The sequence below is a fragment of the Streptomyces sp. ISL-94 genome (assembly GCF_018614075.1).
GTDB lineage: Bacteria > Actinomycetota > Actinomycetes > Streptomycetales > Streptomycetaceae > Streptomyces.
Genome location: NZ_JAGGOZ010000098.1, coordinates 57,672 through 111,746, shown reverse-complemented (window position 1 = coordinate 111,746; position 54,075 = coordinate 57,672). Strand labels below are relative to the sequence as shown.

General features: G+C 73.6%; 21 protein-coding genes and 1 pseudogene (1 of these 22 cut by a window edge). 13 read left to right on the top strand and 9 right to left on the bottom strand.

What is annotated here, in order from left to right; genetic code table 11:
• Nucleotides 1–841: 841 nt before the first annotated feature.
• A complete protein-coding gene (locus J7E94_RS36055; protein ID WP_215019524.1) occupies nt 842–1,735 on the bottom strand; it encodes a ribosome-inactivating family protein in 894 nt (297 codons plus the stop codon).
• A gap of 969 nt (nt 1,736–2,704) precedes the next feature.
• Between J7E94_RS36055 and J7E94_RS35795 the strand changes: the two genes are divergently transcribed.
• The 9 genes from J7E94_RS35795 to J7E94_RS27580 all read left to right on the top strand — a co-directional run bounded on the left by J7E94_RS35795 (nt 2,705) and on the right by J7E94_RS27580 (nt 16,266).
• Entirely contained in the window at nt 2,705–3,475 is a 771-nt protein-coding gene (locus tag J7E94_RS35795; protein ID WP_215019523.1) for a hypothetical protein, read from the top strand.
• The gene (locus J7E94_RS27615) at nt 3,472–6,597 is read left to right on the top strand and encodes an amino acid adenylation domain-containing protein (protein WP_215019522.1); all 3,126 of its coding nucleotides are present in this window, start codon (nt 3,472–3,474) and stop codon (nt 6,595–6,597) included. Before J7E94_RS35795 ends, J7E94_RS27615 begins: the two co-directional genes overlap by 4 nt.
• Nucleotides 6,598–6,619: 22 nt before the next feature.
• A complete protein-coding gene (locus J7E94_RS27610) occupies nt 6,620–7,621 on the top strand; it encodes a methyltransferase (RefSeq protein ID WP_215019521.1) in 1,002 nt (333 codons plus the stop codon).
• On the top strand, nt 7,621–10,920 hold the full coding sequence (gene fabD / locus J7E94_RS27605; protein WP_215019520.1) for an ACP S-malonyltransferase: 3,300 nt from the start codon (nt 7,621–7,623) through the stop codon (nt 10,918–10,920). The genes J7E94_RS27610 and fabD overlap by 1 nt, the downstream gene beginning before the upstream one ends.
• Nucleotides 10,921–10,999: 79 nt before the next feature.
• Nucleotides 11,000–12,259 (top strand): cytochrome P450, encoded by a 1,260-nt coding sequence (locus J7E94_RS27600; protein WP_215019519.1) that lies wholly within the window; start codon nt 11,000–11,002, stop codon nt 12,257–12,259.
• Complete coding sequence (locus tag J7E94_RS27595; protein ID WP_215019518.1) at nt 12,259–13,464, top strand: cytochrome P450; 1,206 nt, start codon at nt 12,259–12,261, stop codon at nt 13,462–13,464. The genes J7E94_RS27600 and J7E94_RS27595 overlap by 1 nt, the downstream gene beginning before the upstream one ends.
• A gap of 14 nt (nt 13,465–13,478) precedes the next feature.
• Nucleotides 13,479–13,895, top strand: a complete 417-nt coding sequence (gene panD / locus J7E94_RS27590) for an aspartate 1-decarboxylase (protein ID WP_215019529.1) — start codon at nt 13,479–13,481, stop codon at nt 13,893–13,895.
• A 27-nt stretch (nt 13,896–13,922) separates the two neighbouring features.
• Nucleotides 13,923–14,882 (top strand): class I SAM-dependent methyltransferase, encoded by a 960-nt coding sequence (locus tag J7E94_RS27585; RefSeq protein WP_215019517.1) that lies wholly within the window; start codon nt 13,923–13,925, stop codon nt 14,880–14,882.
• A 34-nt stretch (nt 14,883–14,916) separates the two neighbouring features.
• Nucleotides 14,917–16,266: an acyltransferase domain-containing protein gene (locus tag J7E94_RS27580; RefSeq protein WP_215019516.1), complete on the top strand. Its 1,350-nt coding sequence runs from the start codon at nt 14,917–14,919 to the stop codon at nt 16,264–16,266.
• A 55-nt stretch (nt 16,267–16,321) separates the two neighbouring features.
• Here J7E94_RS27580 and J7E94_RS27575 read toward each other — a convergent pair whose 3' ends face one another.
• The 8 genes and pseudogenes from J7E94_RS27575 to J7E94_RS27540 form a co-directional block, all read right to left on the bottom strand.
• Entirely contained in the window at nt 16,322–16,876 is a 555-nt protein-coding gene (locus J7E94_RS27575; RefSeq protein WP_215019515.1) for a DUF2087 domain-containing protein, read from the bottom strand.
• Nucleotides 16,877–16,949: 73 nt separating this feature from the next.
• Complete coding sequence (locus tag J7E94_RS27570) at nt 16,950–17,285, bottom strand: DUF6204 family protein (protein WP_215019514.1); 336 nt, start codon at nt 17,283–17,285, stop codon at nt 16,950–16,952.
• A 58-nt stretch (nt 17,286–17,343) separates the two neighbouring features.
• Complete coding sequence (locus J7E94_RS27565; protein ID WP_215019513.1) at nt 17,344–19,020, bottom strand: MFS transporter; 1,677 nt, start codon at nt 19,018–19,020, stop codon at nt 17,344–17,346.
• Nucleotides 19,017–19,754, bottom strand: coding sequence for a TetR/AcrR family transcriptional regulator (locus J7E94_RS27560; protein ID WP_251057305.1), 738 nt, complete (start codon nt 19,752–19,754; stop codon nt 19,017–19,019). Before J7E94_RS27560 ends, J7E94_RS27565 begins: the two co-directional genes overlap by 4 nt.
• Before the next feature lie 117 nt (nt 19,755–19,871).
• Nucleotides 19,872–21,225, bottom strand: a pseudogene (ccrA, locus tag J7E94_RS27555) (crotonyl-CoA carboxylase/reductase).
• 48 nt (nt 21,226–21,273) lie between these two features.
• Nucleotides 21,274–21,669 carry a DUF3037 domain-containing protein gene (locus J7E94_RS27550; protein ID WP_215019512.1) on the bottom strand — a complete coding sequence of 132 codons (396 nt, stop codon included), beginning with the start codon at nt 21,667–21,669 and terminating at the stop codon, nt 21,274–21,276.
• Complete coding sequence (locus tag J7E94_RS27545; protein WP_251057304.1) at nt 21,666–22,415, bottom strand: HipA family kinase; 750 nt, start codon at nt 22,413–22,415, stop codon at nt 21,666–21,668. Before J7E94_RS27545 ends, J7E94_RS27550 begins: the two co-directional genes overlap by 4 nt.
• A 232-nt stretch (nt 22,416–22,647) precedes the next feature.
• The gene (locus J7E94_RS27540; protein ID WP_308345475.1) at nt 22,648–23,316 is read right to left on the bottom strand and encodes a 4'-phosphopantetheinyl transferase superfamily protein; all 669 of its coding nucleotides are present in this window, start codon (nt 23,314–23,316) and stop codon (nt 22,648–22,650) included.
• Nucleotides 23,317–23,809: 493 nt separating this feature from the next.
• Between J7E94_RS27540 and J7E94_RS27535 the strand changes: the two genes are divergently transcribed.
• The 4 genes in view from J7E94_RS27535 to J7E94_RS27520 are tightly spaced (at most 57 nt apart) and all read left to right on the top strand, a layout consistent with a single transcriptional unit that may run on beyond the window.
• Nucleotides 23,810–29,878 (top strand): beta-ketoacyl synthase N-terminal-like domain-containing protein, encoded by a 6,069-nt coding sequence (locus tag J7E94_RS27535; protein WP_215019510.1) that lies wholly within the window; start codon nt 23,810–23,812, stop codon nt 29,876–29,878.
• A gap of 57 nt (nt 29,879–29,935) precedes the next feature.
• The gene (locus tag J7E94_RS27530) at nt 29,936–43,222 is read left to right on the top strand and encodes an SDR family NAD(P)-dependent oxidoreductase (RefSeq protein WP_215019509.1); all 13,287 of its coding nucleotides are present in this window, start codon (nt 29,936–29,938) and stop codon (nt 43,220–43,222) included.
• Nucleotides 43,219–47,901, top strand: a complete 4,683-nt coding sequence (locus J7E94_RS27525) for a non-ribosomal peptide synthetase (RefSeq protein WP_215019508.1) — start codon at nt 43,219–43,221, stop codon at nt 47,899–47,901. Before J7E94_RS27530 ends, J7E94_RS27525 begins: the two co-directional genes overlap by 4 nt.
• Nucleotides 47,901–54,075: the beginning of an SDR family NAD(P)-dependent oxidoreductase gene (locus tag J7E94_RS27520; RefSeq protein ID WP_215019507.1), read on the top strand. Its footprint extends 13,514 nt past the window's final position; the window shows 6,175 of its 19,689 coding nt (coding positions 1–6,175); it begins with the start codon at nt 47,901–47,903; the stop codon falls past the right edge of the window. The genes J7E94_RS27525 and J7E94_RS27520 overlap by 1 nt, the downstream gene beginning before the upstream one ends.

The window sequence follows — 54,075 nt, the reverse complement described above, 5'->3', positions numbered from 1 at the left end:
CTCACCGGCATTGCAGGTCAGCGTCACGATTCTGCACGCAGCACCCATAAAGCACATCACTCACGCCGCGAAGTTGGGTCAGCAAGGCTCTGACCTGCGCTTTTCTTCCACATGTTTTGGCTGGATCTGTTCCCGATGACCCACCATGTCGAGTGCGTCGCGATCCTCGAGCCCATTGGAAAGGGCCTCTGACCTGCAGGTTAGAGCCATGTGCATTATGTGCCCCGACCACGGTGTGCGGCCGCGCGAGCCGCGAGGGCACGGGGACGGGTTTGAGAGCCGCCAGACGCCGGGCAGGGATGTCGATTTGACGCACGACCCCGTCCGCCTGTAGCACCGACCACGGCAGCTGCCGGACCGCGGGTCGGAGCTTCGTAGCGAGAGGAAGACCTCAAGTTCATACGTTGTGGCGCATGATGACGCACCGCGTGGAGTGCGTCGCGGTCCTTGAGTCGATCGCCAAGGGCGCCTGACCTGCAGGTTTGTTGGTGCCCCATGATGTGCGTTGTGGGCGCTACAGGCGATATCTTGACGCTGAAATGACGCTCGTGATGCCCGTTTGACGCTCGCGTGACATGGCTTCTGGCAGGTTGTCACCGGTGGAGGGTCGTCTCGTGGGTCCTCGTCTGGGCCGGGCCCCATGTGTCGGCCAGCCGCGCAGCCGTTCGGGCTGCGCCAGCCCTCCCGCCGTGACGGTGATGCCGCCACGGCGGACAAGCTGAGTAACTGACCTCAGGGCGCGGCGGAGCGGCTCGGTGTGGTTGGCCGGCCGGGTAGCCGCCGACCGGCGCGGCTGGCGGCTGGAGGTGCTCGGGCCCCGGCCATACACGCTGATGCTCGATCAGCTGCGGGCGCTGCCGCGGCCCGAGGAACCATCAGCACGGCCGTCGACGTTTGCCGCGACTGCAGCGCGGCTCTCTTTGCCGCCCACGCGCACGTCACCGAGCGGCAGGTCCGACAGCGGCCGTTCCTCGGCCCGCCCAACTAAATCTGGGCCCGGCGGCGGCCGTGTGGCGGGCGGCGGGGCGGAGAACGGGGCACTGCCCCACCTGTGCGACGGCGGCGCGAGCGGCATAAGACGCAGCGGACGGATGTCGGGGGCAGTGTGACGGGCGATGAACAGCTCTGCCGCGAAGAGGGACATCGGCCTGATCGCGGTGATTGTGGTGGTCGTCGGCATCCGCCTGTGGCCAACCGCCCTGAACGGCGTCGGGGCTCCGCCTGGTTGTGTCAGAGTTCGTCGCGTGACGGGTTGGGGTAGTTCCGGCTTACGTTGGAGGTGTGGAGGACCCGTACATACCATCGGACCTGGTCCACGTTCTCGATGGTCCCGATGCCGGGGGTGAGCGGCGCCCTCGGTGTGGAGGTGTTGCCCATCCCGCGGAGGTTCCAGTAGAAGTCGGACAGGACGCCCCAGTCCGCCGACCGCGGCGCGGGAGACTCCTTCGAGGTCCTTGAAGCGGGCTGCCTCCGACGCCATCTGGATGAGCAGCATCAGCGAGCGGGCAGTGTGCTGCCTGTTGGCGTTGGCCGAGGTCTGGGTCGCGAGCTGGACGATCGACGCGCGGATGTCGTTGAACAGATCGGCATGCCGGAGCGGTTGCGTCCGGCTGCCTGGGTGAGGGCGTTGCAGTTCCCGCCGAACGGCAGGTCGGCGGTGGGGACGTCGAGCGCGCCACGGTAGACCGCCGCGGCAGTCGCGTGCGTGCGGCCGCGCGTCGGCAGCCTTGGTCACGGCCTCGGATTTCGGTCAGGAGTGTGGAGGCTCATTTCCGGCGGTTCTTGAGCCGGGAAGCCCTGGTTGACGCGGTCGGTCCACTCGCGACCCAGGTCCGGAGCGGATATTTCGGATTCACGGCCTGGTACTCGAAGTCGGGCGAGACGTGGTCACGGAAGGCGTTGCTGTGCTGCTTGGCGTGCGTTGATCCGGTCGTCCATGCGGTTGGTGTGTCCCCGAGTGCCTTGACGAAAGCATTCTGCGAGTGGCGCTTGCAATGGATGCGAAATGGCCGAATGTCTTCTGGCCGGCCGTCATCTGTCGCGAACAGGACCGCATGGCGGCGTCGGCGGAGGCCCCGGCCGACTTGCTGCGGGCCGCGGGTGGATCGGGGAGCTCGGCGCCTGATTCCGGCGAAACGACGGTCTCGCGGCCGGGGGCGGGGTGCACCCGCTCGCCGTGGCCCTCGTTTTTCCGCCAATCTGCGGGGCCCCGGCCGGATCCCCTACCGCGTCAGAGGATCCGGAGTCGGCGCTTGCGGTCGGAAGCTGTCTCGTATGGTGACTGTCACACGACACATCAGGACATACGGGAAGTTCCCCTCGGGGGCTCCGGTCGACCTCCCAGGCGGGCCCCGCGCATGCGAGTGGGTGTGTGTCCTATGAAACTTCCTGAAAGTGGGGCCGGGAGGTGATGCGGGTTGGCGGAAACTCCCTCCCTCGTGTCCGAAATCCCTTGGCGTGATTCCCTTGCGGTCCGGAGTTTCCCTGGCCGGATGGCGGGCCGTCCATGATCGATTCCTTGTGGACAGTGTCGATTGGCGACCCTAGGATCTGGCCTGGTCTGGCCGGAGATGGTCGAGAAAACAAATCGATGAAACTTTTACTTTCGGGGGATCTTGATATGCCCAGCCCCACCGTGTGGAATATCGTTTCGGATGCAGGATCCGACGCCGACACCGATATCGTGCTCGCGGCCGATTTCCCGGTGACGGGGAGGAATGAGGGTGGGTTCGCCGATCTGGCGCCCGGTCTGAAGCTGGACTGCGACCTGTGGCAGACCGTCGCCCCGGTCCGCGACCCCGAGACCGACCCCCTGGACGACAGCTACCTGGAGCCCTGGCTCTCCGAGGTGGCCGCATCCGGTCGCACGGTCCGCGCCGTGCTCGGGTACTGCGCGGGCTCCGTCTTCGCCGGCGTACTCGCCGAGAAGATCGGCGCACGGCAGACGACCGTCCCCCGTGTGGTGCTGTTCGACCCCGAACTGGTCGACGTTCCCACCGTCCACCTCCAGTTCGGCCGGGTCGTCGGCAACATGACCACCGTTCTGACCCCCGAGGAGATAGCCGAGCTGTCCGGGGCCGCCGAGCGGCTTGCCGGGCAGCCCGACGTGGCCCCGGCCACCTTCGCCGCCGGGCTGTACGCGGCCTTCCGCCCGATCGGCACCACGGCGCTGCGGCGGGCCGGACTCGACGAGGACTACGCCGGCGAACTCGTTCAGCTGGTCGGCTCGTTCATGTCCTACCTCGCCACCGCCGCCGGTCTCGACCCGCGCCCCGGCTGGACGGGGGCCACGGTCGTCACCTCTGCCAGTGTGACCAGCGGGCTGAACCGGATGCGCACCACACCCGGCGTCGCCCCCATCGAGGTCGCGGACGAGCGGCGCTTCGAGGTCGAGCACCGGGACCTGCTGCGCACCCCCGCCATCGCCGAAGCCGTGGCCGGAGTCCTGGCAGGCGGCCCGGGAGAGCACGCGTGAGCGCCGAAACCACGGCCACCCCGGCCCAGGACGGCTCCGGTCCCGAGGCCGGGCGCGTACCGGCGAGCCGCAAGGAGACCACTCTCTGGCTCCTCGACGAGCTGGTCCCCGGCAGCGGCGCCAACAACCTGTCGCTGGCCCTGCGCGTACGGGGCCGCCTCGACGCCGCCGCCGCCGCGCACGCCCTGCGACTCCTGACGGAGCGCTTCGAGGTGCTGCGCACGGTCTACCACCGTGAGGGCGCCGAGCTGACCAAGGCCGTCGTGCCGTCCCTCGCCGTCGGGCTGGAGGAGGCGGAGCACCACGGCAGCGCGGAGGACGAACCGGCCGTCCTGACGGCCTTCGTGGCCCGCCCGTTCACCCCGGACGGCAGCCCCCTCGTACGCGCCCTGCTGCTGCACGGGCCGGACGCCGACGTGCTGTGCCTGGCCCTCCACCACGCCGTGTCGGACGTGCAGTCGACGGCCATCCTGCGCGCCGAGTTCGCCACCTTCTACGAGGCGGTACTGGAGGGCGTCCACCCGGCCCCCGCAGAGGTGCCCGCCCTGCGCGAGCCCGCACCGTCCCCCGAGAGCCGCGGCTACTGGCAGGAGCGCATGGCCGGCTTCCGTTCCTCGGGCCTGGAACTCCTCTGCGAACAGCGCGACCAGCCCGTCACCACCCTCCGGGGCGACGAGGTCACCCACGTCCTGTCACCCGAGGCCCACGCCGTCGTACGCCGCCTCCAGCGCGAGCTGCGGGCGCCGGAGTCCGTCGTCCTCCTCACCGCCTACGCGGGCCTCCTCGCGGCGCACGGCGCCGGCCCTGACCTCACCATCGGCTCGCCGGTCAACACCCGCCCCCGGGAGGCGGTGGACGCGGTCGGCTACCACAGCAACCTCGTCGTCCTGCGCCTGCTGCTCGACCGCGACGCCACCTTCCGGGACCTCACGGCCCTGACCCGGCGGACGTTCATGGAGGCGATGGCGCACAAGGACGTACCGACCGACGACGTGCTCGACATGGTCGAACGCGAAGGCTCCGGCTGGCGCAACGCGCTGTTCAAGCACGTCTTCAACTACGTCCCCTTCGCCGAGGACCAGCGCACCTTCACCCTCGCCGGTGCCGAGGCCGAACTCCTCGTCGTCGAGAACGGCTTCAGCCAGTTCGACCTCGAATTCTTCGTCTCGGCCAACCAGGAGACCGCCACGGTCCGCGCCGCGTTCTACACCGGGGTGCTGGACCGCTCGGACGTCGAACTGATGGTCCAGCGATACGACGCCCTGCTGGTCGCGCTGGGTACCGGGGCGGACATCCCGATCTCCTCCCTGCCGTCCTGGTCGGCCCGCGACCACGAGGTCATCGACGCCGCCAACGCCACGGACCGCGCGATCGGCCTGCCGTCGGTGCTCACCGGCTTCGCCCGCCGCGCCGCCGCCGACCCCGCGGCCGTGGCCGTACGGGAGGGCGACCGCACGGCCACGTACGGCGCCCTGTGGTCCGCCGCCGTCGACACGGCCGCCCGGCTGGCCGAGGCCGGCGTACGCCCCGGCGACGTCGTCGCGCTCCTCCTGCCGCGCGGCGCCGCCCTGGCCGCCTCGGTGCTCGGCACCTGGCTCGCGGGCGCGGCCTACCTGCCGCTCGACCCGAACCACCCCGTGGAGCGCCTGACCTACCAGCTCGACGACACGCGCGCCCGCGTCGTCATCGCCGGCGCCGGCATCACCGCCCCGGAGGGCCACGCCGCCGTGCTCGCCACCGACTGGGAGCAGGTGCCCCAGGTGCCGGTGGACGAGGCGGCGGTGAAGGCCGACCCCGACGCCCTCGCGTACGTGATCCACACCTCCGGCTCGACCGGCAAGCCCAAGGGCATCCCGATCCGGCACGGCAGCCTCGTCAACCACATCGTCGACTACGCCGAACGCTTCGGCGTGGCCGGCTCCACGCGCCCCACCGGCTGGCTCAGCACCTACAGCTTCGACACCTCCTCGCTCGAACTGATGATGCCGCTGCTCCACGGCGGCCACACGGTGGTGCTCCCGGACGAGGCGCGCACGGACGGCACCCTGCTGGCGGCCGCCGTCACCGCCCACGACATCGGCCTGCTGCAGGCGACCCCCACGACGTGGCGGCTCGTCGCCCACGAGGCCGCGGACGTGACGGCCGGACGTGTCCTGCTGACCGGCGGCGAACCCCTGCCCGCCGAACTGGCCACCCGGCTGCTCGACGCCGGCGCCGAACTGTGGAACGTCTACGGCCCCACCGAGAGCACGATCTGGGCGACCGCCGGCCGCGTACCGGCCGGCCACGGCGGAAGGGTCGACGTCGGCTCTCCCGTCGCCAACACCCGGATCTTCATCGCCTGCCCGCACGGCAGGCCGCTCCCGGTCGGCCTCCGCGGAGAGCTGTGCGTCGCGGGCGTCGGCGTCGCCTCCGGCTACCACGAGCGGCCCGACCTGACCGCGGAACGCTTCGGTGAGAACGCCGAGTACGGGCGCTTCCACCGATCGGGCGACGTGGCCCGCTGGCGCACCGACGGCAGGATCGAGCTGTTCGGCCGGATGGACCGGCAGGTCAAACTGCGCGGCAACCGGATCGAACCCGCCGAAATCGAGGCGGTCCTGCTCGCCCACCCTGACGTCGAGGCGGCGGCCGTCGTGGTCGTCGGCGATCCCGGGGCGGACGGCTATCTGGCTGCGTTCGTCAGGGTCCCGGGCCGTCCCGAGGCCGTGGACGAACTGTGGGACCACGCGCACGGGCACCTCCCGCGCTCGGTCGTCCCGCACCGGTTCATCGCCGTGGACGCCTTCCCCCGTACCGGCAGCGACAAGGTCGACCACCTGGCCCTCGCCGAACAGGCGGCCCGGCACTCCGGCCCGGCCGTCGGCGGCCACGGCGCAGACTCCGCCGCCGGGGCGCAGGACGACCTGACGGCCACCGTCGTCGGCCTGTTCGCCGAACTGCTCGACCGCAGCGACCTCGACGCCGGCGCGCACTTCTTCGCCAACGGCGGGCACTCGCTGCTGGCCGTCGCCCTCGCCCAGCGCATCAAGGACATCACCGGTGTCCGGCTCGCGCTGACCGACGTGTTCGAGACCCCCACCCCCGCCGCCCTGGCCGACCGGCTGCGTCGGCTCGCCTGACGGAACCGAAAGAGACGCTCTCATGGAAATCCTCAAGCTCGCCGTCAGCGGCTGGTTCGCCCGGGCCCTCGCGGTCGCCGCCCGCCTGGAGATAGCCGACATCCTCGACGGCGGATCAATGACCTCGGCCGAACTCGCCGAGCGCACCGAGACCGACCCCGACATCCTCCACCGCCTCCTCCAGATGCTCACCGTGCCGGGAGTCCTGGAGCGCGACGGGGAGAAGTTCCGGCTGACCGAGGCCTACGCGCCGCTGCGCGCGGACCACCCCTTCACCCAGCGCCACTTCGCCATCCTCGCCGCCGAGTTGTACGACGACGCCTTCGCCGGCCTGATGCACACCGTGAAGACCGGCAAGTCCGGCTTCCAGGAGGTCTTCGGGGAATCCCTCTACGGCTACCTGGAGACCCACCCCGAGACGGCGGACCTGTTCGACAAGGGCATGGTCGACCTGGCGACGCCGGTGGCCCAGTGCCTGCTCGGCCTGCACGACTTCAGTGCCGTCAAGACGGTCGTCGACGTGGGCGGCGGCAGCGGCGGCCTGCTCCCCGGCCTGCTGGCCGCCCACCCGGACCTGCGCGGCACCGTCGCCGACCGGGCCAGCGTCTGCGCCAGGGGCCGCACGGCCCTGGAGCGGGTCGCGAAGGACGACGTGCTCGACCGCATCGACTTCACCCCGAGCGACTTCTTCGTCGAGCTCCCCGTCGGAGCCGACCGCTACCTGCTGAAGAACGTGCTGCACGACTGGACGTACGAGAACTGCGTCCGGATCCTGCGCACCGTCGCCACCGCCATGGCCGACAGCCCCGCGGACGCCCGGCTGCTCGTCGTGGAGCCGCTGGTGGAGAACGACATCGACGGCTGGCGGGCGATGTTCCAGGCCGTGGCCTGCGACGAGGGCACCACCGGACTGGACGAGCCCGCCATGCGGCGCGCCCTGGAGGAGGCCGGTTTCGTCGTGGAGTCGGTCGGGCAACTGCCCACACAGCACAAGGTGTTCGAATCCTCCCTGCGTGTCTCCTGATGCTCACGCCGGTCTTCCTGTTCGCGGGGCAGGGCTCCCAGTACCACGGCATGGGCAAATGGCTCTACGGGGCCGACGCCGTCTTCCGTGAAGCCCTCGACTCCCTGGACGCCACCGTCCGCGCGGTGCGCGGCGACTCGGTGATCGAGGCGATCCACGGCGTCGGCCGCGGCCCCGAGCACCCGATGACGCAGTTCTCCCTCACCCAGCCGGCCATCTTCATGGTCGAGTACGCGCTGGCGCGGATGCTCCGGACCCACGGGTTCGAACCCGGAGCGGTGCTCGGCGCCAGCCTCGGGGAGGTCGCGGCGGCGGCCGTCGCGGGCGCCGTCGACCCGGACGCCTGCCTGCGCTCCCTGCTGCGCCAGGTCGACGTCTTCGAGGCCGAGTGCCCGCGCGGCGGAATGCTCGCGGTCCTGGCCGACCCGGGACTCGCCGACCGCGACCCGGCCCTCTCGGGGGCGCACGTCGCCGCCGTGAACTCCCCGGAGAACTTCGTCCTGGCCGGCACCGCCGAGGTCCTGGACCGGATCGAACAGCACCTCCACGCCACCGGCACGCTCTGCCAGCGGCTGCCCGTCCTGTTCCCCTTCCACTCGCCCCTGATCGACCCGGTCGAGGGCGTGTTCAAGGACCTGATCGGCGAGCTGGCCCTGAAGCCGCCCACGATCCCGCTGATCTCCGGCACCACCGGCACGACCGTGCGGATACCCGACCCCGCACACCTGTGGCGGGTGCTCCGCGAACCCTTCGACCTGACCCGGGCCCTGGGCCCGCTCCTGGAACGGGACGACCTGCTCTTCCTCGACCTGGGGCCCTCCGGGTCCATGGCCAACCTGGTGCGGGCCGCCCTGCCGGAGGGCAGCCGTTCCCGCGTGCTGCCCCTGCTGTCCCCGTACGCCCGCGACGAGGTGCTGTACCGGGCCGTCCTCGACGCGCGCCCCCGCCTCGCCGCCACCCCCGCAAGAATCGAGGTGAACCCCGTGAGCGCTCCCGCAGCGACCGCCGCGCACCGGTCCGCCGCCGCACCGACGCTCGACGTCCACGTCTTCCCCGGGCAGGGCGCGCAGGCCAAGGGCATGGGCCGGGAGGTGTTCGACCGCTTCCCCGACCTCGTCGCCCGCGCCGACGCCGTCCTCGGCTACTCGCTCCGGGAGCTGTGCCTGGAGGACCCGGGCCGCAACCTGCGGAACACCCGCTACACCCAGCCCGCGCTGTACGTGGTCAACTCCCTCACCTGGCTGGCGGCCGTGGGCGAGGGCGGGCGCCTGCCCGACTACGTCCTCGGGCACAGTCTGGGCGAGTTCTCCGCCCTGTTCGCCGCCGGGGTGTACGACTTCGAGACGGGCCTGCGCCTGGTCGCCGAGCGCGGCCGGCTCATGGGGCAGATCACGGGCGGCACGATGGCCGCCGTCTCGTACGTCGACGCCGCGCTCGTGGAACGGGTGCTGCGCGACGAGGGCCTCTCCGACGTCGACATCGCGAACTACAACGCGCCCACGCAGACCGTGATCGCCGGTCCCGCGGACTCGGTCAACCGGGCGCTGCCCGCGCTGAAGGCGGCCGGTGCGCGGTGCGCGCCGCTGAACGTCAGTGCGCCCTTCCACAGCCGGTACATGGCCGACGCCGCCGAGGAGTTCGGCCGGCTGCTGGACGCCACCGCCTTCGCGCCGCCGAAGATCCCGGTCATCGCCAACGTGGACGCGCGCCCCTACGAGGCGGGAGAGGTGGCCGCCACCCTGCGGCGGCAGATCGCCTCACCCGTGCGCTGGACCGACAGCGTCCGGCTCCTCATGGGCCAAGGCGACTTCACGGTGCGCGAGCTCGGTCCGGGGCAGGTGCTGACCAAGCTCATCGACCGGATCCGCAACGAGGCGACCCCCCTCCCTGCTGCCGAGCCCGCCGCTCCCGGGCGGTCCGAGCCCGTTCGTACCGAGCCGGTACGTACCGAGCCCGAGCCGGTCGGGCCCGTACGCCCCGCTACGGCCTCCGCCGGGTCGCTCGGGTCGGAGGACTTCCGGCGGGACTACGGCGTCCGCCTCGCCTACGCCGCCGGAGGGATGCGGCAGGGGATCGGCTCCGTCGACCTGGTCGCCCGGATGGCCGGGGCCGGACTGCTCTCGTACTACGGCGCCTCGGGGCTCCCGGCCCGGGACGTGGCCTCGGCGGTCGCGGCGATCCGCGCACGCGTCCCGGCCGGGGCGCCGTTCGGGGTCAACGTCACGCACGACCCCTTCGACCCGCGGGCCGAGTCCGAGCTGGTCGACGTACTGATCCGGGACGATGTCCGGTTCGTGGAGGCCTCCACCCACGTCGAGGCGACGCCCGCCCTCGTACGGCACCGGCTGACCGGCGCCCGGGTGTTGGCGGACGGCACCGCGCACGTGCCCCGCAAGATCCTTGCGAAGGTGACCCGGCCGGACGCCGCCCGCCTGTTCCTGGAGCCGCCGCCCGCCGCGCTGGTGAGCCGGCTGGTGGCGGAGGGGCTGCTCACCGCGGAGGAGGCCGAGGCGGGCGCACGCGTCGCGCTGGCCGACGACGTCTGCGCGGTGGGCGACGCCGGGGACCACTCCGACATGGCGACCCTGTGGGCGCTGCTGCCCGCACTGCGCGGGCTGCGCGCGGAACTCGGCGGGGTGGCCGAGGCCGTGCGCATCGGGGCCGGGGGCGGCATCGGAGCCCCCGAGTCGGCGGCGGCCTCCTTCGTCCTGGGCGCCGACTTCGTCCTCACCGGCTCCATCAACGCGTGCACCGCCGAGAGCGGGACCAGCGCGGCGGCCAAGGATCTGCTCCAGGAGGCCGACGTCCACGACACCGCCTTCGCGCCCTACGGAGATCTCTTCGAACTGGGCGGCCGGGCAAGGGTGTTGCGCAAGGGCGTACTGTTCCACGCCCGCGCGGGAAAGCTCCACGACCTGTGGCGCAACCACGACTCCTGGGAAGTGGTACCCGCCGCCCTGCGCGCGAAGGTGGAGCGCGACTACCTGGGGGCCTCCTTCGAGGAGATCCTCGCCCGTCTCGGCAACTCCGCCGAGTCCGCCCTCGACCCCAAGCGGCGCATGGCGCTCGTCTTCCGCTGGTACTGCGCGCAGGCGGCCACCTGGGCGATCGAGGGCACGCCGGGCCGCGTCGCCGACTACCAGATCCCCTGCGGACCGGCCCTCGGCGCCTGCAACCGGTGGCTGGCCCGCACACCGCTGCACGCCTGGCGGGACCGGCACGCCGACGTGCTCGCCGAGCGCCTGATGGCCGAGGCCGCCGAGGTCGTGGGCAGCGGGCTCCGAAGCCGCAGCTCCTGAGCCCCGAAGGGGCAGCGAAACCACACACACAGCACCACCCGCACGATCGGCATTCTCAGCAAGGAGCGAGAGCGACCGCATGACCGAGACCCCCACACCGGAACTCAGCGCCGAATCGGACCACTTGGCGAGCGAGTTCGACCTGTCCGACCCGAAGTTCATCACCGACCCGAAGGCGGGGGAACGCTGGCTCGGCGGCCCCCGGCCCGTCTGCCGCGGGAAGTTCGCCGACGGCAGCGACATCTGGGTGGTCACCGGACACCACGACGTCAAGACGGTGCTCGGCGAGCCGACCCTGCGCAGCCGCCCGCCGGGCGACTCCCACCGCGAGAGCATGCTCAGCCGGGGCATCCCCGAGGACATCGTCGACATGTTCGACTCCACCCTGCTGACCATGGACGGCGAGGACCACATGAGGGTCCGCCGCCTCGTCACCCGGGCCCTGTCTGCCCGGCGGATGCTGGCCCTGACCCCGGCCGTCGAACGCGTGGCGGAGCGCCTGCTCGACGGCCTCGCCGGCAAGGCCGAGCCCGACCTGATCGCGGACTACGCGCACCCGCTGGCCATCATCGTCATCTGTGAACTCCTCGGCGTCGACGAGGAGTACCGCGAGCAGTGGCGCGAGTGGAGCGAGACCCTCGCCCAGGCCCTGCGCCCGAACCCCGAGCAGTTCGCCCCTGCCGTACGGGGCATGGCCCGGGTGACCCGGGAACTGATCGCCGCCCGCCAGGCCGAGCCGCGCGACGACCTGATCTCCGAGCTGGTGCAGGTCCACGAGGAGGACAGCGACCGGCTGACCGACGACGAGCTGACCGCCCTGGCGATGGTCCTCGTACAGGCCGGCCACGAGACCGTCCGCAACCTCGTCGCCCTCGGGGTCTTCACCCTGCTCCAGCACCCCGATCAGCTGGAGCTGCTGAAGAACGATCCCTCCCTCGGCAGCCGGGCCGTCGCCGAACTCGTGCGCCACGCCGCGCCGGTGAAGCACACCTTCCGCCGCTTCGCCACGGAGCCCGTCGAGATCGGCGGGGTGACGGTGCAGCCCGGAGAGGCCATCCAGGTGGTGCTGGCCGCCGCGAACCGGGACCCCGAGGTCTTCGAGGAGCCCGGACGCCTCGACGTCACCCGCGAGCAGAACCCGCACCTGGGCTTCGGCCGGGGCGCGCACTACTGCCTGGGCGCCAGCCTCGCCCTGATCGAGGGGGAGGTCGCCCTGACCGCACTGTTCAAGCGGTTCCCCGACCTGTCGCTGGCCGTCGACCCGCAGGAGATCGAGCCGCGTTACCTGATGTCGATGCAGCGTCTTCCCGTCCGCCTGTCACCGGAGAACGAGGTGTGATGACCGACGGCCTTCCCACGGTCCCGGGTCTGCCGATGACCCGGGGCCGGTGCCCCTTCGACCCCGCACCCGAACTGGGCGTGGTCCGCGCGGACCACCCGGTCGCCCGCATGGAGTTCCCGGACGGGCACGTGGGCTGGCTGGTCACCGGCTACCCCCAGGTTCGCAGACTGCTGGCCGACCCCCGGATGAGCTCCCGGGGGGACGCGCTGCGCTCGCCCATCCCGCTGCCCATGGCGACGGACCGCACCGAGCCGGCCCCCGGCATGTTCACGGCGATGGACCCGCCGGAGCACACCCGCTACCGGCGGGCGGTGGCCGCCTGGTTCTCGGCGCGCCGCACCCGCACCCTCGAACCCCGGCTGAAGGAGCTCGCCGACAGCCATCTGGACGCCATGGCCGCCGGCAAGGGCGAGGGCCCGGTCGACCTGGTGACGCGGTTTGCGGAGCCCATGGCCGCGTCGGCCATCTGCGAGCTGCTGGGCGTGCCCCAGTCGGAACGCCCGGCCTTCGCCCGGGCCATCAAGGCCCTCTTCGCGGTGCACTCCAGCGCCGAGGAGGCCATCGCCGGCTGGCACGCCATCACCGGCCTGCTGCGCGGGCTGGTCGAGGCGAAGCGCGCCGAACCGGCGGACGACCTGCTCGCCACCCTCGTCACCGAGGGCCTGCTCACGGACGAGGAACTCGTCACGGTCGGCGCCGTGCTGCTGACCGCCGGATACGACACCAGCGCGAACATGATCGCCCTGGGCACCTTCGCCCTGCTGGAGCACCCCGAGCAGTCGGCCGCGCTGGCCGCCGACACCTCCCTGGCCGAGAGGGCGGTCGAGGAACTGCTGCGCTACCTCACGGTCGTCCACGCGGGCGGCATCCGCGCCGCGGGCGAGGACCTGGAGTTCGAGGGACACCGGATGGCGGCCGGGGACGCGGTCTCGCTCTCCTTCGCGGCCGCCAACCGCGATCCGGTGCTCTGCGCCCTGCCGGACGAGCTGGACGTGACCCGCGAGCCCGTACCGCACCTCGCCTTCGGGCACGGCGTCCACCAGTGCGTGGGCCAGCAACTCGCCCGGCTGGAACTGCGGGTCGCCTTCGAGGCCCTGTTCGGGCGCTTCCCGGGGCTGCGCCTCGGCGTTCCCGCCGCCGAGGTCCGCACCCGCCCGGACATGATCATCTACGGCGTCCAAGAGCTACCGGTGACCTGGTGAACGGAGAGAACGTGCTGTACCGAGAGATGTTCAAGTCCAAGATCCACCGTGCGACGGTGACCCAGGCGGACCTGCACTACGTGGGCTCCGTCACCATCGACTCCACGCTGATGGCCGCCGCGAACCTGTTGCCCGGCGAAAAGGTCGACATCGTCGACATCGACAACGGGGCCCGCCTCAGCACCTACGTCATCGAGGGCGAGGCCGACAGCGGGGTCATCGGCATCAACGGCGCCGCGGCCCACCTCATCAACCCCGGCGACCTCGTCATCATCATCTCCTACGCCTCCATGAGCGAGGAGCATGCCCGCTCGTACGCACCGAGCGTGGTGTTCGTCGACGCCGACAACCGCCCCGTCACGACCGGCACCGACCCCGCCGACGTACCCGAAGGATTCGGCCTGGTGCGCGGCGACACCGTCAGCGCCTGACCACCCACCTGCTCACCGGAGACCCACATGAGTGCCACCCCTGACGTCATGACCGCCTTCACCAGCGGTCTCGCGGACATCAACCTCGACGAGTCCGGCACCGCCCGCCGCGGCGAGAACGCCGCCGGCATGAAGTCCGCCAGCGCCACCATCTACGACATGGCCGCCACGCTCTCCGGCCACGGGGCCCTATGGAACTGGGGCATGCACGACCCCGCCCTCGTCGAGGAGCTCCGCGCCCGCGTGCCCGGCTTCGGCGAGCCCTGGACCGACGGCTTCAGCGAGCAGCTCTACTTCCTCGCCCTGCGCGAGCTCCCCATCGACCTCGACGACTACGCCGGACGCCACGTCCTGGAAGTCGGCTGCGGCATGGGGGAGGGCCTCAACCTCCTCTCCCGCATCGCCCCCGGCGCCCGCATGACCGGCCTGGACCTGTCACCGAAGGCCGTCGCACGGGCCACCGCCACCCTGTCGCGCGGGGACGCGCTCACCTTCGTCCACGGCGACGCGGAGGACCTGCCCTTCGAGGACGGCTCCGTCGACGTGCTCGTCAACATCGAGAGCTCGCACACCTACCCGGACCTCGGCAAGTTCCTCGCCGAGGCCGCACGCGTGCTGCGCCCCGGCGGCTTCCTCAGCCACATCGACGTCTACACCCGGCAGCGCACGGAGACCATGCGGCGCACGGCGGAGGAGACCAAGGGCCTGGAATGGACGACCGACCACGACATCTCGGACCGGGTCCGTGCGGCCGTCCGGCGCCGGATGGCACCGGGCAGCCACTTCCGCACCACCCTCGGCAAGCAGCGCATGAACCCGCTGGTGCGCCAGATCGCCGCGCACAGCCAGATCCTCATGTTCGGCGGCATGTTCGCGGGCTACCAGCCGCCGCCCGCCATCAAGGCGCTCAGCAAGCTGGGCATCGTGCCGTGGATGAGCGGCCTGCCGATGGAGAGCTACCGCCACCGGATCGCCGTCCGCCGATGACCCGCCGCCCGGGCCGAAACCGAAAGGGGGAAGCATGAGTCCACGGCTGTTCGCCGTCGCCGCCGGCACCGAGGACCTGCTCCAGGTCCTGCTGTACGCCCACCTCGACAGGATCCGTGCCGGACGCGAACTGCCCTCACTCGCCCGGTACTGCCACGAGGCGGCGACGGGCACGACCGGCGCCCACCGGATCGCCTTCGCCGTCGACTCGTACGACGACCTGCGCACGCAGCTCGAAGAGGCCTGTGCGGGCGAGGTGGGGCGGGTCCCGGCCCAGGTCACGGCCCGGCGCCCCGGGCTGGTGTTCGTCTTCGCCGGACAGGGCGCCCAGTGGTACGGGATGGGCCGCGAACTCCTCGTACAACAACTGGTGTTCCGTGAGGCACTGCTCCAGTGCGAGCGGCTGGTGCGCGAGTTCGCCGGCTTCTCCGTCGTCGAGCAGCTGAAGCTGCCCGCCGAGGAGGCCCGGTTGGACGAACTGGACGTCCTCCAGCCGACGATGGTCTCCCTGCAGATCGCCCTGACGGCGCTCTGGCGCAGCTGGGGGATCACGCCCGACGCGGTCGTCGGGCACAGCATGGGGGAGATCGCCGCCGCCCACACGGCCGGCGGCCTGACCCTGCGCGAGGCCCTGATGGTCGCCTGCCGGCGCAGCGCGCTGCTGCGCCGGATCTCCGGCAAGGGAGCGCTGGCCACGACGGAACTCTCACCCGTCGAGGCGCAGGCGGTGGCCGAGGCGAGCGGCGGCGGGATCAGCGTGGCGGGGGAGAACAGCCCCCGCTCCACCGTCCTGGCGGGGGACTCGCACTCGCTCGCGGCGCTCGTCGGCGAGCTGGAGGCGAGGGACGTCTACTGCCGGGTGATCAAGGGGACGGTCGCCTCGCACAGCCACTACGTGGAGGAGCTGCGCGAGGACCTGCACGCCGCCCTGCGCACCCTGGAGCCGGCCCCCACCCGCCTGCCGATGTACTCGACCGTGACGGCCGAGCCGGTGCAGGGCGCCGGGCTCGGGGCCGCGTACTGGATGCGCAACCTGCGGGAACCGGTGCGGTTCGCGGCCGCGGTGGAGCATCTGGCCGCCGCGGGACACGAGGTGTTCCTCGAGGTCAGCGCCCATCCGGTACTGCTGAGCCCGGTGCGCCAGACCCTCGAACACGGGGAGCGGCAGGGATGGCTGCTGCCCTCCGGCAGGCGGCGGGCCGAGGTCCGCTCCATGCTCGCCTCGCTCGGGACCCTGTATGCCTGCGGGCGGGAGCCGAACTGGGCCGCGCTGTTCCCGCAGGAGCGGGCCGGCGCCCTCACCCCGTACCAGGCTGCCGTACTGGAGGCGGTGCGCCGGCCCCGGCCGGCACCCGTGGCGGCGGGCCGGGCCGTCCCCGCCTAGAAGAACGAGCGAAGGCCGAGGGGCCCCCGTCCGGCCGGACGGGGGCCCCTCGGTGTCAGGCGGCGGCGACCGGAGCGGCGGCGAGGCCGTACAGCCCCGACTCCCGGCGCAGCACCCCGAGGTCGACGAGGGCCCGGCGCAGTGACACGGCGTCGAGGACACCGCTCACGCACCATGGCTCCAGACGCTCCGTCACCGTGCGCTCGTCGTACTCCTCGCCCGGGGTGAAGGTGGCCTCCCCCACGTGCCGCAGCACCGTGCGCCGCGCCTCGTGGTCGGCCTCTTCCGGCAAACCCACCAGCACCCGTTCGCGTACGAAGCCGCGCAGCTGGGCGTCGGGCTGCTCTGCGGCGGCCTCCTCGTCCCGGCGGCGGGCCGCGGTCTGCGCCGCCTCCTCCACGGCGCCTTCGTTGACGACGAGCCGGCCGCGGCCCTCGGGCACGAGCAGACCCGTCCGGGTCAGCTGCCCGATGGCCTTGGCCGCCACCGGGGTGTCGAGCCCTGCGACCGTGAGGATCTCGGACGAGGTGGACGAACCGAGCGCGACCGCGGAGAAGACGCGGCGCAGTGTCGGGTCGGACATCACGAGGGTGAATTCGTCAGGTGTCATCAGAGTGTTCCGCCTTCCTGCCGGTGCGGGCCGGTGCGGCGCCCGGGGCGCCGCACCGACCGGGACCTTGGGGTCAGCGCCCCTTCCGCTTGATCTTGATGCTGGCCAGGTCGGTGGACACCGACTTGAGGTCGAGGCATCCGGCGCCGAGCTTCGCGACGGCCGCCACGGCGAGTTCCTCGGCCTGCGACAGGACGAGCTCCTCGGTGTCGTCGTCGGTCGCGGGGATCAGCACGCGGAAGGTGAACCCGTGCAGTCCGCGCTCGTAGTTCACCGTTCCCTCTTCGGTGAACCGGGCGCTGAGCACACCGTGGTCGTCGACCTTGGCGAGCAGCGCCGCGCGCTGCTCCTCGTCGAGGGGCGCGAACTTGCCCCGGGTGAGGACCTGATAGGTCGTGCTGCTGCTCATGATGGGCGGTCTCCAGAGGTGCTTCTCGGGGGCGACTGGTCGTCAGAGGCGGGGCGCACTAGGCCATTTCCTCCCGCCGTACCCGGTGGTGCGGCAGGAGCAGCACGAGGGCGGTGACCGGGACGAGGCCACCGGCCGCCCAGTACAGCGTCTCGCTGTAGGTGGACACGAACGTCTTCGCGCGGATCTCGCCGAGCGCGCCATTGATCGTATCCCGGGTGCTGCCGTCGGCGCCCTGCACCAGGGCGGAGCACGTGTCCGGAACCTTGGCCAGGTCGTCCTGGCCGAGTGCCTCGGTCGCGCATTCCTGGAGGTCTGCGGCCTGCTGGGGCGACACCGACTGCACGGTGGGGGCGACCCGTCCGGCCTGCGGCCCGGCGTTGCCCGCGAGGGCCGCGAAGAAGAGGCTGCCGATGACCGCCACGCCGAGCGCGGCACCGAGCTGGCCGGTGGCGTTGATGATGCCGGAGGCGGCGCCGGCCTCCTGCGGCTGGACCTCCCGGAGGACCAGCGCCGTCAGCGGGGGCATGAGCAGACCCATGCCGGAGCCGATCAGGAGCATGGACGGGATCGCGTGCCAGGAGGTGATGTCCGGACCGAAGTGGTCGGCCGCCCAGGCATAGGAGAGGATGCCCGCGAACATCAGGACGGCCCCCGCGAGCAGGCAGTAACGGCCGTAGAGCGGGGAGAACTTGCGGACGGCGAGACCGCCGACGACCGGCACGCACAGGGAGAACGGGATCGCGGTCAGACCCGTGTGCAGGGCCGACCAGCCTAGGCCGGCCTGGAGGTAGAGGGTCCAGCTGAGGAAGAAGCCTGCGGGGATGGCGCTGAAGAGGAGCTGCACGCCGATGCCGGCGCCGAACGCGCGGACCTTGAACAGGGACAGCGTCACCAGGGGCGAGCCGTCCTTGCGGGTCTTGTGGCGTTCGTAGCCCACGAACAGCACGAGGACGGGGGCGGCGGCGACGAGCGAGACGATGCTCCAGAGCGGCCAGTCGAGTTCGCGGCCGAGGGTCAGTGGCACCATGAGCAGCAGCAGTCCGAGGATCACCAGCAGCATGCCGATGATGTCCAGGCGCTTCGCGTGGGGGGAGCTCGATTCCCGCATCCACTTCGTGGCGCCGATCAGGGCCACCATGCCGACCGGCAGGTTTACCACGAAGATGCTGCGCCAGCCGAGGTCCAGCGGGCTCCAGCTGATCAGGGCGCCGCCGATGAGGGGACCGGAGACGATGGCCAGGCCGACCATGCTCGCGTAGAGGCTGACGACGCGGCCGATCTCCTGGGGGGCGAAGGAGACGTGGATGAGCGCGAGCACCTGGGGCACCATGATCGCGGCGGTGAGCCCCTGGAGCGCGCGGGCGAGGACGAGTAATTCGGTGCTGGGCGCGGCGGCGCACATGGCCGACGCGAGGACGAAGCCGCTGACGCCGATGAGGAACATCCGCTTGCGGCCGAAGATGTCGCCGAGCCGGCCGCCGGTGATCAGCAGGACCGCGAAGCTCAGGGTGTAGCCGGCCGTCATCGCCTGGATGGCGACGGTAGAGGCGCCGAGGTCGCGTTGGATGCTCGGGATCGCCACGGTGATGATGTTGGCGTCGAGCAGGTCCATGAAGGTGGCGACCAGCAGGACGGTCAGCGCGAGCCACCGCTTCGGGTCGGGCTCGGGCGCGTCGGGGGTGGCAGGTGGGCCGGCGTTCGCCGGCTTTTCTGCCTGCCCTGCCTTGTTCATGGGTTCTTCTCCAGGTTCTCGATCGGGGGTTCGGCGGTGGGTGCCGCGGTGGGTTCGGCAGCGGTTGCGGTGCTGCGGGCGAGTGCGGTCCAGGACTTCATCAGGAGCTCCACCACGTCCACGACGGAGTCCGTGCCGCTGTCGGCGGGGGAGAGCACGCGCTGGATGGACAGTCCGTCGTCCAGCGCGTGCACGATCAGCGCCAGCAGCTCCACGGGAGCCGGCGTGGTCACGCCGCGCGCGGTGAATCCCTGCTCCAGCGACTGGGCGATCGCCTCCCGGGAGCGGCGCTCGCGGTCCGCCAGGACAGGCAGCAGCTCCGGGTCGCGCAGTCCGTAGAGCCAGAGTTCGGTGCGCAGGGCGAGCCAGCTGGCGAGGTTCTCGTCACGCCGGCGGTGCCAGGAGCGGAGGTGGTCGAGCATCTCCTCGAAGGTGGCCGCCTCGCGGCTCATCGCCTGGATCTCTTCCAGCTCGTGCTGGGTCCGGTGTTCGAGCAGGGCGAGGACGAGCTCGTGCTTGCCCTCGAAGTTGCCGTAGAAGGCGCCCCGGGTGTACCCGGCGGCCTCGACGATCTGCTCCACCGAGGTTCCGCTGACCCCCTGGCCGGCGAAGAGTGCGGCCGCCGACTGAAGGATCTGCTCGCGGGTGACCTGCCGGCTCTGCTGCCGGGTGAGTCGCTTGGTGATGGTGATCGCCTCCTTGACACGCTTCCCAGATACGAGACTGTATCTCAATACGGAGATGTATCTGAAACGCATTCAGGGAAGGCGGCCGCGCCGCGGGGCGCGCATGCGAACGGGCTGCCACCGGTGCCCGAAGGCGTGGTGGCAGCCCGTGGCCGAGCGGCAGGGTCAGGCGGACGGCGGCGCCGGCACCCGGAAGCGGTTGATGGCGTCGAGGTGTTGGGCCCGCAGTTCGTGGTCGCGGACGCCCAGGCCCTCCTCGGGGGCCAGCGCGAGGACGCCGACCTTGCCGTGGTGCAGGTTGCGGTGGACGTCGTACAGGGCCTGGCCGGTGTCCTCCAGCGGGTAGACCTTCGACAGCGTGGGGTGGATCCTGCCCTTGGAGATCAGCCGGTTCGACTCCCAGGATTCCCGGTAGTTCGCGAAGTGGGATCCGACGATCTTCTTGAGGGACATCCACAGGTAGCGGTTGTCGTACGCGTGGTTGTAGCCGGAGGTCGAGGCGCAGGTGACGATCGTGCCGCCCTTGCGGGTGACGTAGACGCTCGCGCCGAAGGTCTCGCGGCCCGGGTGCTCGAAGACGATGTCCACGTCCTCGCCGCCGGTCAGCTCGCGGATGCGCTTGCCGAAGCGCTTCCACTCCTTCGGGTCCTGGGTGTGCTCGTCCTTCCAGAACTTGTAGCCCTCAGCGTTGCGGTCGATGACCGCGGTCGCGCCCATCGCCCGGCAGATGTCGGCCTTCTGCGCGCTGGAGACCACACAGACGGGGTTGGCGCCGCCGGCGAGGGCGAACTGGGTGGCGTACGAGCCGAGTCCGCCGCCCGCGCCCCAGATCAGGACGTTGTCGCCCTGCTTCATGCCCGCGCCGTTGCGGGAGACCAGCTGGCGGTACGCGGTGGAGGCGACCAGCCCCGGGGGAAGCGGCCTCCTCCCAGCTCAGGTGCCGGGGCTTGGGCATCAGCTGGGTGGACTTCACCAGGGCGATCTCCGCCAGGCCGCCGAAATTCGTCTCGTAGCCCCAGATGCGCTGCTCGGGGTCGAGCATCGCGTCGTCGTGGCCGTCCGGCGCCTCCAGTTCGACCGAGAGGCAGTGTGCGACGACCTCGTCACCGGGCTTCCAAGCGTGCACGCCCGGCCCCGTGCGCAGGACGACTCCCGCGAGGTCGGAGCCTATGACGTGGTACGGCAGGTCGTGGCGCCTGGTGAGCTCGCTGAGCCTGCCGTAGCGCTCCAGGAAACCGAAGGTCGGCAGCGGTTCGAAGAGGGCCGACCAGACGGTGTTGTAGTTGACCGAGGAGGCCATGACGGCCACCAGGGCCTCACCCGGCCCGAGTTCGGGCACCGGCACCTCGTCCAGGTGCACCGACTTGCGCGGATCCTTGTCGCGGGTGGCGAGCCCCGCGAACAGGTCCGTCTCGTCCTTGTGCAAGGTGACGGCCCGGTACGCATCGGGGAGGGCGAGCGCGGCGAAGTCCTCCCGCACCCCTTCCCCGCTCACGACGGCATCGATGATGTCCTGCATGTGGTGTCCTCGGTACGGGGGCGGGCGGTGGTGCGGGAGGGCGGCGGCTCAGCGCACCAGACGGTTCATCAGCCGGTCCAATTCGGCCGTCGGGTCGGCCGTGAGGCCTCCGTGCACCGGTCCGGTCTGGACGACCGCGCTGCGCGGGGCGGTCAGCCAGCCGAACCGCGAGCGCAGCGTGCCGGCGCCGGCCTGGCCGGCCTTCGGTTCGCCCGCACAGATGGCGCGGATCGCCTCGAGGGCGTCGGTGACACCGGTCAGGTCGACCTCGGGGTCCAGGGCGCGTAGGCGTGCGGGGTCGATGTGGATCTCGGCCGCGAGGAAGTCGGCCTGCTTGCAGTAGAGCAGTGCGCCGACGTTGATGCGCTCGCCGCGGTCCACGCGGGGAACGGCCTGCAGCAGCGCGTAGTCGAAACCGAGGGAGGGGGAGAGGTGAGTGCTCATGCCGCCGCCTCCGGCCACCAGGCACGCTCGCCGGTGAGACGGGCCAGCAGGTATTCGCAGTAGCGTGCGCGCAGGGTTTGCGGGTCCGCGCCGTTCGCCGAGTTCATGTTGACCAGGAAGTCGTCGGGCACGAGTCCGAGGATCCGCTCCAGCGCCTGCGGCGTCACGAGGGCGGCCAGCTCGGCGTCGAGGGCTTCGAGGACCGGGGGCTTCAGTGTGGACACCCGCTCGGACAGGACGTGCGAGCCCAGTCCGTAGTCCCGGTTGGCCCAGCCGTCCACTGCCGGCCACGAGTGCTGGAAGATCAGCGCCGCTCCGTGGTCGATCGCCCACAACTGGCGGTGCCAGATGAGGAGGTTGGGGTTGGACCAGGTGCGGTCCACATTGGCTGTCAGGGCGTCCATCCAGTAGATGCGGGCGGCCTCCTCGGCCGGCGCCCGCCAGGCGATACCGTCGTAGCCGACCGAGCCGGGCAGGAAGTCCATGGCCAAGTTGGGGCCTGTGCTGGCCTGGAGGAGCTGTTGCACCTCCTGGTCCGGCTCGCGGCGGGCCAGTTCGGCGTCCACGTCGAGGAGGACCAGGTCGGGGACCCGGATGCCGAGGTGGCGGCCGAGCTCGCCGACCACGATCTCGGCGACGAGGGCTGCGCTCCCCTGGCCGGCTCCCCGAAACTTGACGACATACGTGCCGTCGTTGTCGGCCTCGACGATACCGGGAAGCGAACCGCCCTCGCGAAGGGCCGTCAAATATTGCGTTCCTTTTACTTCTTGCAGCATGTCGATCACCCTACTGGCGCACGATGGGCCCTCCAAGGGTGTGATCGAGTTCCGGCCATTAACCCGGCGGCCTCCTGCGGGACGGTCGCGCGGGGCTCGACGAGTTATTTGGCTGAATTCCTACGGAGCCCCCCGGGGGAATGCACTTGCTCTCCTGTGCATTTCGGCCAGGCGTCGGCAGTGGCCGGAATGCGGCTTGCCGTCACCGGTCACCGGACATCGCGGGTGCGGGGGCGGCCGGTACGGCGATCCCCGTCGCCACGTACTCGACGCCCTCCCGGACGACGGTTCGCCAGTGACCGGTGAAGGTGTTCACCCGGCGCCCGCCGACCGCCGGGCCGGGCACGTGCAGGGAACTGCTGAAGGTGCCCCGCTCCGGATCGGGGGTGATGGTGCAGTCGCTGAAATCCATCAGCCGGCCCATCAGCGGGAAGCAGGTCTTGTACGTGCTCTCCTTCGCGCTGAACAGCAGCCTGTCCCAGGCCACGGCGGGATGGGACAGGGTGAGACGGTCCAGCATGCGCCGTTCCTCGGGTGAGGCCACCATCCTCTCGACGCCCCTGGGCAGCGCGGAATTCGGTTCGGCGTCGATCCCGACCGCGGCGACCGTCGCGGTCCTGGCCACCGCCGCGGCCCGGTAGCCGGGGCAGTGGGTCATGCTGCCCGCGACACCCTCGGGCCAGGCCGGCGCCCCGGCGGGGCCGGGGAGGATCGGCCCGGGCGGCACCCCGAGCCGGGCCAGGGCCGTGCGGGCGCACAGCCGGACGGTGGCGAATTCGCGTCGGCGCCTGTCGACCGCGCGCTTCACCCTGTCCGCTTCCTCCGGGTAGAGGTGGATGTCCGGGGGATCGGCGAACAGCTCCACGATCACGACGTCCGGCAGCGTACCGACGAGTAGGTCGGACCCCCCGGCGTCGGGGCGCGGCCTCGGCCCCGACCCCGTGCGGGGGCCGGGGATCGCGCCGTCCGGCCAGGTCGGACCGGGTTTCCGTTCCGGATGGTGGATGCCGAGAACCGGCTCTGGAATTCCTGACACTGGCGACCCCTTCACTTGCGTAACCAGGCGTGATCATCCACGATTCATTGTCGTCGGCCCTCGAATTCCGGTGACGCGGAAAGGGGTCGAGCCAAGGGTAGTTTCAATGATCAACCACATTAGTGGTTCACTGTGCTATCCAGGCCCCGGCGTGAGTAGTTTCAATGATCAACTACTTTGGCGGCCGGTGTGCTAGACAGGTCTTCAGGGAATGCATCGGGGGGATGTAGATGATTCAGCGCTGTCATCAGTCGTGGCCGCATCCAGGCCGGGGCGCGCGTCGGCCCGCAGCGGCCGCCGGGCGTACCGCAGCCGGACGGGTGTCCATATGATGACCCGCCGGATCGTCCTCGGCCTTCCCGCACTCTCCGTCGGCGGCCTCTCCGAGAACTGGCTGTTACGCGAGGCCGGCGACCTCCACTGGTCCCTGATCGGCGAGCACTTCGGCCTCCCGGTCGCCGAACTCGCCGACGCCGACGGCGAACGGCTGCTGCCCGCCTTCACCCGCGCCCGCCTGACCGCGGCCGACTCCCTCCGCTTCTTCACCGAGCATGACGAGGGAGAACTGACCGGCACGCTCGCCCGACTCGGCGAGCACGCCTTCGTCAGCGACATCCGCTTCGCCACGCCCACGACGTCGGTCGACGTCCGGCTCCTGACCTCCTTCGTCCGCAGGGGCCCCGGCAACTGGCTCGTCCCCGGCACCCCGCGGCACGAAGGCCGCGGCCCCGTGGCGGACGCAAGCGCGGAACACCGCGACTTCCAGGGCGAGTTCCGGGCCCTGACCCGGCTGGAGCACGACGGCGCCACCGGCCTGTACACCGACACATACGAACTGAACCCCTTCGCGGACGTGAACGCGGCGGGCCTGCTCTACTTCGCCTCGTACCCGCACATCAACGACCGCGGCGAACGCAAGTACGTACGGTCCGTGGTGCCCGGCGGCGAATGGGCCGTCGACGCCGTCACCCTCAGCCGGGACATCATCTACCTCGGCAACTGCGGCCTGGCCGACGCCGTGCGCTACCGCCTGGACGGGTGCCGGCGGGAGTCGGCGGACCGGGTGATCCTCACCTCCTCCCTCCTGCGGGAACGCGACGGCCGGCCGCTGGCCCGCCTGGAGACCGTCAAGCGGCTGGTCCGGCCCGAGGCCTTCGCGTCCCTCCCGGGCGGCGGCGCTGCCCCGGTCGCGATCGGCTCCGCCTCCCCCGCTCCCGCCGCTGCCTCCGAACCGCCGCGCGCCTCTCTGCCCGAAGACCTCGAAAGCCGGCTCCTGGCCCTGATGGAGACCGTGCTCGGGGAGCCCGCGGGCTCGCTGACCGCGGACGACGACCTGCGCCCGCGCGGACTGGACAGCCTGGCCCTGTCCGAGGCCGCCGTACGGGCCGAGGACGAGATCGGCTGCGAGATCGACCCCAGCACCCTGTTCCAGGCGTTCACGGTCACCGCCATGGCCCGCGTCCTGCGCGGCGAACGCCCGGATCCGGCCGCGGCCGCACCGTCGGCGGCGCCGGCGGCCGCAGCGCCGGCGGCCTTACCGTCGGCCGAGAGCCCCACCGCCATGCCGATCGCCGTGATCGGTATGGCCGGCCGGTTCCCCGGCGCGCCCAGCGTGCCCGAACTGTGGGACCTCCTGGGCCGTGAGGAGGACGCCGTCCGCGACGTTCCCGCGGACCGCTGGAACGCGGCCGACCACCCCGGTCTGATCGGCAAGGCAGCCCTGCTCGACGACATACGCGGCTTCGACCACGAGTTCTTCTCCATCAGCCCCCGTGAAGCCGCCCTGATGGATCCCCAGCAGCGGCTGCTGCTGGAGACCGTGTGGGCGACGGCCGAGGACGCCGGATGCGATCCGGCCTCGCTCACCGGGAGCCGCACCGGCGTCTACGCGGGCGTGTGCCACTCCGACTACGCCGCGCTGATCGCCCGGCACGCCGGGCGGGACGAGCCGCACCTGAGTGTCGCCGTCTCACCCTCCCTCGTGGCCAACCGCGTCTCGTACACCCTCGGCCTGCGCGGGCCCAGCGTCGCCGTGGACACCCTCTGCTCCTCGTCCCTGGTCGCCGTCGCACAGGCCGTCGCCGCGCTGCGCGCCGGCGAGTGCGACCAGGCGTTCGCGGGCGGCGTCAACGTCCTGTGCGACCCCGCCCGGCAACACGCCTACCAGCGCACCGGCGTACTGAGTCCGCGCGGCCGCTGTCACACCTTCGACGACGACGCGGACGGATACGTCCGGGGCGAGGGCGTCGCCGCACTGCTGCTCAAGCCGCTGGACCGGGCGCTGGCCGACGGCGACCGCGTGCACGCGGTGATCCGCGGCGTGGCCGTCAACCACGGCGGGCAGGCCCAGTCCTTCACCGCCCCCAACCCGGACGCGCAGGCCGACCTGCTCGTCGCCGCCTACAACGAGGCGGGCGTCGACCCGCGCACGGTCGGCTACATCGAGGCGCACGGCACCGGCACGCGCCTGGGGGACCCGATCGAAGTCTCCGGCATGGTCGCCGCGTTCGAGCGGCTCTACGCGCAGTGGGGCCACGCACGGCCCGCCGAGCCGCACTGTGCGGTCGGTTCGGTCAAGACGAGCATCGGTCACCTGGAGGCCGCCGCCGGAATCGCCGGCATGGTCAAGGTGATCCTGGCGATGAGGCACCGTACGCTGCCGGCCGCGCGCAACCTGAACCGCCCGAACCGGATGATCAAGATCGACGGTACGCCGCTGCGCCTCCAACGCGGCCGCAGCGCATGGGAGTCACCCGTGGGCGGCGGCCCCCTGCGGGCCGGGGTCAGCTCCTTCGGGATGGGCGGCACCAACGCGCACGTGGTCCTGGAGGAGGGCCCCCGCCGGGCGGCGGCCCCCGCCACGGCCGCTCCGGTGGTCGTGCCCCTCTCCGCCCGGACCCCGCAGGCCCTGCGGGAGGCCGCGGCCCGTCTGCTGGAGGCGGTCCGCTCCCCGGACGCCCCGCCGCTCGCGTCGATCGCGCGGACCCTGAGCACCGGGCGTGCGGCACTGCCGTACCGCGTCGCCGTCGAGGCGTCGGACCTCGGCGAACTCGCCGCGCGGCTCGCCTCGGTACTCGACACCCCGCCGAACGCGCCCGTGAACGGGCAGTCCGAAGGAGCGGCACCGGTCCGGACGGCCCCGGACGCACCGCCCGTGTCGCTGCCCACCTACCCCTTCGGCCGAGACCAGCACTGGGTGGCGCCCGTCGCGGGCGCGGAACTCCTCACCACCGAGTGGGCGGACGCACCCGCGCCGGACACCGGCGACACCGGCCGGCTGCTGGTGGTCACCACCGACCCGGAACTGGCCCGCACGGTGCTCGGGGAACGCGCCGTGGCGCACGTCCCCGGGGATCCCGTACCCGAACTGGCCGGCCTCGGCGGGATCGTCGACCTCGTCGACTGGTCCGCCCCCGGCACCCTCGTCACCGAGCGCATCAGCCTGCTGCAGCGGACGCTCACCTCGAACCCCCGCGTCGGGCTGCGCTGCGTCCACGTCAGCGGCGCCGAACGCTCCGCGCTCGCGGGCTTCTACCGCTCCCTGTCCGGCGAGTTCCAGGCCCTCCACGGCCGCACCGTCCGCGTCGACGGCGGCACCGCCGAACTCGCCGCCGCGGTCCGGGCCGAGACCGCCGCCGTCGACCGGGAGACGGAGATCCGGTACAAGGGCACGCGCCGCCGCCGGCCCGTGGCCGCCTTCGCGCCGGTGCGGGCCGCCGAGGACCTGCTCGCGGGCGTCGACCGCGGCGCGGTGCTCATCACCGGCGGCCTCGGCGGCATCGGCCTACGCCTCGCCACCCACCTCGCCGCCCGGGGAGCCCGCCGCATCGTGCTCGTCGGGCGTTCCCGGGTGCCGGTCCGCAACCAGTGGGCCGCCCTCGTCGCCGCACCCGCCACCGACCCGGCGCTGCGCGCCCGCCTCACCGCGCTGCTCGCCCTCGTCGAGCGGGGGGTGACGCTGACCGTGCGGACCGACGCCTTGGACGACGTCGCCTCCCTGCGCCGGCTGATCGGCCGGGTCAGGAAGCAGGCCGGCGGTATCGACGCCGTCTTCCACTGCGCGGGGGTCATGGACCCGCCCACGTCCTTCCTGTCCCGTACGCCCGAGGAGATCTCCCGGGTGCTGCGGCCCAAGACCGACGGGCTGCGGGTGCTGTGGGCGGCCTTCGGAGCCACGCCGCCCCGGCTCATGGTGCTGTTCTCCTCGGTGGCGGGAGCGGTGCCGTCCCTCGCCGCGGGCCACCTGGACTACGCGGCGGCGAACGGCGTGCTCGACGACTTCGCCGCCGCCCACGACACCGGCGCCTCCGGGTGCGTGGTGCGCTCCCTGCGCTGGCCCTTGTGGCGGGGCGTGGGCATGGGGCTGGAGCGTACGAGTGCCGGCGGCGGGCTCGGCATCCCCGACCTCGCTGCCGACGACGCGCTGGAATTGCTCGACCTCGCCCTGCGGGTGCCCGGCGACCCCGTGGTCCTGCCCTGTCGGGTGGAGCGCACCGCCATGGCCGCCGACGAGTTGTTCCTGGCACCGCGGCGCGCTGCGGAGCCGCGGCCCGCACAGCCCTCAGCCGAGGCAGTGGCCGTACTGGGCGAGACCGTACCGGCCGCGACCGCACCGTACGGTGAGTCCGCCACGACGGCGTCGCCGGACTGGCTGTACGCCGTCGTGGCCCGCACCACCAAGGTCGACCCCGGCCTGCTGGCGGCCGACACCCTGCTCGGTGACATCGGCGTGGACTCGCTGCTGATGGCCGAACTCGTGCGCGACCTGGAGGAGATCCTCGGCCACCCGGTCGATCCGAGCCTCCTCGAGGAGCACCCGACGCTCGGCGGCCTCGCCGCCGCGCTCGGCGCACCCCCGGCCGACCTTGTACCCGAGCCGGCCGGCCCGCCCGCCCCCGTGGCGCCGACGCAGCCGTCCCGGGCCGACGTACAGGCCCAGGCCCAGGCCCAGGCCCAGGCCCAGTCACAGGCACAGGCACAGGTCCTGACCCCGTCCCCGGACGGGCGGCCGACGCCCATCGCCGTGATCGGGATGGGCTGCCGCCTGCCGGGCGCATCCGACCCGGCGCAGTTCTGGGAGGCACTGCTGGCGGGCCGCGACCTCGTCACCGAGGTGCCGGCCGACCGCTGGGACGTGGCCTCCCTCTACAGCCCGGATGGCGGACCGGGACGCAGCCAGAGCAAATGGGGCGGATTCCTGGACGACGCCGCCCTGTTCGACCCGGAGTTCTTCGGATTCGACGCCGAGGCGGCACGCCACCTCGACCCGCTGGCGCGCAAGGCGCTGGAGGTGTCCGTGGAATGCCTGCGGGACGCCGGGTACCGCGAGGACGAGGTACGGGGAGGGGCGGTCGGCGTCTTCGTCGGCACGCGCACGGGCAACCACCGCGCGCACCTGCAGCCCCCGGAGCGGCCCTACATCGCCGGCGTCAACCAGAACTTCGTCGCCGCCCACATCTCGCACTTCCTGGACCTGACGGGGCCGAACCTCGTGGTCGACAGCGCGTGTTCCTCGTCGCTGGTGACCATCCACCTGGCCGCCCGGAGCCTGGCGTCGGGGGAGTCGTCGATGGCCCTGGCCGGAGGCGTGGACCTGCTATTCGACGAGGAGCCCTACCTCATGCTCAGCGCCGGCAAGGCGCTGTCGCCCACCGGCCGCTGCCGTACCTTCGACGAGTCCGCCGACGGCCTCGTCCCGGGCGAGGGCGCCGGGATGGTGCTCCTCAAGCGCCTCGACGACGCCCTGCGCGACGGGGACCGGGTGCTGGCCGTCATCGAGTCCTCGGGCGTCAACAACGACGGCCGGACCATGGGGCACACCACGCCGAGCGGCCGCGCCCAACGCGCGCTGATCTCCGACGTGCTGACGCGCACCGGAGCCGACGCCCGCACCGTCGGCTACGTCGAGGCCCACGGCACCGGCACGCTGATCGGCGACCCGATCGAGCTCCAGGCCCTGACCGCCGTGCACCGGACTTACACCGAGGACCGCGGCTACTGCGGCATCGGCAGCGTCAAGAGCTCGATGGGGCACCTGCTCAGCGCCGCCGGCGTCGCCGGATTCATCAAGGCGGTCCAGATCCTGCGGCACGGCCGGCTCGTGCCCACGCTGCACTGCGACCGGCCGAACCCGCGCTTCGCCTTCGCCGACTCGCCCTTCTATCCGGTCACCCGGGTGACGGACCTGCCGGCCGGGAGCCGGGTGGGCGTCAGCGCCTTCGGCTTCGGAGGCACCAACGCCCACGTCCTGCTGGGCCCCGGCACCCCCGGGGAACCAGGACGGCCGGCGCTGCCCAAGCCCGCCTACCGGCGCAGCAGATTCTGGCGCCTGCCCGCCGCGCCCGGACCGGCCCCCGCGCCGGTCCGCTCGGCCCGGCTCGACCTGACCTTCCCGTAACCCGGCGCGGCCGGGCCCGATCACGCCCCCGCATCGCCGACCACCAGGAGAGAACACGTGGACCGAAGGTCCGTTCGCTGTGCCCTGCGCCTGAAGCGGGACAACCCGATCGTCGACGACCACCGGGTGCACGGGGTGCGCACCCTGCCGGGTGTCACCTTTCTCGACATCGTCTACCGGCTGCTCGCCGCCCGCGACGTCCCCCTGGACCGCACCGAGTTGAGCGACGTGCTGTTCGTCGAGCCGGTGGTCACCACGGACTCGTTCGACCGTGAACTGACCGTCGACATCACACCCGATGGCGCCGTCTTCCGGGTGACAGCGACCAGCCGCCGGATCCGCGACGGACAGCCCGTCGACGACAGCGTGACCACCCACCTGCGGGCCACCCTGCGCACCGACCTGCCCCCGCTCACCGGAGCCGCCGCACTCCAGCCGTCCGGCATGCCGCGTGACGTCGACGAGGTCTACGCCACCGGCCGGTCGGCCGGCATCGAGCACCGGGCGTTCATGCGCTGCGCGGGAACCCTGCGCGCCACGGCGGACCGGGTGCGTGCCGAGATCGCGCTCGGTGACGAGGCGCGGAGCACGGTGGGGGACTTCCTGCTGCACCCCGCCCTGCTCGACGGCTCGACCATGCAGTCGTACGCGCTCGCCTTCGACGGCGCGGACGCGGACGGGCGCCCCCTCATCCCCCTGCACATCGGTTCCTTCCGCGCCGCCCGCACCCTCGGGGACGCCTGCACCGTCGACCTGCGCATGCACCCGGCCGGAGCCGGTGCCGGGGACGACGTGGTGAAGGCCGACATCGAACTGCGCGACGGATCGGGCGCGTTGGCTGCCCGGTTCACGGACCTGACCTTCAAGCGCGTCCGCTCCGCCGTGGCGATCACCCGGCTCGCCGCCGAGCGGACGGAGCCGTCCCCGCAGGCCGCGGCCCCGGCCGTCCGCGCCCGACCGGAAAGCCCCGCCGAGCCCGTCCGCGCCGACGCCGGACCGGTGGACCTCCGGGCCGAGGTGGTCGAGCTGGTCCGCCGGGCGGTCGCCGACCCCGCACTGGTGGTCGAGGGCGACCGGGGCTTCTACGACCTCGGCCTGGACTCCTCCCACCTCCTCACCCTGGTGCGGCTGTTCGAGGAGCACTGGGACATCGCGCTCTACCCGACCCTGCTGTTCGAGTACCCGACCGTCGACGCGGTCGCCGCTCACCTCGCCGGACTGCTGCCCGCCGAGCGGCCCGCCCGCCCGGCCACCTCCGCCCCTGCGGCGGACACCCCCGCCCGGACCCACTGCCTGACCGGCCTGTGGCAGGCGGCGCCGCGCCCCCTCGCACCGGCCGCCGGACCCCTGCTGGTCATCGGCGACCAGCGGGTACGGGCCGACCAGATCACCGTCCGGCGCGGTCCCGCCTTCCGCCGGACCGCCCCCCACTCCTACGAGCTGCGCCCCGCCGAGACCGGGGACCTGAGGCTGCTCCTCGCCGACCTCTCCGGACAGGGCACGGCCCCGGAAGCGGTCCTGCACGCCGCGGACCAGGACGCCGCCGGCCTCCCCGAGGCCGTACGGTCCGCCTGTGCCGAGGTGCTCGCCCTGGCCCAGGTCCTCGCTGACCGCCCGGTCCCCGTCGTGCACGTGGGCCCGGGCCCCGTCGCCGCCGCCGTGGCCGGACTGGCCCGCACGGTGCGCCTGGAGCAGCCGCGCCTCGCGATCACCGCCGTCGAGTCCGACGGCCCCGCCGACGCGGACGCCCTGCTCGCGGAGTTCACCGACCACGGGGAGTCCTGGGTACGGCACGCCCCCGGCGGCCGCCACGTCCGCCGCTACCGCGACGCCGACCCCGGCCCTGCTGTCCCCCTCCGGCCCGGCGGCGTCTACCTGATCACCGGCGGCGCGGGCGGCATCGGCCGGGAACTCGCCGCCCGGATGACCGCGCGCGGAGCCACGCCCGTCCTCGTGGGACGGACGCCGCGCCCGGCGTCCGAAGGCCCCTACGTCCGCGCCGACATCACGGTGCCCGCCGAGGTCGACGCCCTGATCAGCGGCATTCTCGAACGGCACGGCCGGCTGGACGGCGTCGTGCACGCGGCCGGCGTCCTGCGCGACGGGCTGTTCACCACGAAGCCCGCCACGGACCTCGCGGCGGTCCTCGCGCCCAAGGTGCGCGGAGCCGTGCTGCTGGACGAGGCCACCCGCCACCTGGACCTCGACTTCTTCGCCCTGTTCTCCTCGGTGACCGGCGTCGCAGGCAATGCGGGGCAGAGCGACTACGCGGCCGCCAACGCCTTCCTCGACGCCTACGCCCGCGACCGCGGACTGCTCTCCTTCGCCTGGCCGCTGTGGGCCGAGGGCGGTATGCGCACGGACGCCGCCGCCAAAGCCCTGTTCGCCCGGCAGGGCCAGGCCCCGCTGCCGACCACGGCGGGCCTGGACGTGTTCGAGCGGGCCCTCGCCCTGTCCGGCACCGAGCTGGTCGTGCTCCACGGCGACCCGGAACGGGCCCGCGAAGCCCTGGGCCTCACCCCCGCCGACGCCGCCCCCGCCGGGGCCGTCTCCACCGGCACCGCCCCCACTGGCACCGCCCCCACTGGCACCGCCCCCACTGGCACCGCCCCCACTGGCACCGCCCCCACCGGCACCGCCCCCATCGGGACCGCCGCCGCCCCCCGGCCCGCGGAGACCCACGGCACACCGGAGGCCGACGACCGGGACATCGCGGTGATCGGCGTCGCCGGCCGCTACCCGATGGCCGAGGACCTCGACCGGTTCTGGAGCAACCTCAGCGCCGGGCGGGATTGTGTCACCGAGATCCCGGCGGACCGCTGGACCTCGGAGGGGTTCTACCGGCCCGACCGCGCGCCCGGCCACTCGTACAGCAAGTGGGGAGGATTCCTGGAGGGCATCGACGAGTTCGACCCCGGCTTCTTCCGGATCACCCCGCGCGAGGCCGCGGGGATGGACCCGCAGGAGCGCTTGTTCCTCCAGACCTCCTGGCACGCTCTGGAGTCCGCCGGGCTCACCCGCGCCGACGTGGCCGGCCGCATGGTCGGCGTCTTCGCCGGAGTGATGTTCAACCAGTACCAGATGCTCGGGCTGGGTGCCGAGGACCGGCTGCCCGTACTGCCGACGTCCTTCTCCTCCGCCGTGGCCAACCGCGTCTCCGCCTTCCTCGACCTTCGCGGCCCCAGCCTGGCCCTGGACACCATGTGCTCCTCGTCCCTGACGGCGCTGCACCTCGCCTGCGAGAGCCTGCGGTCCGGGGACAGCGAGCTGGCGCTGGCGGGCGGGGTGAACCTGATCGTCCACCCGTACAAGTACCTGCACCTGAGCCAGGTCGGCTTCGTCTCCTCCGACGGCCGGTGCCGCGCCTTCGGCGCCGACGGCGACGGCTACGTACCCGGCGAGGGCGTCGGGGTCGTCGTGCTCAAGCCGCTCGCCCGCGCCCTGGAGGACGGCGACCGGGTCCTCGCGGTGATCAAGGGCAGCGCCGTCAACCACGGCGGGCGCGCCGGGGGGTTCTTCGTCCCGAACCCCGCGGCGCAGGCCGACGTGGTGCGCCGGGCCCTGGCCAGGGCGGGCGTGGACCCCGCCTCCGTCGGCTATATCGAGGCGCACGGCACGGGCACCTCCCTCGGCGACCCCATCGAGATCACGGCCCTCTCCCAGGCCTACGGCGACGCGCGGAGCCGGCTCGGATCGGTGAAGTCCGGCATCGGACACCTGGAGTCGGCCGCGGGCATCGCCGGACTGACCAAGGTCCTCCTCCAGCTGCGCCACCGCACCCTGGTCCCCTCCCTGCACGCCGACCCGGCCAACACGAGCATCGACTGGGACTCCACGGGCCTGCGCGTCCAGCGCGAGAGCGAGCCGTGGCCCGCCGGAGCCGCGGGCGGCCCGCGCCGCGCCGGCATCAGCGCGTTCGGCGCGGGCGGGTCCAACGCCCATGTCGTCGTCGAGGAGTTCCCGCAGCAGACGCCGCCCGCCGAGGGCCCCTCCACCGCCGGACCGCAGGTGGTGCTGCTCTCCGCACGCACCCCGCAGGCGCTGCACGAGCTGGCCGAGCGGTACGTGGAGCCGACGGCGGGCGACCCGCTCGACGCGGTGGCCGCAGTGGCCGAAGCGGCCGGCCTCGCCGGCGCCGACCCGGAGGCCGAGCTCGACGAACTCGGCCTGGACGTCGCCGACCTGCGGCGGCTCGCGCGGGTCCTCGCCGACCGGTTCCCGGGACGGGCCCCGCACGTCGACGCCCGTTCTACCCTCGCCGCTCTCGCCGAGGCCGTCTCGGCGGGCGCCGGACCGGAGGCCGCGCTGGCCGACATCGCGTACACGACGCAGATCGGCCGGGAAGCCCTGGAGGAGCGGCTCGCCGTGGTCGCCTCCGACACGGCCGGACTGCGCACCGCCCTCCGCGCCTTCCTCGCCGGCTCGCCGGCGCCGGGCCTCCACCGGGGCACCGTCACCGGGCAGCGCCCCGCCGGTGGCCCGCTCGCGGCGGGCCCGCTGCCGGCCGACCCGTCCGCGTGGGCGCGCAGCTGGGCGGAGGGCGCCGCACCCGACTGGCGGGCCCTGCACCGCGACCGGCAGCCGCGCAAGGTGGAGCTGCCGCAGTACCCGTTCGCCCGCGTGCGGTGCTGGGTCGACGTACCGGCCCCGCAGCAGACCGCCCCTGCGACCGCCGGGGCCGCTGCCGAGCCCCGCGTCGAGCCGCTCCCGCTGGACGTACCCGCCTGGGAGGCCGTCCCGACGCCCACCGCGCTGCCGGCGCCGGACGGTCCGGTCGTGGTGCTCCACGCCCCCGCCCGTGCGGGCCTGGCCCGCGAGCTGGCCGCCCGTCACGAGGACGCCGTCCTCGCCGAACTGGGCACACCGATCCGGGTGACACCCCGACTGGTCTACGTCCTGACCGGGCCCACCGACACCGCCGACACCACCGTGAACGAGGCCGAGCGGGTCGCGCGCGCCGAGGACGCGGGCGTCAAGGCCCTCGCCCCGTACGCCCGGGCCTGGTCCCGCCGGCACACCCTCGACTGGGTGATCGTCACCACCGGCGCCGCCGCCCCGCCCGGCCGCTCCGTCACCGACCCCTACGCCGCAGGGATCACCGGCTTCGCCCGGGTCATGGAGAACGAGCACCGCGGCTGGTCCGTAGCCTGTGTCGACCTCGACCCCGCCCACGCGTCCGCCGCCCTCCTGGCGCCCGCGCCCCGCGGAACGCGCGTCGCGTACAGCGGAACCGTCCGCCACGCTCAGGTCCTGCGGCCCGCCCCGGCCGCCGACGGGCCCGTCCCGCTGCGCCGGGGTGGCACCTACGTGATCGTCGGAGGCGCCCGGGGCATCGGCCTGGCCATCGCCCGTCGCCTCGCCGAGGACTGGGACGCCCACGTGGTGCTCGTCGGCCGCAGCGAGCTCGACGACGCCGACCTCGGGGACCGGATCCGCTACGCCCGCGCCGATGCCACCGACCCCGGCCGGCTGGCGGCCGTCCTCGACGCGGCGGGCCCGGTGCACGGCGTCGTACACGCGGCGCTGGTACGGCGCGACCGGCTCGTACGGGACCTCACCGACACAGACCTCGCACAGAGTCTGGCGGCCAAGTCCGGCGTCGCCGCGGCCCTCGTCGACGCCATGCGCGGACGGAACCCGGACTTCCTGGTGTTCTTCTCCTCCGCCCAGTCCTTCCTCGGAGACCCCGGCCTGGCCAACTACGCCGCCGGCTCCACCTTCCTCGACGCCTACGCCCACGCGCTCGACGCCCGCCTGCCCTACCCGGTGCGCGCCGTCGACTGGGGCTTCTGGGGCACCGTCGGGGCAGTGGCCGACGACACCCACCGGGACCGCCTGACCGCGGCCGGCTTCCGGTCCATCACCCCCCGGGCGGGCTTCGCCGCGCTCGTCGAGACGCTCCGGGGGCCGGCGCCCCAGAGCGTCGTCGTGCCCGGCACCGAGGCCCTGCGCGAGCGCATGGCAGCGAACAGGAAAACGGAGAGCACCGACGTGACGCCCACCAGCGGGCGGCCGAACGCCGCCGACCTGCGCGTGGTGGAGGACTTCCACGCGCTCGACCGACAGATGACCCGCATCGCGGGCGGGGCCCTGCTCGCCCTGCTGGAGGGCCTGGGCACCTGGCACGGACCCGACCCCGACGCGGACGAGGTCCTGCGCCGGGTGGGCGTCACCCCCCGGTACGAACGCCTGCTGCGCACCGTGCTCGACGCGCTCGTGGGCGACGGCCTGCTCACGTCATACGCCGGGCGCCTGCGCCCGGCCCCGGACGCCCTGGCCGCCGCCCGCGTCGGCGGGCACCTCGGACAGCTCGCCGCCCTCGCCGACGCGCACCCCGAGTCCGCCGTCTTCGTACGGCTGCTGGCCCTGTGCCTGGAGCGCTACCCGGAGCTGCTGCGGGGCGAACTCCTCGCCACCGACCTGCTGTTCCCGTCCTCCGGCACCTCGCTCATGGAACGCGTGTACCGCGGCAACCCCATCAGCGACCTCTACAACGACCTGCTCACCCGCCGCCTCGTCGCCCACGTGGAGGAACGCCTCGCCGGTCTGCCCGCTGACGCCACCGTCCGTATCCTGGAGGTGGGTTCGGGCACCGGCGGTACCTCCGCCGGACTCCTGCGCGCCCTCGCACCGTACGGCGGCCGGCTCGAGTACTGGTACACCGACCTGTCGGTGACCTTCCTCGCCCACGGCCGGCAGGAGTTCGGCGCCCAGTACCCCTTCCTGCGGTTCAAGCGCCTCGACCTGGACACCGACCCCGTCGGCCAGGGCTTCGACGAGGGCGGCTTCGACCTCGTGGTCGGCGCAAACGTCCTGCACGCCACCTCGGACGTCGGCCGTGCCCTGCGCCACCTGCGAAGGGTCCTGCGCACCGGCGGCGAACTGCTCCTCAACGAGCTGACGACGGTCACCCTGTCCGGCACGCTCACCTACGGGCTGTTCGACGGCTGGTGGGCCCACGGTGACACCGGCCTGCGCCTGTCCGGCTCGCCGCTGCTGGACGTTCCCGGCTGGACCGGAGTGCTCGGCGGGGCCGGCTACGAGGCGGTGACGGCCTCGCCGGACTCTGCCCGGACCACCCGCAACTTCCAGCACGTCCTGGTGGCGAGGGCGGCGGCCGGCGTCACCGCACCCGCCGCCCCGCGGGCGACGGGGACTACGCAGGCCCCGGCAACCACACAGGCCACCGGGGCCGCCACGGCCGCCTTCACGGACACGTTGCTCGACCTGACCTCCGACGCCTCCGGCATCCCCGTCGGCGAACTCGACCTCGACCGGCAGATCGGTGACTACGGCTTCGACTCGGTCAGTTACAACCTCCTCGCCAGCCGGCTCAACGAGGCCTTCGACCTGGACGTGACGCCCGCGCTCTTCTACGAGACCCCCACCCTGCGGGCCCTCGCCGACCGTCTCGCGCGTGACCATCGCAAGGCACTGCCCACCGCGACGCCGCCCGTCGCGCCGGCCCCGGAGGACCGGCCCGCCACGACCTCGGCCGCGCGCCCCGTCGACCCGGAGGCGATCGCCGTCATCGGAATGAGCGGACGGATGCCCGCCAGCGCCGACCTCGACGCGTTCTGGGAGCACCTGGTGGAAGGAGACGACCTGGTCACCGACGTCCCCGCCGACCGCTGGGACCGCCACGCCCTCCCGGAGGGCGTGCACGCGAGCCGCGGCGGCTTCATCCACGACGTTGACCGCTTCGACCCCCTCTTTTTCGGCATATCCCCGCACGAGGCCGAGGGCATGGACCCCCAGCAGAGGCTGGTGCTGGAAGGGGTCTGGACGGCACTGGAGGACGCCGGCCTTGCGCCGGGCAGCCTCGCGGGGGCCGACGCCGGACTGTTCATCGGGGCGGGATCGAGCGACTACGACGAGATCCGCAAGGCCTCCGGCGTGCCCGTCGACGCGCACGCCGCCACCGCCACCGCACACTCCATCCTCGTCAACCGGGTCTCCTACCACCTCGACCTGCACGGCCCGAGCGAACCGGTCAACACCGGCTGCTCCAGCTCCCTGGTCGCCATCCACCGGGCCGCCGAGTCCATCCGCTCGGGCGAGTGCGACATCGCCGTGGCCGGCGGGATCAACCTGCTGCTGTCCCCGCACAACCACGTCCTCCTCAGCAGCACGGGCATGCTGAGCCCGACCGGACGGTGCCGGACCTTCGACGCCCGCGCGGACGGCTTCGTACGCGGCGAGGGCTACGGATTCGTGGTGCTGGCCCGCGCCGAGCGGGCCCAGGGCCGTCAGGTCCGGGCCTGGCTGCGCGGCAGCGCCGTCAACCACGGGGGCCGGGCCCGGTCCCTGACCGCGCCCAACCCGGCCGCCCAGGCGGCGATGATCGTACGGGCCCACGAGCGTGCCGGAACCGACCCGGCCACCCTGGGCTACCTGGAGACGCACGGCACCGGCACGGAGCTCGGCGACCCGGTGGAGATCAACGGCCTGCGGCTGGCCTTCGACGAACTGCTGAACCGCCGGGGCACGCCCCCGCCGGCCGAGCCGTACTGCGCCATCGGAGCGGTCAAGGCCAACATCGGCCACCTGGAATCCGCTGCCGGCGCCGCCGGAGTGATCAAGGTGCTCCTCGCGATGGAGCACGGCGTGCAGCCGCCGCTGGCCGGACTGCGGGAACAGAACCCGCACCTGCGCCTCGACGGCAGCCCCTTCCAGCTGCTCCGCTCGGCGCGGGCCTGGCCGCTGCCGGCCGCAGGGCCGCGCCGCGCGGGCGTCAGCTCCTTCGGCTACGGAGGCGTCAACGCCCACGTCGTCCTGGAGGAGGCGGGAGCCGCGCCCGAGGTGCGGCGGCCGCACGGCCCCTGGGTGTTCCCGCTGTCCGCACGCACCCCGCAGGCCCTGCGCCGGTACGCGACCGCACTGTTCGAGGCCGTCGAACGGGCGGACCGGACACCGGAACTCGCCGACGTGGCCCACACCCTCCAGCACGGCCGCGACGCCATGGCCGAGCGGCTCGCGGTCACCGCCGCCGACCGGTCCACGCTCGTCGCCGCCCTGAAGGCAGCCGCCGACGGCACCGACCACCCGGCGCTGGCCCGGCCCGCCGGCGGGACGGACGCCGACCGCTGGGTGGCCGGGGACGCCGTGGACTGGTCGGCGGGCGGGGTCTCGATCCCGCTGCCCACCTACCCGTTCGAACGCCGCCGGTGCTGGGTCGCCCCGGCGGCAGTGGCCCCGTCGGCTGAGGCCACGGCCCCGGCGAGCACGGACCCGGCGTCGGCGTCCCCGGCCCGGGCGGGTGTCTACGCCCCGCGCCGGCAGCCGATCGCCGACGTGGCCCTGCGCGGACCGGTCACCGGCCCGGTCTGGGTGCTCGGCCCCGCCGAACTGCCGGGGGACGGGGTCCACCGGATCGGCGCGGCGCCGCTGGAGTCCCTGCCGACCCCCGTCGCGGTCCACGCCGTGATCGAGGGCGAGCGCGGGGTCCTCGACCTCTTCCGGATTGTCCAGCACCTCCAGGCGCGCCCCGGAGCGGGCGGCGAACTCGCCCTGACGGTCGTGACCCGCGCCGCGACCGCCCCGGCGTCGGCCGCCGCACTGGGCCTCGCCCGGTCGGTGCGCAGCGAGTGCGAGCGCTGGCGGGTGGCCACCGTCGACATCGGCCCCGAGGACCCGACGGCGGTCCCCGTCGCCGCCCCCGGCGACTACGCGCTGCACGCCGGACGCTGGTACCGGGAGGTGCTCGAGCCCGTCGACGCCACGGCCCGGGCCGTGCCCGTCCTGCGCGAGGGCGGTACGTACGTGATCGTCGGCGGGACCGGCGACGTCGGCCTGGACATCGCCGAGCAGCTCGTACGGCGTCACCGTGCCCGCGTCGTCCTCGTCGGGCGCTCCGCGCCGGACGAGGTCCGGGCGGCCCGGATCAAGGCCCTCGACCCCTCGGGCACCCGCATGGAGGTCCACCGGGCGGACGCCTCGCAACCGGGCGAGATACGCGCCGTGCTCGACCGGGTGGGCGTCGTCCACGGGGTCCTGCATTCGGTGACCGTGCCGAGCGACCGTTCGCTGGCGGCCATGGACGAGGAGTGGTTCCTGCGGGGCATGGCGGCGAAGAGCCGCACCACCGAGGCCCTCGCCGAGGCGCTGGGCGACCGGCGGCCGGACTTCCTGGCGCTGTTCTCCTCGGTGCAGTCCTTCCTCGGCAACCCCGGCCAGGCGGCCTACGCGGCCGGGTGCACCGCCCAGGACGCCATCGGCCGCGCGCTCGCCGCGCGGCTCCCCTACCCCGTCCGCGTCGTGAACTGGGGGGCCTGGTCGGGCTCCGCCCTCACCGAGCGCCACCTGGGCCGGCTGGCCGCGGCAGGGGTCCACCCGCTCTCGCCGGAGGCGGGATTCGAAGCGCTGAGCCGGGTGCTCGGCCGACAGGAGGTTCAGGTGGCAGTGGTCTCGGGCACGGACGAGTTCCTCGGCCGGATCGGTGTCCCTGCGGCCGACGCGGACGTACGGCAGCGGCCCGCGGCCGCGGCCGCGCCCGAGGCCGGGTCCTCCTGGCGCGCCGCGGCGGCCGACGAGATACTCGCCGTCCTGCGCGAGGTGGCCGGCATCCGGCCCGAGGAACTCGCGCCGGACGACCTGCTCAGCCGGTTCGGCTTCGACTCGATCACGTACACGCGGCTGAGCTCCCGGATGAACGCCCGCTGGGACCTCGACCTGACCCCGGCCACGTTCTTCGGCGTGGCCACCGCCGACGAACTGATCGGCAAGATCCTCCGGCAGCACGGAGCGGCTCTCGAAGCGCACTTGAGGGTGGAAGCCCTGCCCGTGGCCACGGCATCCGGCCCGGCCTCGGCACCCGACCAGGCCACGGCATACGACGAGCACCCGGCAGCCGAACCGGCCCACGCCTCGGAACCGGCCCGCGCGCGGTCCGTGGCCGCCGAGGCCTCCCCGGCCGCCTCCGTCCGGGCCGCCGCACCGGCGCCCGGCACCGGCGAGCCCGTCGCCGTCGCCATCGTCGGCATGGCCGGCATGCTCCCCGGATCGGACGACCTGGACGCGTTCTGGGAGCACCTGACGGCGGGCGACGACCTCGTCGACGAGATCCCGGCCGACCGCTGGGACTGGCGCCGCCTGTTCGGGGAGCCCACGCCCGGCGAGTTCCGCACGACGGCGAAGTGGGGAGGGTTCCTGCCCCGGGTCGACCTGTTCGACCCGCAGTTCTTCGGCATCTCCCCCCACGAGGCCGTCGCGATGGATCCGCAGCACCGGCTCGTACTGGAGGCGTCCTGGAGCGCGATCGAGAACGCCGGCATCCGGCCCTCCGCGCTCGCCGGCACCGACACGGGCGTCTTCATCGGCAGCAGCACCTACGACTACTTCGAGCTCCAGCACGCCCTCGGCGTCCCGCTCGACGGCTATAGCACGGTGGGCAGGGCCCACGCGATCATGTCCAACCGGGTCTCGTACCTGCTGGACCTGCACGGCCCCAGCGAGACCATCGACACCGCCTGCTCCTCCTCGCTCGTCGCCGTCCACCGAGCGGCCGAGGCGATCCGCGGCGGCGACTGCGAGGTCGCGCTGGCGGGCGGAGTGAACGTCATCGCCTCGCCGACGCTGTTCGTGGACATGAGCCAGGCCGACATGCTGAGCCCGGACGGCCGCTGCCGTACCTTCGACGCGCGCGCCAACGGCATCGTCCGTGCCGAGGGCGTGGGCGTGGTGGTGCTCAAGCGGCTCGACGCGGCGATCGCCGACGGCGACGTCATCCACGCCGTCCTGCGGGGCAGCGCCGTCAACCACGGCGGCCGCACCAACTCGCTGACCGCCCCGAACCCGGACGCGCAGGCCGCCTGCATCGTCAAGGCGCACCGGCGCGCCGGTGTGGACCCGCGGACCGTCGGCTACGTCGAGACCCACGGCACCGGCACCGAACTCGGCGACCCCGTCGAGGTCGAGGGCCTCAAGTCGGCCTTCGCGGAGCTGTACGCCGACCACGGCGCGGCCCCCGGGCAGCCGCACGTGGTGCTGGGCGCGGTGAAGACCAACACGGGCCACCTGGAGGCGGCCGCCGGCGTCACGGGCCTGATCAAGGCGCTGCTCGCGATGCGCCACGGGTCGATCCCCGGCAACGTCCACCTGGAGAAGCTCAACCCGCACCTGCGTCTTGAGGGCGGCCCGCTGCGCCTGCCGTCCGGGAACGAGCCCTGGAACCGGGTCCGCACGGCCGACGGGGCCGAGGCGCCGCTGAGGGCGGGAGTGAGCTCCTTCGGCCTCGGCGGGGTCAACGCGCACCTGGTGGTGGAGGAGTACCGGGAGACGCCGGTCCTCCCGACGGCGGGGGAGCGGCTGTTCGTCCTGTCGGCGAAGACCCCGGAGCGGCTGCGCGACTACGCGGCGCGCCTGGCCCGTTGGGCCGCGGACCACGAGGACGTGGACCCGGCCGCCCTGGCCCACACCCTGAGCACCGGCCGGGAAGCCTTCTCCGAGCGGCTCGCGGTCGTCGCCGACTCGCCGCGTGCGCTGGCGGCCGCCCTGGAGGCGTGGCAGGCCGGCGGACCGGTCCCGGGCGTCTTCGCGGGGGACGGCAAGGACGCCACCACCACCCTGCTGCTGGACGGCCCCGAGGGCGGCCGGTATCTGCGGGCCGTGGTGGACGCGGGCCGACTGGACAAGGTCGCCCGGCTGTGGGTCGGGGGCGCCCCGATCGACTGGGCGGAGCTGTGGCCGGGAACGGCGCCCCGGCGGGTGCCCGCACCGACCTATCCCTTCGCCCGGGAGAGCTACTGGCTCACGCCCGGAGCCCGCTTCGACGCCCTCCAGGCGGCCGAGGCGGGACTGGTCGCCGACACCGGGGCCGAGGCGGATGCGGACACCCCTGCCACGGCCGGGCCGCGGACACCCGCCGCCGTGGGGACTGCCGTCCCCGTGGAGACGCCCGCCGCCGCACAGCCGGCCGAGGCCGGGGCTCCCGCCGGAGACGACGCCGAGGGCGCCGTCCGTAGGCACGTACGCGGGCTCCTCGCGGCCCACCTGGGCATGCGGCCCGAACGCCTGCCGCTGGACCGGGCGTTGTCGGACGCGGGAGTGGACTCGCTGGGCCTGCGCCGACTGAGCCGCCGCCTCGGCGCGGACTACCAGGTGGAGGTGCCGACCCGGATGTTCGGGGTGGCCCAGACGGTACGGGCGGTGGCCCGGGCCGTGTTCGAGGCGTACGGGCCACTGCCCGCGCCCCAGGAGCAGACGCAGAAGCAGGACCAGGAGCCCGATCCGGCTCCCGCCGTCGCACCGGTGGACCAGGTGGCCGTTCTGCTGGCCGGGCTGCGCGACGGAACCGTCCGCGTGGACGACGCGCTGGCCGTACTCGAGGGAGGGGCGGGCCGATGAGCACCGACCTGCGTGAACTGCTGGCGGCGATCGCCTCCGGCAAGCTGTCCGACGAAGTGGCCGAGCTGCTGGTACGGGGCCTGGTCGACGCGACCGCTCCGGCCGCCGCACCCGCCCCGGCCGCGCCCGCGGCCGCCGCCCCGAAGGCGCCCACCGGGCCCTACCCGCTCAGCCGCGGGCAGGCCGCACTGTGGGCCCTGCACGCCGACGATCCGCAGACCGTCTCCTACAACCTGCCGCTAGGCCTGTGGCTCGGGCAGGACGTGCAGGAGGACCGGCTCGTCGAGGCGCTGGCCGCGATGGTGCGCAGGCACCCGGAACTGGGGATCTCCGTACGCCTGGACGCCTCGGGGCCCGTCCAGGAGGTCACCGGCCGCGCCCCGGAGGTGACCCGCCTGGACCTCGGCCACGTGACCGACGGGGAGTTCGCCGCCCGCGTGCGCAACCTGGTGCGCCGCCCGTTCGACCTGGAGCAGGACCCGCTGTACCGGATGTGGCTCGTCGCCGCCCCCGGCGGCGCCACCCTGCTGCTCCTGGTGTTCCACCACCTGATCACCGACGGGGTCTCCAGCCACCTGCTGCTGCGCGACATCGTCGCCTGCCACGACGCGCTCGCCCAGGGCCGTGAGCTGCCGCCGGTCGAACCCGCCGCGCCCTACGCCGAGTTCGTGGAGTGGCAGCGGACCATGCTCGCCGCCCCGGAGACGGAGGAACACCGGCGCTGGTGGCTCGACCGGCTGACCGGTGCCTCCACGGCGCCGGTCCTGGACGCGCTCGCCGACCGCCGACGCACCGGATCCGGCTCGCACACCCGCGGCGAGATGGTGCAGTTGCGGCTCCCGCACGCCACCTGGGCGGCGGTCCAGGACACCGCCCGTGCGGGCGGGCTGACGCCCTTCAGCGTCGTGCTCGGTGCCTTCCTCGCACTGCTGCACCGCCACTCGGGACACCGCGACCTCAGCGTGATGGTGCCGACCGACGGCCGTCCCGCGCAGCGCTTCGACCGCACCGTCGGCTACCTGATCAACCCGGTGGTCCTGCGCGTGGACTGCGACCCCGACCACAGCTTCGGCGAGCTCACGGCCGCCGTCGGAGCCCGGATGGCGGAGGCCGAGGAGCACAGCGCGTACCCCTTCGCCTCCGTCGTCGACGACCTGCGCCGCACGGCCGGCACCGCGGCCGGCTTCGACATCGGCTTCTACATGCAGCAGGGAGTCGGCGGCGACCAGGACATGGCGGCCGGGCAGACCGTCTTCCGCGACGCGCTCGACCTGACCCAGGAGGGCGAGAACGACCTCGTCGTCGAGGTGGTCGTGCGCGACACCGGCGTACTCCTCTACTTCAAGTACGACCCGGAGCGCTTCGACCGCTCCACCGTCGAACGGCTGGCCGAGCACTACCGGCTGCTGCTGGACACGGTGACGGCCGATCCCTCCGTACGCCTCGGGGACCTCGATCCCGCCACCCCCGCCGAACGCCGCACGGTCGAGCGGTCCAACACCACCCGCGCCGAACGGCCGCGCGACGTCACCGCCGCCGACCTGGTGCTCGCCCGCGCCCGGCGCGACCCCGGGCGCACCGCCGTCGTCGACGCGACGGGCTCGCTGACCTACGGGGAACTCGCCGGGCAGGTGCACGCCCTCACCCGGATCCTCACCGAGCACGGGGTACGCCCGGGCGACGTCGTGGGCGTCCTCGTCGCCCGCCGGGCCGCGCTGATCGTGGCCCTTCTCGCCGTCCAGAGCGCGGGAGCCGCCTACGTCCCCCTCGACCCGGACTTCCCGGCGGCCCGGCTCGCCCACATCACCGCCGACGCGGCACCCACCGCCGTGATCGTCGATCCGCACCTGGCCGACCGGCTGCCCGCGGACGCACCAGGCGTGCGCGTCCCCCTGACCGGCCTGGAGTCCGAGGCGCAGACCATTGCCCCGGTCGCCCGCCGCGACGACGACCTCGCGTACGTCCTCTACACCTCCGGATCCACGGGCGAGCCCAAGGGCGTCGAGGTCTGCCACGGCAACCTCGTCAACCTGCTGGCCGCGACCGCCGAGCGGCCCGGCTGCTCCGAGGACGACACCCTGCTGGCGGTGACCACCGCCGGGTTCGACATCTCGGGTCTGGAGCTGCTGCTCCCGCTGACCCGGGGCGCCACCGTCCACATCGCGCCCGAGGATGTGGTGCGGGATGGGTTCGCGCTGGCCGATCTCATCGGCGACGCCGGCGCGACGGTCGTCCAGGCCACCCCGGCCACCTGGGAGATGCTGCTGCACGCCGGCTGGACCGGACGCGTGCGCAGGCTGCTGTGCGGCGGCGAGGTCCTCACCACCGAACTCGCGGACCGGCTGCTGGACCGGTGCGACGAGCTGTGGAACATGTACGGGCCGACCGAGACGACCATCTGGTCCTCCGCCCAGCGGATCCGGCGGGGCGGACCCGTCACCGTGGGCACCCCGCTCGCCAACACCACCTTCCGCACCGCCGGTCCCGACGGCGCCCCCGTGCCCTTCGGCGCGGTCGGTGAACTGCTCATCGGCGGCGACGGCGTCGCCCGCGGCTACCGGGGCAAGCCGGAGCTGACCGCCGAGCGCTTCGTGCACGATCCGGCGACCGGGGAACGGCTCTACCGCACGGGCGACCTCGCCCGCTGGTCGGCGGACGGGGACATGGTGCTGCTCGGGCGCGCCGACCGTCAGGTCAAGCTGCGCGGCCACCGCATCGAACTCGGCGAGATCGAGGCCGCCGTCCGGCGCGCCGGAGCGGCGGGCACCGCCGACGGCATCGGCGACGTCCGGGTGGCCGTACGCGAGGACCTGCCCGGGCAGCCGCGTCTGGTGGCCTTCGTCCAGGCCGCCGCGGAGGCCGCGGAGGCCGCGGTCGGGCGGATCCGGGCCTGGCTGCCCGAGTACATGGTCCCCTCCCGCACGGTCGCGCTGGCGCGCTTCCCCCTGACCCCCAACGCCAAGGTGGACACCGGCCCGCTGACGCGCCTGCCCATCGAGGAACTCGTACGCCGCTTCGGACACGAGGACCGCTCCGCCGCACCGCAAGGGGAAGCCGGCCTCCGGCCCTGGCCGGCCGGCCCCGCAGACCTCGCGGAACGGCTGCGCCGGAGCGCGGCGGCCGTCGCCGGGCTGCCTGCCGAGGAGATCCCCCTCGACCGGCCACTGGGCGAGGTGGGCTTCGACTCGATCGGCTTCACCCGCCTCGCGGTGGCGCTGCGCGAGCGGTTCGGCGTCACGGTGCGCCCGACCGTCTTCTACGCCCGCCCGGACCTCACCTCGCTGGCCGCCCACCTGAGCGCGGCCCACCCCGAGGCGTTCGCCGCGACGGACCGCCGGCCCACCACTCGGACCGTGTCCGAGCCGATGGTCGCGGCGCCCGCCGCGCCGCACGGATTCGCGCCGGTGGCCGTCGTGGGCATCGGCGGACGGCTGCCCTCCGCCTCCGGCCTGGAGGAGTTCTGGCAGCACCTCGCCGCCGGACGCGACCTCACCCGGCCGTACCCCATGGAACGGGGCTTCTCCGCACGGGTGTTCCCGCAGGGCCTGCGCGGCTCCTTCGTCGAGGACGTGGACGCCTTCGACGCGGCGCTCTTCCGCATTTCCCCCCGGGAAGCGGCGCAGATGGACCCCCAGCAGCGCCTGCTGCTGCATGCCGCGCACGAGGCCGTGCTCGACTCCGGCCAGGTCCCGGGCGCGCTCGCCGGCAGCCGCACAGGGGTGTTCGTCGGACTCAGCGGCACGGACTACCTGAGCCTGCTCGGACCGGGCTCGCCGGAGATGGGCGACCACTTCCTGATCGGCAACGTCCCCTCGATCGCGGCCAACCGCATCTCCTACGTGTTCGATCTGCATGGCCCCAGCGCCGTCTTCGACACGGCCTGCTCCAGCTCGCTCGTCGCCGTGCACCGCGCGGCCCGCGCGCTCCAGCAGGGGGACTGCGACATGGCCCTGGCCGGCGGGGCCAACCTCCTGCTGTCCCCGCACGGGTTCACCGGCCTGCGGCGGGCCGGGATGCTCAGCCCCGACGGCCGCTGCAAGACCTTCGACGAACGCGCCGACGGCTACGGCAGGGGCGAGGGCGTGGTGCTCCTCGCCCTCAAACTGCTCGACCGGGCCCTGGCCGACGGAGACCCGGTGCACGGCGTGCTGATCGGCTCGGCGGAGAACCACGGTGGGCACACCCACTCGCTCACCGTCCCCAACCCGCTGGCGCAGCGCGACGTCGTGCTCGCCGCACACCGGTCGGCCGGGGTCGCGCCCGACACGATCGACTACATCGAGGCGCACGGCACGGGGACCCCGCTCGGCGACCCGATCGAGATCGACGCCCTCAAGGAGGCGTTCGGCCGCCTGTACGCCGACTGGGGGATCCCGGTGGTTCCGGGACGCACCGGCCTCGGGTCGGTCAAGACGAACATCGGCCACCTGGAGGCCGCGGCGGGCGTCGCCGGCGTCGTGAAGGTCCTGCTGGCGATGCGTCACCGCACGCTCCCCGGCCTGGTGGACCTGCGGACGCCGAATCCGATGCTCGACCTCGACGGCAGTCCGTTCCGGATCCAGGCCGCAGCACAGACATGGGAAACACGCGAGGGGACGCCGGCCCGGGTCGGCGTCAGCTCGTTCGGTATGGGAGGCAGCAACGTGCACGTGGTAGTCGAAGAGGCGGGACAGCGTTGATGAGCGGCACCACCGAGGACAGGACCGCCCGACTGGTCCTCCTGTCCGCCGACGGCCCCGAACAGCTCGACCGCTACCGGGCCGAGCTGTGCACCTGGCTGGACGAGCACCCAACGGCCTCCCTGGACGCCATCGCGCACACCCTGCGCGTCGGCCGGGAACCCCTGCGCGAGCGCGTCGCCCTGCTCGTCGGGAGCGTCGCCGAACTGGCCGCGCGCCTGCGCGACGGCGAAGGCCTCGTGACCGGCACCGCGACGGCCGGCGCCTCCGCGGCCTCCGGCGGCGGCGCCGGGCCCGCGGCCACCGACGATCCGGCCGAGGCCGCCCGCCTGTGGGTCACCGGCCAGGACGTCGTCCTGCCCGAGCCCTCCGGCGACCGCCCGGCCAGGCTCTCCCTGCCCCTGCCGCCCCGGCCGACCCGCCGCTACTGGATCAAGCCGCCCGCCGGCCTGGCCGCCGGCCCCGGCGAACGGCTGCTGACCGGCGAGGAGTTCTACCTGCGCGACCACGCCCTGGGCCGGATCCGGATCCTGCCCGCTGTGGCGGCCCTGGAGTTCGCGGTGGCCGCGGCCGAACAGGCGGGCCACGGCCGCGCCACCGGCATCGTCAACGTGCTGTGGGCCCGCCCCGTGCTCGTCGAGGACGAGCCGGCCCGCGTGCGCCTGCACCTCGCGCCCACCGCCGACGGGGTCTCCTACGAGGTCCGGCTCACCGACGGCAGCGCCGAGGGCGCGCTCTGCTCCGCCGGCACCCTCCGCTTCGGCGCCGGTCCCGAGGCACCGCGCCTCGACCTGGACGCGATCCGCGCCCGGCTGCCCCGTACGGCCACCGCCGAGGAGTGCTACGAGGTCTTCGGCGCGCTCGGCGGCGGCTACGGGCCCAGCCTCCAGGGGCTGCGCTCGGTGCGGTCCGCGCCGGGCGAGGTCCTCGCGCACGTCGCCGTGCCCGCGGCGGCGGACCTCCCCTTCTCCGATTTCGCCCTCCACCCCTCCCTCCTGGACGCGATGCTCCAGGCCTGCCTGTGGACCGACGAGGACCCCTCGGCCCCGCGCGCCCGGGAACTGCCCTTCTCCCTGGACGCGGTCGAGATCTTCGGGCCGCTGCCCGAACAGGGCCACGTGCACGCCGTGCGGACCCCGGCCGGCCACGACATCGCCCTCGCCGACGACGAGGGCCGGGTCCGCGTGCGGCTGCGCGCCGTCGTCACCCGGCCCGTCGACGGCGCCGCCCGCCTGGACGGCACCATCGGCGCCCACCTGCTCGTACAGCGCTGGCAGGACGCCCCCGCGCCGGCCGCCGGCCGGACCGTACGCGCCCTCCTGCTCGGCGAGGAGAGCTTCACCGGAGCCGAACGCACCACCGGGGACTCCGTCTTCCCCCGCGACGAGGAACTCCTCCTCGTCCACACCGCGGACGGCGACCCGCTGCCCGCCCTCACCGGGCTGTACCGGTCCTGGGCGGCCCAGCCGACCCGCCACCCGGTGCGCGTCCTGCACGTGTTCCGCACGTCCGGCGGCGTCGAGGACGCGCGGGCCGAGGCCCTGGACGGGTTCGCCCGGGCCCTCGCCAACGAGGACCCGCAGTTCCTCGTCTCCGCGGTCGACGCGGGCACGGCCGGCCTCGCCGCCACCGTCGAGTCCGAGGCGCGCGCCGCCCACGCCTTCCGCGTCCGGTACACGGCCGCCGGCCGGCAGGTGCCGCGCTGGGAGCCCGTCAGCCCCGACCCGGCACCGCTCGCCCCGCGCGGCACCGTGCTGGTCACCGGCGGCGCGGGCGCCCTCGGCCGCCGGCTCGTCGCCCACCTGGGAGGCGACGCCCGCTACGTCCTGACGGGCCGTTCGGCGCAGGCCGACCTCACGGAGCTGCGCTCCGCCGGCCTCGACGTCCACTACATACCCGCCGACCTGGGCGCCCCCGGCGCCGCCGGTGACCTCGTCGAGCGGATCCACGGCTCCTTCGGACCGCTCCACGGCGTCCTGCACCTCGCCGGAACCACCCGGGACGCGCTGCTGATCGGCAAGACCGACCAGCAGAACGCGGCCGTGCTCGGCCCCAAGGTCCGCGGCACCATCGAGCTCGACCGGGCCACCGCCGGCGACCCGCTGGACTTCTTCATCGCCTTCTCCTCCATGTCGGGGGCCGCGGGAAGCCCCGGCCAGACCGACTACGCCTACGCGAACCGCTTCCTGGACGCGTTCACGGCCTGGCGCCGGGGCAGCGGCCGGCCGGGCCGCAGCCTCTCCGTGCTGTGGTCGCTGTGGGCCGACGGGGGCATACGCGTCGACGCCGACGAGGCCGCGGCGGCCCGGATGGCCCGCCAGGTCGGGCTGGTGGCCATGCCCACCGACGCCGGACTGGAGGCCTTCGACCGGGCCCTGGGCCACGACGGCGACCACGTCCTGGTGGCGCACGGCAACCTGGCGCGCCTGCGCGAGGTGCTGGACGCGCCGGCGCCCTCGGCCCCGTCGGCCCCCTCCGTCCCCGCCCCGCGCGCCGTTCCGTCCGCCCCGTCCCTCCCGTCCGCGGAGCCGGCGGCGCCGGCCGCCGACGCGGCCGAGGAGTTCCTGCGCGGGGTACTCGCCGAGGTCTTCGAGTTCCCGGCCGAGGAGATGGAGGCCGACGCGCCGTTCGAGCGGTTCGGCATCGACTCGCTGCTGATCATGGACCTGACCCGCCGTCTGGAGGACCACTTCGGGTCCCTGCCGAAGACCCTGTTCTTCGAGTACCAGGACCTGCGCTCCCTCGCCGGCTGGTTCACCGAGCACCACGGCTCCCGCCTCGCGGAACTGGCGCCCGCGCCCGAACCGGCGCCCGCGCCCGAACCGGCGCCCGCGCCCGAACCGGCGCCCGCGCCCGAACCGGCGCCCGCGCCCGAACCGGCGCCCGCGCCCGAACCGGCGCCCGCGCCCGAACCGGCCCCCGCGCCGGAGCCGGTGGCCGGCCGGGCACCCCGGGCGGACAGGGCTCCGGAGCCGGTGGCCGCCGTCACGGCCGTGCTCCCGGGCGCCGCCGCGGTCCCCGCCCACACCCCCTCGGGCTCCATGCCGATCGCCATCGTCGGCGTCGCCGCCCGCTTCGCCGAATCGGACACCCTCGACCAGTTCTGGGACCACCTCCAGGCGGGGCGGGACCTGATCACCGAGATCCCGGCGGACCGCTGGGACTGGCGGGACTACGACCAGGCCACCCCCGCCGACCGTGCGGCCCGCTACAGCCGCTGGGGCAGCTTCCTGCGCGGCATCGACATGTTCGACCCGCTCTTCTTCGGCGTCTCGCCCCGCGAGGCGGAGATCGTCGACCCCCAGGAACGGCTGTTCCTCCAGACCGCCTGGCACGCCATGGAGAACGCCGGACGCACCCGCGCGGACCTGCGCTCCCACCGCGTCGGTGTGTACGTCGGCGCGATGTACGGGCTCTATCAGCTGCACGAGGCCGAGGACGGCCGGATCGGCGCCTCCTCGCACGCCTCCATCGCCAACCGCGTCTCCTACACCCTCGGCCTCACCGGCCCCAGCCTGGGCGTGGACACGATGTGCTCCTCCTCGCTGACGGCCATTCACCTGGCCGTGCGCGACCTGCGCGCCGGGGACACCGACATGGCCGTCGCGGGCGGGGTCAACCTGCACGTCCACCCGTACAAGTACCGCTTCCTCGGCCAGGGCAGCTTCACCTCCAGCGACGGCCGCTGCCGCAGCTTCGGCGCGGACGGCGACGGCTATGTCCCCGGCGAGGGCGTCGGCGCGGTGCTGCTCCGGCCGCTCGCGGACGCCGTCCGGGACGGCGACCACATCCACGGCGTCATCCTCGGGACAAGCGTCAACCACGGCGGCCGCACCAACGGCTTCACCGTGCCCAACCCCGTCGCCCAGGGCGACCTCGTCGCACAGGCGCTCGGCGAGGCAGGCGTGGACCCGGCCACCCTCGGCTACCTCGAGGCGCACGGCACCGGCACCGCCCTCGGCGACCCCGTCGAGATCCGCGGACTCGCCCGCGCGCTGACCGAGGCCGGACTGCCACCGCGCAGCCTTCCGATCGGCTCGGTCAAGTCCAACGTCGGCCACCTCGAATCGGCCTCCGGCATGGCCGGGCTGTGCAAGGTGCTGCTCCAGATGCGGCACGGCCGGCTCGTGCCCTCGCTGCACGCGGACCCGCTCAACCCGAACATCGACTTCGACTCGACCCCGCTGCACGTGCAGCGCGACCTCGCCCCGTGGCCCCGGCCCGAGGGCGCGCCCCGGCGCGCGGGCCTCAGCTCCTTCGGCGCGGGCGGGGCCAACGCCCACCTCGTCGTGGAGGAGTACGTCGCCCCGCCGGCCGCCGGGCAGGAGCCCGGCCCGTACCTGTTCCCGCTCTCCACCCGGGTGCCCGAACGGCTCTCCGTGCTCGCCGCCGAACTGGCGGACGCCCTGGAACGGGGCCTGGCGGACGGATCGTCACCCCGCCTCGCGGACGTGGCGTTCACCCTCCAGCAGGGGCGCGAGGAGTGGGCGGACCGCATGGTCGTCCTGGCCTCCACCGTCACCGAGCTGGTGGCCCGGCTGCGCGGGGACGACCCGACGGGAGTCTGGACCGGTAGTGCCCGCGGCCGCGCCGGCTCCCGCGCCGCCGCCCCAACGAGCAGCGACCCGGCGTCGATCGGCGCCGCCTGGGCCGCCGGAGCCCCGGTCACGTGGCCGGCGGGGAACGGCAGCCGCGTGCCGCTGCCGGGCTACCCCTTCGAGGAACTCCGCTGCTGGCTCACCGACACCATCTGGTCGCCGCCCGTACCGCCCGTACCGCCCGTACCGGCCGCCGAGCGGACCGCACCGGGTCCGGTGCACCCGCTGCTCGACGCGATCGACCCGGCCGAGAGCCTGGACGGCCTGACCTACCGGACCGCCTTCGCCCCCGAGCACCCCTACATCGGCGGCCACCGGCTCGGCGATACCCGCCTGCTGCCCGCCGCCGCCGTTCTGGAGATGGCCCGTGCCGCCGCCGAGGCGGCCGGGGCGGGGGAGCGGCTGCGACTGTCGAACGTCCGCTGGCTGCGGCCCTTCGTCGTGGCCGGCGCCGAGCGCACGGCCAGGACACGGCTGCGCCGCGGTGAGACCGGCACGCGCTTCGACCTGCGCGACGACACCGGCGAACTCCTCGCCGAGGGCCGGGTGGAGCCCCTGTCCGCCCCCGCCGGGGAGACCCTGGACATCGACGCCGTACGGGCCCGCCTCGGCAGCCGCCACGAAGGCGCCGGCCTCTACGCCGACCTCACGGCGGCGGGGCTGTTCTACGGCCCCGCCCTGCGGGCCGTCGAATGGATCGCCGCGGGCGACGGAGAGGCACTCGTACGCCTGCGGATCCCCGCCGAAGCCGCCCGCTTCGCCGGCTCCGCCCTCCACCCCTCGGTGGTCGACGGCGCCCTGCACGCCTTCGCCGTCCTCCGGGACCGGGACAACGGCCCCGCGATGGTGCCGTACGCCCTCACCGCCGCCGAGGTCCACGCCCCGGTGACCGACCTCGGGTACGCCCACGTGAGCACCGTCGGCACCGACCGCTACGACCTCACCCTGACCGACTCCGAGGGGAACATCCGCGTGCGACTGCGCGACCTGTCGCTGCGGCCCGCGCCCGGCGTCGCCCAGGCCCGGCCGGCCGGATCCCCCGCCGCAGCGGCCGTCTCCGCCGCGGCGGCGGCCGCCGCGGACGACCTGATGTTCGCACCGCGCTGGACCGAGCTGTCCGGCCGCTCCCCGCAACCGCTCCCGGACGGGGCCACCACCTGGCTCGTGCGCGGACCGGACTCGGCGCCGCTGGCGGCCGCCCTGCGCGCCCGCCTCGGCGGCGCGGTCGTCGAACTGGACCACGACCGCGTCGCCACCGCCACCGGCCGGCCCGACCACGTGATCCTGCTCGCCCCCCGTGCCGGGGGCGCGACGGACGACACCGCCGCGCTCGAAGCGGCCCAGGAACGCGGTGTCCTCACCCTGTTCCGGCTCGCCAAGGTCCTCCAGCGGACCCGCTCGGCCGTCCGTCTCACCGTGGTCACCGAGGACGCCCTCACCACGGCCGGCGAACCCGTCGCCAACCCGTACGCGGCCGGCCTGCACGGCCTGGCCCTGTCGCTGGCCCAGGAACACCCCCGCTGGCAGGTCGCCGTCGTCGACCGCTCCTCCGCCGACGCGCCCTCCGCGGACGTGC

What these genes read in the sequence shown, in the direction of transcription:
- J7E94_RS27550 (WP_215019512.1), bottom strand. Translation starts at nt 21,669, where the DNA reads ATGAGCACTCACCTCTCCCCCTCCCTCGGTTTCGACTACGCGCTGCTG.
- J7E94_RS27535 (WP_215019510.1), top strand. Translation starts at nt 23,810, where the DNA reads ATGATGACCCGCCGGATCGTCCTCGGCCTTCCCGCACTCTCCGTCGGC.
- J7E94_RS27600 (WP_215019519.1), top strand. Translation starts at nt 11,000, where the DNA reads ATGACCGAGACCCCCACACCGGAACTCAGCGCCGAATCGGACCACTTG.
- J7E94_RS27580 (WP_215019516.1), top strand. Translation starts at nt 14,917, where the DNA reads ATGAGTCCACGGCTGTTCGCCGTCGCCGCCGGCACCGAGGACCTGCTC.
- J7E94_RS27565 (WP_215019513.1), bottom strand. Translation starts at nt 19,020, where the DNA reads ATGAACAAGGCAGGGCAGGCAGAAAAGCCGGCGAACGCCGGCCCACCT.
- J7E94_RS27525 (WP_215019508.1), top strand. Translation starts at nt 43,219, where the DNA reads ATGAGCACCGACCTGCGTGAACTGCTGGCGGCGATCGCCTCCGGCAAG.
- J7E94_RS27610 (WP_215019521.1), top strand. Translation starts at nt 6,620, where the DNA reads ATGGAAATCCTCAAGCTCGCCGTCAGCGGCTGGTTCGCCCGGGCCCTC.
- fabD (WP_215019520.1), top strand. Translation starts at nt 7,621, where the DNA reads ATGCTCACGCCGGTCTTCCTGTTCGCGGGGCAGGGCTCCCAGTACCAC.
- J7E94_RS27585 (WP_215019517.1), top strand. Translation starts at nt 13,923, where the DNA reads ATGAGTGCCACCCCTGACGTCATGACCGCCTTCACCAGCGGTCTCGCG.
- J7E94_RS27595 (WP_215019518.1), top strand. Translation starts at nt 12,259, where the DNA reads ATGACCGACGGCCTTCCCACGGTCCCGGGTCTGCCGATGACCCGGGGC.
- J7E94_RS27575 (WP_215019515.1), bottom strand. Translation starts at nt 16,876, where the DNA reads ATGACACCTGACGAATTCACCCTCGTGATGTCCGACCCGACACTGCGC.
- J7E94_RS27570 (WP_215019514.1), bottom strand. Translation starts at nt 17,285, where the DNA reads ATGAGCAGCAGCACGACCTATCAGGTCCTCACCCGGGGCAAGTTCGCG.